Origin of the sequence: Flavobacterium soyangense, assembly GCF_015277675.1 — a bacterium.
In the GTDB taxonomy this organism is placed as follows: Bacteria; Bacteroidota; Bacteroidia; order Flavobacteriales; family Flavobacteriaceae; genus Flavobacterium; species Flavobacterium soyangense.
The window spans coordinates 1-57,671 of record NZ_JADHEC010000009.1 but is presented as its reverse complement, the minus strand read 5'-3'; the positions used below and the strand labels follow the sequence as shown (position 1 = coordinate 57,671).

At 35.4% G+C, this 57,671-nt stretch carries 52 protein-coding genes, 4 tRNA genes and 2 pseudogenes (1 of these 58 running past the window's edge); 37 read left to right on the top strand and 21 right to left on the bottom strand.

Features of this window, described 5'->3' with window-relative positions; all coding sequences use genetic code 11:
- On the top strand, nucleotides 1-215 hold the 3' portion of the coding sequence (locus IR213_RS05950) for a group III truncated hemoglobin (RefSeq protein ID WP_194311389.1). It extends 157 nt beyond the left edge of the window; the window shows 215 of its 372 coding nt (coding positions 158-372); its start codon lies beyond the left edge, outside the window; its stop codon occupies nucleotides 213-215.
- Between the two features lie 84 nt (nucleotides 216-299).
- Here IR213_RS05950 and IR213_RS05945 read toward each other — a convergent pair whose 3' ends face one another.
- The 5 genes from IR213_RS05945 to nadA form a co-directional block, all read right to left on the bottom strand.
- A complete protein-coding gene (locus IR213_RS05945; protein WP_194311388.1) occupies nucleotides 300-860 on the bottom strand; it encodes a fasciclin domain-containing protein in 561 nt (186 codons plus the stop codon).
- 66 nt (nucleotides 861-926) lie between these two features.
- Entirely contained in the window at nucleotides 927-2,159 is a 1,233-nt protein-coding gene (locus IR213_RS05940; RefSeq protein ID WP_194311387.1) for a hypothetical protein, read from the bottom strand.
- Nucleotides 2,160-2,753 (bottom strand): Crp/Fnr family transcriptional regulator, encoded by a 594-nt coding sequence (locus tag IR213_RS05935; RefSeq protein ID WP_194311386.1) that lies wholly within the window; start codon nucleotides 2,751-2,753, stop codon nucleotides 2,160-2,162.
- A 294-nt stretch (nucleotides 2,754-3,047) separates the two neighbouring features.
- Nucleotides 3,048-4,568, bottom strand: a complete 1,521-nt coding sequence (gene nadB, locus IR213_RS05930; RefSeq protein WP_194311385.1) for an L-aspartate oxidase — start codon at nucleotides 4,566-4,568, stop codon at nucleotides 3,048-3,050.
- On the bottom strand, nucleotides 4,568-5,497 hold the full coding sequence (gene nadA, locus IR213_RS05925) for a quinolinate synthase NadA (RefSeq protein ID WP_194311384.1): 930 nt from the start codon (nucleotides 5,495-5,497) through the stop codon (nucleotides 4,568-4,570). Before nadA ends, nadB begins: the two co-directional genes overlap by 1 nt.
- Before the next feature lie 232 nt (nucleotides 5,498-5,729).
- Here nadA and IR213_RS05920 point away from each other — a divergent pair, with 232 nt between their 5' ends.
- Entirely contained in the window at nucleotides 5,730-7,544 is a 1,815-nt protein-coding gene (locus tag IR213_RS05920) for a hypothetical protein (protein ID WP_194311383.1), read from the top strand.
- A gap of 80 nt (nucleotides 7,545-7,624) precedes the next feature.
- Here the strand turns inward: IR213_RS05920 and IR213_RS05915 are convergent, their stop codons facing one another.
- From IR213_RS05915 to IR213_RS05880, 8 genes are all read right to left on the bottom strand, one after another.
- A complete protein-coding gene (locus IR213_RS05915; protein WP_194311382.1) occupies nucleotides 7,625-8,677 on the bottom strand; it encodes a glycosyltransferase family 9 protein in 1,053 nt (350 codons plus the stop codon).
- Nucleotides 8,678-8,716: 39 nt separating this feature from the next.
- The gene (locus IR213_RS05910) at nucleotides 8,717-9,148 is read right to left on the bottom strand and encodes an RrF2 family transcriptional regulator (RefSeq protein WP_194311381.1); all 432 of its coding nucleotides are present in this window, start codon (nucleotides 9,146-9,148) and stop codon (nucleotides 8,717-8,719) included.
- A 22-nt stretch (nucleotides 9,149-9,170) separates the two neighbouring features.
- Nucleotides 9,171-9,887: an anaerobic ribonucleoside-triphosphate reductase activating protein gene (locus IR213_RS05905; protein WP_317173122.1), complete on the bottom strand. Its 717-nt coding sequence runs from the start codon at nucleotides 9,885-9,887 to the stop codon at nucleotides 9,171-9,173.
- Nucleotides 9,844-10,014: an anaerobic ribonucleoside-triphosphate reductase gene (gene nrdD, locus IR213_RS16465; RefSeq protein WP_108723451.1), complete on the bottom strand. Its 171-nt coding sequence runs from the start codon at nucleotides 10,012-10,014 to the stop codon at nucleotides 9,844-9,846. The genes IR213_RS05905 and nrdD overlap by 44 nt, the downstream gene beginning before the upstream one ends.
- Nucleotides 10,004-12,112, bottom strand: coding sequence for a ribonucleoside triphosphate reductase (locus IR213_RS05895; protein WP_194311380.1), 2,109 nt, complete (start codon nucleotides 12,110-12,112; stop codon nucleotides 10,004-10,006). The genes nrdD and IR213_RS05895 overlap by 11 nt, the downstream gene beginning before the upstream one ends.
- 41 nt (nucleotides 12,113-12,153) lie before the next feature.
- Nucleotides 12,154-12,885, bottom strand: coding sequence for an iron-sulfur cluster repair di-iron protein (gene ric, locus IR213_RS05890; protein WP_194311379.1), 732 nt, complete (start codon nucleotides 12,883-12,885; stop codon nucleotides 12,154-12,156).
- 237 nt (nucleotides 12,886-13,122) lie between these two features.
- A complete protein-coding gene (gene lysS, locus IR213_RS05885; RefSeq protein ID WP_194311378.1) occupies nucleotides 13,123-14,832 on the bottom strand; it encodes a lysine--tRNA ligase in 1,710 nt (569 codons plus the stop codon).
- Nucleotides 14,833-15,133: 301 nt separating this feature from the next.
- On the bottom strand, nucleotides 15,134-15,859 hold the full coding sequence (locus IR213_RS05880; RefSeq protein ID WP_228479101.1) for an ArsR/SmtB family transcription factor: 726 nt from the start codon (nucleotides 15,857-15,859) through the stop codon (nucleotides 15,134-15,136).
- Nucleotides 15,860-15,898: 39 nt separating this feature from the next.
- Between IR213_RS05880 and IR213_RS05875 the strand changes: the two genes are divergently transcribed.
- The 3 genes from IR213_RS05875 to lipB all read left to right on the top strand — a co-directional run bounded on the left by IR213_RS05875 (nucleotide 15,899) and on the right by lipB (nucleotide 18,242).
- Nucleotides 15,899-17,065: a cytochrome P450 gene (locus IR213_RS05875; protein WP_194311377.1), complete on the top strand. Its 1,167-nt coding sequence runs from the start codon at nucleotides 15,899-15,901 to the stop codon at nucleotides 17,063-17,065.
- Nucleotides 17,066-17,082: 17 nt separating this feature from the next.
- Nucleotides 17,083-17,430, top strand: coding sequence for an antibiotic biosynthesis monooxygenase family protein (locus IR213_RS05870; RefSeq protein ID WP_194311376.1), 348 nt, complete (start codon nucleotides 17,083-17,085; stop codon nucleotides 17,428-17,430).
- Nucleotides 17,431-17,537: 107 nt separating this feature from the next.
- Nucleotides 17,538-18,242, top strand: coding sequence for a lipoyl(octanoyl) transferase LipB (gene lipB / locus IR213_RS05865; RefSeq protein WP_194311375.1), 705 nt, complete (start codon nucleotides 17,538-17,540; stop codon nucleotides 18,240-18,242).
- A 125-nt stretch (nucleotides 18,243-18,367) separates the two neighbouring features.
- Here lipB and IR213_RS05860 read toward each other — a convergent pair whose 3' ends face one another.
- The 3 genes from IR213_RS05860 to IR213_RS05850 form a co-directional block, all read right to left on the bottom strand.
- On the bottom strand, nucleotides 18,368-19,135 hold the full coding sequence (locus tag IR213_RS05860; protein ID WP_194311374.1) for an MBL fold metallo-hydrolase: 768 nt from the start codon (nucleotides 19,133-19,135) through the stop codon (nucleotides 18,368-18,370).
- A 74-nt stretch (nucleotides 19,136-19,209) separates the two neighbouring features.
- Nucleotides 19,210-19,782, bottom strand: coding sequence for a Crp/Fnr family transcriptional regulator (locus IR213_RS05855; protein ID WP_194311373.1), 573 nt, complete (start codon nucleotides 19,780-19,782; stop codon nucleotides 19,210-19,212).
- Between the two features lie 192 nt (nucleotides 19,783-19,974).
- Nucleotides 19,975-20,634 carry a ribonuclease HII gene (locus IR213_RS05850; protein WP_194311372.1) on the bottom strand — a complete coding sequence of 220 codons (660 nt, stop codon included), beginning with the start codon at nucleotides 20,632-20,634 and terminating at the stop codon, nucleotides 19,975-19,977.
- Between the two features lie 173 nt (nucleotides 20,635-20,807).
- Here IR213_RS05850 and IR213_RS05845 point away from each other — a divergent pair, with 173 nt between their 5' ends.
- The 6 genes from IR213_RS05845 to IR213_RS05820 all read left to right on the top strand — a co-directional run bounded on the left by IR213_RS05845 (nucleotide 20,808) and on the right by IR213_RS05820 (nucleotide 26,957).
- A complete protein-coding gene (locus IR213_RS05845) occupies nucleotides 20,808-22,763 on the top strand; it encodes a putative porin (RefSeq protein WP_194311371.1) in 1,956 nt (651 codons plus the stop codon).
- A 16-nt stretch (nucleotides 22,764-22,779) separates the two neighbouring features.
- Nucleotides 22,780-24,141: a pyridoxal-phosphate dependent enzyme gene (locus IR213_RS05840; RefSeq protein WP_194311370.1), complete on the top strand. Its 1,362-nt coding sequence runs from the start codon at nucleotides 22,780-22,782 to the stop codon at nucleotides 24,139-24,141.
- Nucleotides 24,142-24,332: 191 nt separating this feature from the next.
- On the top strand, nucleotides 24,333-24,731 hold the full coding sequence (locus IR213_RS05835; RefSeq protein WP_194311369.1) for a hypothetical protein: 399 nt from the start codon (nucleotides 24,333-24,335) through the stop codon (nucleotides 24,729-24,731).
- 146 nt (nucleotides 24,732-24,877) lie between these two features.
- Nucleotides 24,878-25,360, top strand: a complete 483-nt coding sequence (locus tag IR213_RS05830) for a 3'-5' exonuclease (protein WP_228479100.1) — start codon at nucleotides 24,878-24,880, stop codon at nucleotides 25,358-25,360.
- Nucleotides 25,361-25,414: 54 nt separating this feature from the next.
- Nucleotides 25,415-26,686: a DUF2851 family protein gene (locus IR213_RS05825; RefSeq protein WP_194311368.1), complete on the top strand. Its 1,272-nt coding sequence runs from the start codon at nucleotides 25,415-25,417 to the stop codon at nucleotides 26,684-26,686.
- Nucleotides 26,687-26,729: 43 nt separating this feature from the next.
- Entirely contained in the window at nucleotides 26,730-26,957 is a 228-nt protein-coding gene (locus tag IR213_RS05820) for a PspC domain-containing protein (RefSeq protein WP_194311367.1), read from the top strand.
- Nucleotides 26,958-27,030: 73 nt separating this feature from the next.
- Here IR213_RS05820 and IR213_RS05815 read toward each other — a convergent pair whose 3' ends face one another.
- A complete protein-coding gene (locus IR213_RS05815) occupies nucleotides 27,031-28,521 on the bottom strand; it encodes an amino acid permease (RefSeq protein ID WP_194311366.1) in 1,491 nt (496 codons plus the stop codon).
- A gap of 197 nt (nucleotides 28,522-28,718) precedes the next feature.
- Between IR213_RS05815 and IR213_RS05810 the strand changes: the two genes are divergently transcribed.
- The 20 genes from IR213_RS05810 to IR213_RS05715 all read left to right on the top strand — a co-directional run bounded on the left by IR213_RS05810 (nucleotide 28,719) and on the right by IR213_RS05715 (nucleotide 46,997).
- Entirely contained in the window at nucleotides 28,719-29,603 is an 885-nt protein-coding gene (locus IR213_RS05810; protein WP_194311365.1) for a ComEA family DNA-binding protein, read from the top strand.
- Nucleotides 29,604-29,619: 16 nt separating this feature from the next.
- On the top strand, nucleotides 29,620-30,762 hold the full coding sequence (locus IR213_RS05805) for an acyl-CoA dehydrogenase family protein (RefSeq protein ID WP_194311364.1): 1,143 nt from the start codon (nucleotides 29,620-29,622) through the stop codon (nucleotides 30,760-30,762).
- 249 nt (nucleotides 30,763-31,011) lie between these two features.
- Entirely contained in the window at nucleotides 31,012-31,209 is a 198-nt protein-coding gene (gene rpsU / locus IR213_RS05800; RefSeq protein ID WP_073370216.1) for a 30S ribosomal protein S21, read from the top strand.
- 69 nt (nucleotides 31,210-31,278) lie between these two features.
- On the top strand, nucleotides 31,279-32,175 hold the full coding sequence (locus tag IR213_RS05795; RefSeq protein ID WP_194311363.1) for a tyrosine-type recombinase/integrase: 897 nt from the start codon (nucleotides 31,279-31,281) through the stop codon (nucleotides 32,173-32,175).
- A 34-nt stretch (nucleotides 32,176-32,209) separates the two neighbouring features.
- Nucleotides 32,210-32,512: a ribosome hibernation-promoting factor, HPF/YfiA family gene (hpf, locus tag IR213_RS05790; RefSeq protein WP_194311362.1), complete on the top strand. Its 303-nt coding sequence runs from the start codon at nucleotides 32,210-32,212 to the stop codon at nucleotides 32,510-32,512.
- 91 nt (nucleotides 32,513-32,603) lie between these two features.
- Nucleotides 32,604-32,677, top strand: a tRNA-Thr gene (locus tag IR213_RS05785).
- Between the two features lie 55 nt (nucleotides 32,678-32,732).
- Nucleotides 32,733-32,813 (top strand) — tRNA-Tyr (locus tag IR213_RS05780).
- 184 nt (nucleotides 32,814-32,997) lie between these two features.
- A tRNA-Thr gene (locus tag IR213_RS05775) sits at nucleotides 32,998-33,069 on the top strand.
- A 54-nt stretch (nucleotides 33,070-33,123) separates the two neighbouring features.
- Nucleotides 33,124-34,308, top strand: a complete 1,185-nt coding sequence (gene tuf / locus IR213_RS05770) for an elongation factor Tu (protein ID WP_194311361.1) — start codon at nucleotides 33,124-33,126, stop codon at nucleotides 34,306-34,308.
- 60 nt (nucleotides 34,309-34,368) lie between these two features.
- Nucleotides 34,369-34,442, top strand: a tRNA-Trp gene (locus IR213_RS05765).
- 15 nt (nucleotides 34,443-34,457) lie between these two features.
- Nucleotides 34,458-34,655: a preprotein translocase subunit SecE gene (gene secE, locus IR213_RS05760; protein ID WP_194311360.1), complete on the top strand. Its 198-nt coding sequence runs from the start codon at nucleotides 34,458-34,460 to the stop codon at nucleotides 34,653-34,655.
- A gap of 9 nt (nucleotides 34,656-34,664) precedes the next feature.
- The gene (gene nusG / locus IR213_RS05755; RefSeq protein WP_194311359.1) at nucleotides 34,665-35,216 is read left to right on the top strand and encodes a transcription termination/antitermination protein NusG; all 552 of its coding nucleotides are present in this window, start codon (nucleotides 34,665-34,667) and stop codon (nucleotides 35,214-35,216) included.
- Nucleotides 35,217-35,281: 65 nt separating this feature from the next.
- Complete coding sequence (rplK, locus tag IR213_RS05750; RefSeq protein ID WP_143389575.1) at nucleotides 35,282-35,728, top strand: 50S ribosomal protein L11; 447 nt, start codon at nucleotides 35,282-35,284, stop codon at nucleotides 35,726-35,728.
- A gap of 3 nt (nucleotides 35,729-35,731) precedes the next feature.
- Complete coding sequence (gene rplA, locus IR213_RS05745) at nucleotides 35,732-36,421, top strand: 50S ribosomal protein L1 (protein ID WP_194311358.1); 690 nt, start codon at nucleotides 35,732-35,734, stop codon at nucleotides 36,419-36,421.
- Nucleotides 36,422-36,443: 22 nt separating this feature from the next.
- On the top strand, nucleotides 36,444-36,941 hold the full coding sequence (rplJ, locus tag IR213_RS05740) for a 50S ribosomal protein L10 (protein WP_194311357.1): 498 nt from the start codon (nucleotides 36,444-36,446) through the stop codon (nucleotides 36,939-36,941).
- A gap of 90 nt (nucleotides 36,942-37,031) precedes the next feature.
- Nucleotides 37,032-37,400 (top strand): 50S ribosomal protein L7/L12, encoded by a 369-nt coding sequence (gene rplL / locus IR213_RS05735; protein WP_143389578.1) that lies wholly within the window; start codon nucleotides 37,032-37,034, stop codon nucleotides 37,398-37,400.
- A gap of 268 nt (nucleotides 37,401-37,668) precedes the next feature.
- Nucleotides 37,669-41,481, top strand: coding sequence for a DNA-directed RNA polymerase subunit beta (gene rpoB, locus IR213_RS05730; RefSeq protein WP_194311356.1), 3,813 nt, complete (start codon nucleotides 37,669-37,671; stop codon nucleotides 41,479-41,481).
- 229 nt (nucleotides 41,482-41,710) lie between these two features.
- On the top strand, nucleotides 41,711-46,021 hold the full coding sequence (rpoC, locus tag IR213_RS05725) for a DNA-directed RNA polymerase subunit beta' (protein WP_194311355.1): 4,311 nt from the start codon (nucleotides 41,711-41,713) through the stop codon (nucleotides 46,019-46,021).
- Nucleotides 46,022-46,024: 3 nt separating this feature from the next.
- Complete coding sequence (locus IR213_RS05720; protein ID WP_194311354.1) at nucleotides 46,025-46,336, top strand: DUF3467 domain-containing protein; 312 nt, start codon at nucleotides 46,025-46,027, stop codon at nucleotides 46,334-46,336.
- Between the two features lie 289 nt (nucleotides 46,337-46,625).
- Entirely contained in the window at nucleotides 46,626-46,997 is a 372-nt protein-coding gene (locus tag IR213_RS05715) for a hypothetical protein (RefSeq protein ID WP_194311353.1), read from the top strand.
- 88 nt (nucleotides 46,998-47,085) lie between these two features.
- Here the strand turns inward: IR213_RS05715 and IR213_RS05710 are convergent, their stop codons facing one another.
- A complete protein-coding gene (locus IR213_RS05710; protein WP_194311352.1) occupies nucleotides 47,086-48,675 on the bottom strand; it encodes a peptide chain release factor 3 in 1,590 nt (529 codons plus the stop codon).
- 227 nt (nucleotides 48,676-48,902) lie between these two features.
- Nucleotides 48,903-50,240 (bottom strand): erythromycin esterase family protein, encoded by a 1,338-nt coding sequence (locus IR213_RS05705; protein ID WP_194311351.1) that lies wholly within the window; start codon nucleotides 50,238-50,240, stop codon nucleotides 48,903-48,905.
- Between the two features lie 410 nt (nucleotides 50,241-50,650).
- Here IR213_RS05705 and eno point away from each other — a divergent pair, with 410 nt between their 5' ends.
- From eno to IR213_RS05675, 6 genes are all read left to right on the top strand, one after another.
- Nucleotides 50,651-51,943 (top strand): phosphopyruvate hydratase, encoded by a 1,293-nt coding sequence (eno, locus tag IR213_RS05700; protein WP_194311350.1) that lies wholly within the window; start codon nucleotides 50,651-50,653, stop codon nucleotides 51,941-51,943.
- A gap of 144 nt (nucleotides 51,944-52,087) precedes the next feature.
- Nucleotides 52,088-53,371, top strand: coding sequence for a citrate synthase (locus IR213_RS05695; RefSeq protein ID WP_194311349.1), 1,284 nt, complete (start codon nucleotides 52,088-52,090; stop codon nucleotides 53,369-53,371).
- Nucleotides 53,372-53,464: 93 nt separating this feature from the next.
- Nucleotides 53,465-54,379: a dimethylarginine dimethylaminohydrolase family protein gene (locus IR213_RS05690; protein WP_194311348.1), complete on the top strand. Its 915-nt coding sequence runs from the start codon at nucleotides 53,465-53,467 to the stop codon at nucleotides 54,377-54,379.
- 72 nt (nucleotides 54,380-54,451) lie between these two features.
- On the top strand, nucleotides 54,452-54,820 hold the full coding sequence (locus IR213_RS05685) for a four helix bundle protein (RefSeq protein WP_194311347.1): 369 nt from the start codon (nucleotides 54,452-54,454) through the stop codon (nucleotides 54,818-54,820).
- A 64-nt stretch (nucleotides 54,821-54,884) separates the two neighbouring features.
- On the top strand, nucleotides 54,885-55,823 hold the full coding sequence (ctlX, locus tag IR213_RS05680) for a citrulline utilization hydrolase CtlX (protein ID WP_194311346.1): 939 nt from the start codon (nucleotides 54,885-54,887) through the stop codon (nucleotides 55,821-55,823).
- A 119-nt stretch (nucleotides 55,824-55,942) separates the two neighbouring features.
- A complete protein-coding gene (locus tag IR213_RS05675; RefSeq protein WP_194311345.1) occupies nucleotides 55,943-56,308 on the top strand; it encodes a CoA-binding protein in 366 nt (121 codons plus the stop codon).
- Nucleotides 56,309-56,554: 246 nt separating this feature from the next.
- Here the strand turns inward: IR213_RS05675 and IR213_RS05670 are convergent.
- Together IR213_RS05670 and IR213_RS05665 are read right to left on the bottom strand one after the other, a co-directional pair.
- Nucleotides 56,555-57,175, bottom strand: a pseudogene (locus IR213_RS05670) (sodium:solute symporter); the annotation flags it as partial.
- 396 nt (nucleotides 57,176-57,571) lie between these two features.
- Nucleotides 57,572-57,671 (bottom strand): annotated as a pseudogene (locus IR213_RS05665) (IS982 family transposase); the annotation flags it as partial.

The following is a 57,671-nucleotide window of genomic DNA, read 5'->3' as shown; positions in this document are numbered from 1 at the left end:
ACATTTTGTTCTCTTCTGGAAATTATGAAGGAAATCCTATGGTTACACACGAAGAGCTACATAAAAAAAGCCCCGTAAACCAAAGCCATTTCAACAGATGGAACATTTTGTTTGACGAAACTGTCGATGAATTATTTGCCGGTGTAAAAGCCGAAGAGATAAAGCGAAGAGCCGCCAATATTTCGGCAGCAATGATGCATAAAAACTTAAGGTAAGAAATTATTCAACAAATTAAAAAAGCGTGAGTTATAGCAACTCACGCTTTTTTGTTTAACCTATGTTAAGATGAATTAATAATTTTATTTTGGAGGAAGTAACACATCGCCAATTACGTGAATTATCCCATTTGATGTTGCTATTGTAGCTAGAATTTCGGATCCGTTTACAAAAGTTTTGTCTCCTTTTTTGGTGATTTTAACCTTTCCTCCGTAAACCATATCATATTCTTGCCCATCTTGCATATATTCGATTTTTAAGTTGCCTACATAAGTATGATAGCCTAAAATGTTTTCCAAATCAGGTTTTTTCTCTGGTTTTAATAGACCTTCAACCGTTCCGGCTGGCAATTTGTAAAAAGCAGCATTTGTCGGAGCAAAAACGGTAAATGGGCCAGCATTGCTTAAAGAATTAACTAATCCAGCCGCTTTTACTGCGGCAACAAGAGTTGTGTGGTCTTTGCTTGCAGAAGCCACTTGAACAATGTTGGGGTTTGAAACATCATCTTTGACACCTTCTTGCACAACATTCAAATTTACACCATTGTCAGATGATGCATTTTCCTTAGTAGATTCGTTGGTGTTTTTGCAAGAGGCAATGACTAAAAAACCTACAAGTAACAACAGTTGAAATGTTTTTTTCATAATTAATATACTTTAGTTTTACAGAACAAAGCACTTAATTTTTGAACCTTTATTTTATGAGTATAATCATAAAGGAGGTTTATTTTTAACTTTTTTTATAGAAAAATAGGTGGTTAATCCCATTCCAAGCAATAAAATGATTGCAACAACAAAAAGCATAGTATTTACAAATGGAATTATGATGTAGCTAAGTGAAGCAATTCCTTGAACTGCCAATACAATTTCGTTTAATAAAACACCAATAGAAAACAACAATACTCCATATTTTATCCTCTTGGAAATTATGAATAAATGGTTTGCATAAATATAAAACAATAGAAACAGGGTAATTATTGCCAGAAAAACCAAGTGCAAATAAGCAACGACGATGGGTCTGAATCCAAAAGCCAGTTGGCTAATAAATGGAACTGTTGAACCCAATTGAAGCAGTAATTTTACGCTCAAGGCAAAACTTACAAACAACAAAATGTATCTAAACAAAGGGGAATAATCTTCCAATAAATTTCTTCTTTCCTTGAATATAACTAAAAGAAATTTAAACCAGGTAAAAACCTGTATTAGTGCAGCAAGCACAGTAATTACATACAACCAAATGGGTAAATCCAGCCAAAGTATTGATAAAAGATAAGCGGGAACACAAGACAATGCAAAGAGCTTATACGTGGTTTCATAAAATGGATGTTCCGATTTCCGCAGGTTTAAGAAACCAAAAATTAAACCCATACAGGCAAAGAAAAACCAACCATTATATTGAAAATGCAGATAATAATATATCGAAGACAAGTATAAATCTTCAACAAATTTTTTGGACACCATCATATAAGCCAGATAAAATGTGCCAAATGATGACATAATATTGAAAAATATAGCAGCTTTAAACCAGCTTTTCGACAATAGATCATCGTCCAATAATTTTAAATCTTGGACAAATTGATAACCAAAAACACAGAATACCATTATGGATGCCGTCGAAAAGGCTATCGAAAAAAAGCCATAGCCTTGAATGAAAAAGAAAACAAGCATTCCGTAGGCGCAGATTAAGTTGGCGACAATTATTTTTTTGTATTTGCTTCCTTGAAAATCGACTATTTTGGACTCAAGATAATACACCATCAAGACCATTAAAGTATGAGTTATCCAGCCAACAAAAGCAAAATGGGAGTGGGAATGCTGAAGGTATTTTTGTTCGAAATGAGGGAATTCGAAGCCAATTTTGTAACGCATCAAAACGCCAAGAGATGCAACGATACATAGATTTAAAAGGGAAAGTTTTAACCAAAATTTTATCTTCAATTGCATCTAATAATATATTTTGTGATTTATGATTTCAATTTTTTGGCAGGCATTCATTTTAGTAAAAGCGCGAATGACAGTTTCGACCCTCAAGCCCGTAAAATCGGCAATTTCCTGTCTGGTAAAAGGAATCAGAATTTTGTTTTCAGGGTGCTCTGATTTTTTCTTGAATGAATTTAGAAAGGAAATGATTCTATATTCGGGTTTTTGATTAATAATTTCTTTTGAAGTCTTTGCTTTAGAATGAATTTTATAAGCGAATAAATACAAGAAATATTTTTGAATAGAAGGATATTCATCAATAATTTTCAGAAATTTATCCTTTGATAGTTTTATTATGATACTGTCTTGAGTAGTGATTGCCTTTGATGGGTAAGTTTCATCAATTAGCAACGGGGGTTCGCCAAAACCATCTCCGCTATAAAAAAGACCTTGGGTAAACTCCTTCCCTTCCTCATTTGAATTATACATTCTGACACTCCCTTCCAGAATTTGATAATAAAAGTTGGCCACTTCATCTTCATTAAAGATTACTTCGCATTTTTTGTATTTTTTAGCAACGGCTCCCCAGGAATAGAGTAAATCTAGATCTATTTGCATAATTTATTTCGAATAATTTATGTATTTTTTTGCAATAAATGGGCAAAATACACATGATGGCCACAAATTTAATTTTTATAAAGTTAAATAAATTATGACTAAAATCATAAAAACCTAGAATTTGATAGAATAATAAGAAACTATTACAATTTATATTCTTTATTTTGAGGTGATGTTTAGATAAAAGGCAGCATCGATTTAAAAGAATTTTCTTTTAAATTTCGTATCGGATTGGGATACCATTCCAAAAGAAGTAAGGAATTTATTTTAGAATGTGAGATTGGATTAAGGCAATTAAATTTTCACAAAACCACCACGATTTTCATTTCGGTCAATGGATTGTTGAACAATTAAGGTTCCAATGGTAATCAAATTTTGCAATTCACACAATTCAGCATTAATTTGGTGACTTTTTATTTTTTCTTCAATTTCATTTTTCCAAAGAGTAAGTTTCTCTTTGGCTTTAAGCAAATCAGCATCATTACGGACAATTCCGGCATTTTGACGCATCAAAAGTTGTAATTCTGCTTTTCTTTTGGCAACAAAATATTGATTTATTGATGGTTTTTCAACTAGTTTCCAGTCAGAAACTGTGTGATCGAATTGGCTTTTATCAAAAGAAGTATTAGCCAAATAGTTATAGATTTTATCCGAATAAACTAACGCTTCCAATAAAGAATTTGAAGCCAATCTGTTGGCGCCGTGCAAGCCAGTTCGAGAACATTCGCCGCAGGCAAACAGATTTTCTATGGAAGTTTTGCCGGTTTTGTCCACTACGATTCCTCCGCAAAGATAATGTTGAGCCGGAACTACGGGAATCCAATCTTTTGCCAAGTCTATTCCAAGGCTCTTGCAACGCTCATAAATCATAGGAAAATGTTTTTTAAAAGCATCCATGTCCAAATGAGTACAATCGAGATACACACATTCATCACCAGACTTTTTAAGTTCCAAGTCAATGCTTTGCGAAACAATATCTCGCGAAGCCAAGTCGCCTCTGGAATCATAATCGGGCATAAAACGATGACCGTTTTTCGTACGCAAATAAGCACCAAAACCACGAACGGCTTCAGATATTAAAAAGGAAGTTCCAGTTTTGGCATCATATAAAGCGGTGGGGTGAAATTGAATAAATTCCATTTCTTTGATGATAGCATTTGCTCGGAAAGCCATAGCAATTCCGTCACCGGTAGCAATTACTGGATTTGTGGTATGGCCATAAAGATGACCAATTCCGCCAGTGGCAAGCAAAGTAAAATCTGATTTGAAAGTGAGAATTTCGTTTGTTTTTTCATCCAAAACATAAGCTCCAAAACATCGATTATTTTCCGTGATTAAATCAATGGCTAAATGGTAATCTAAAACGCTGATGTTTTCTTTTTTGTGTACTTGGGATAAAATGGCACGTTGAATTTCCTGACCCGTTTGGTCTTTATGATGAACGACCCTGTTTTCTGAATGACCTCCTTCTTTGCCTAAATCTAAGGTTCCTTCAACATTTTTGTCAAATTTTGCTCCCCATTCGATCAATTCTTTTAGACGTTTTGGACCTTCGGTGATAACCATTTCCACCACAGATCTATCACACAATCCATCACCACAAATTAGCGTGTCTTCAATATGTTTTTGATAGGAGTCTTCTTCTTTGTCAGTGACAATGGCAATACCGCCTTGAGCATATTTGGTATTGGATTCATCCGCATTAGCCTTGGTTACAATCGTGATTTTTTTATCTGGAAATCGCTCTGCTATTTTTAGGGCAAAGGTTAATCCTGCAACTCCGGAACCTATAATTAAGTAATTTGTTTGGATCATTATTTTGATAATTCAAGCATTCTTTCAATAGGAATCAATGCTTTTTTCATAATATCTGCCGGGACAGTAATTTCTGGGCTTTCATTAAGCAAACAGTCGTACACTTTTTGTAAAGTGTTCATTTTCATATATGGACATTCGCTGCAGGCACAAGTGTTGTCTTCTTCAGCAGGTGCCGGAATTAATATTTTATCAGGAACTTCCTGTTGCATTTTATGAAGAATTCCTGCTTCAGTAGCAACAATAAATTTTTTGCTTGGATCTGTTTTTACAAACTCAATCATTCCTGCTGTTGAACCTATGTAAGCTGCGGTTTTTAGAATATGGGTCTCAGATTCGGGATGTGCAATGATTTTTGCATCTGGATTTTCTTTGTATAGCTCAATCAATTTATCCAATGAAAAAGCTTCATGAACGACACAAGAACCATCCCAAAGCAACATGTCGCGTCCTGTTTTATGGATGATGTATTTTCCTAGATTTTTATCCGGAGCAAAAATAATCGGGGTTTCTTTTGGAATTGACTCTACTATTTTTACGGCATTGGATGAAGTACAAACAATATCAGTCAAGGCCTTCACTTCGGCAGAACAATTCACATAAGTAATAACAACGTGACCTGGATGTTCATCAATAAATTTCTTGAAGGAATCTGCTGGACAGGATTCAGCTAGGGAACAACCAGCATTCAAATCAGGAAGAATTACTTTTTTTGTTGGGTTTAATATTTTTGCTGTTTCAGCCATAAAATGCACCCCTGCAAAAAGGATAATATCGGCATCCACTTTCATTGCTTCCTGCGATAATCCTAAACTATCACCTACATAATCTGCTATATCCTGAATATCGGCTTCCTGATAATAATGGGCTAAAATAACCGCATTTTTCTCTTTTTTCAATTCCAATATTCGTTCTTTAAGACTTTTCATTCCTCAATTAATTTAATTTTTTAAATTTAAAAATTATTTTTCACAAAGATACACTTATTTAAAAAACAATAAACTCAAAAAATATTGTGTTTTTTCTGCTCACTTATAAGATTAAACACATTGTTGCCCTAAAATATTATTAAACTCCCAGAACATATGACAATTATCAGGTTTTATATTAATGGCTTTCTCGATATTTGCGATTAATACTTTTAACAAATTATTTTATTGCATGACAACAAATAAACAGTTACATACTTTTCACATACCGGTTATGGGATTGGCTTTCACGATTGATAGTCCTATTAGAGTGGCAAAGTACGGAATTTCATCAGTAATTTCTATTGCCGATGATGAACTCATTGAAAAAATGAGAGCTTTTTACAGCGAAAAATTTGATGTTCCTTATCAAGAAATTACCCAAAAAATACACGATTATCGTGCAGAACGAATTACCTCTTATTTGAATTTGGTCGATAAAATCGTTAAAGAAAAATTCGAAAGTTTCAAAACTGAATTGTCCGAAAGCAAACAAGCATTGGAAAATTTTATTGCAATGTTGCCTAACAAATCCGAAATTAAAAAAGGATTGGAACACCTGATGGAAGATGGAATTGCTTTCAAGGAAAATATCAAACATTACCTTGAAGCTAATCTTTCTCCAGGTGATATCGACGTGAATATTATGACTAAACTCGATAAAGACAATTTCGATAAAAACGAACAATTACCAGTTGAGTTTAATGACGCACACGCAGCTCTTCGCGGGTTTGCCAATAGTGATTTAACTTCTTCAGTAGTGCTTTCTGCAGGGATGAATCCAAGATTATTTGCTTATTTCGAAAATTTCTCCTCTTTCTTTCCAGATTTAAATGACAATTTGAAAAAGAAAATCATCCTGAAAGTAAGTGATTTCCGTTCGGCAATGATACAAGGAAATTTCTTGGCCAAAAAAGGACTTTGGGTTTCTGAATACAGAATTGAATCAGGACTGAATTGTGGTGGACATGCTTTTGCAACCGATGGTTATTTATTGGGTCCAATTTTAGAAGAATTCAAACATAAAAAAGACCAGTTAATACAATCCGCACACGATTTGATGGTAAAGGCCTTAGGGCAAAAGGAAATGCATATTCCTTCAACACCATTGGATTTAAAAATTACGGTTCAAGGTGGCGTGGGAACTGCTGAGGAGCATGATTTTTTAATCGACCATTACAATATGGATTCTGTAGGTTGGGGAACGCCATTTTTATTGGTTCCGGAAGCTACTTCAGTTGATGCAGCCACAAGAGAATTGTTGATTAATGCCAAAGAAGAAGATTTATATTTGAGCCATATTTCACCTTTGGGAGTGCCATTCAATACCTTGAGGGGGACGACAAACGAAATGTTTAAACAAAAGCGTATTGATGACAATAAAGCAGGAAGTTCTTGTCCGAAAAAGTTTTTGGCTTTAAGCAAAGAATTTGGCAACGAAGGAATTTGTACGTCTTCGAAGAAATATCAAGATGTAAAATTGGATGAATTAGAAGCCGTAAAAGACACAATATCAATAGAAACTTTTGAAAAAATGAAGTTTGACATTACTGAAAAAGCCTGTCTTTGTGTAGGTCTTGCTAATGCTTCCTATTTAGAAAATAATATTAAAATTTCGGGGCAATCACAGGGCGTGATTATTTGTCCGGGTCCAAATATGGCTTATTTTGACAAGGAAGTTTCGCTTTCTGATATGGTTCAGCACATTTACGGGAACGCAACTGTGATGACAGACGTCTATCGCCCAAATTTATTTATCAAGGAATTGAAAATGTATATTGATTATTTGAAAAATGAAATCGGTTCAGTTTCAAATGAAGTCACTGCTTCACAGATAAAGAAATTGAAAGCCTTTAAAAGCAATTTATTAGAAGGGATTAATTTTTACCAAAATTTTTTTACAACCACAAATTATTTTGAAAAAAGCATCAACGAGATTCAAAAACAACTGGACTATTATTTAATGGAATTAAGTGGAGTGGAAGTGCCAGAATTACTGGTGGCTTAAGAATATTTTTATAGTAAAATGCTCGCTTAATTTTTAGGCGGGCTTTTTTGTTGATTTTAATGATGGTTTCGAAAGCGATATTAAGCAGGAATAATAGTGCTGTTGATTATTTTGATGCAATCATCAGTGTCACTAATGTTGGTGTTTATTGCCACACTATTGTTGTCATAGGGCTGGTATTTATTTATATCAGTGATTGAAAATAGTCCAACAGTGGTCGTTTTTACAGAACTTGCCAAATGCATAATTCCGCTGTCAGCACCAATAAATAGTTCTGTATTTGCAATTAATGAACCTATTTGACGGATATCCTTGCTGTAAAAAGTAGGTGCTTTAAATGCTATTTGAGAAACATTTTCAACCGGTAAAACTTCAATAATATTGTAATTTGAGTATTCCTTTTTTAATCGGCCATAAAAATTTTCCCACCACGATTCTGAATAACATTTTTCGCCTGTTGCAAACGTAAAGATGCAAATCGTCTTTTTGTCATTATTGACAATGTCTTTTAATAATTTTTTTCCTTCGGCAATTTCTGCAGAACTTAATTTGAGATTTAAAGAAGGGATTGGATTCTCGTTTTTTTCTATGCCTAATTGCGTTAAATAACTTCTAAAGTTATAAGTAGGATATTTTGCAATGTGTTCATAGTCTTTATGTTTCAAAGCATTGTCATCAACAGAATCACCAAAAAATTTGTATTTTGAATAGGTAAACTGAGTAGCCAGTTTTCCCGATGATGAGTTTTTATCCACATTAATTACAATGTCATAGTGCTGTTTTCTTATTTTTGTCCAGACTTGAAAATAGTTTATTAAAGTTTTAAAGGGCTTTTTAGGCAGTTCAAAGACGAGATTAATATTTTTATAATTTTCAAAAACAATTGGAGCTAGAGTTCCTTTTACAAATAAGTCAATTTTGCATTCCGGAAAAGTTTTTGTCACTTCTTCAATCAATGGTGTAATCAATAATAAATTGCCTAATCTTTGATTAGGTCTACAAATTAAAATTCTTTTAATTTTGGCTTTATCAATAATACCCGTATTCTGATTTAGTTGTGAATTGCCAATATTTTTAGTAATTAAATGAGTTAAACTTCGTCTAAATTCATTTATTTTTTTTGATATTTTCATGGTCGAAATATAGGTATTTATTTGGAATTTTTTTAGGAATTATTTCAAAAAAGAATCTCCTAATTTGATGCCCAAAGCGAGTTCTTCGAGATTGGTATTAACGAGCAAAGTGACTATTTCGCTTCTTATTTCCTTGAATTTTTCATGAACAGAACAATGGTGAATTTCGGAACATTTTCCTAATCCCAAGCCACAACAAATGAAAATCGAATCGCCATCAATGGCAGTTACAATTTGCGAAAGCTTGATTCCGCTCATAATTTCTTTTGGAATTTCAAAACCGCCGCCTATTCCCTTAACGGAATGGACGAGATTATTTTTGGCCAAAATCTGGAGAATCTTGGCGGTAAAAGACTTTGGAGAATTTATTTTTTCGGCAATTTCTTTTATAGTAACCCTTTTGTTTTGATGGGATTGTGTTGCTATAAAAATAGAAGCACGAATGGCATATTCACAGGTTTTTGAAAACATTTTTTTTGTATTAGAAATTAGTTTACTCTCTTAAAATAATCTTTATCGTTTGTGTGGATAATTTTTCGCAGTCGATTCTATTATTAGAACGTTCTAATTTTGAAAGTGTTTCCACATTGTTTTTAAAATACTGTATGTAATAATTGCCTGCAAAGTTCTTATTTTCCAAAAAGTGAACCATTTCCCGTAAATCTTCTTCTGCCAACAAATCAGAATGATAAGTTGTCCGAACCTCAAAAGGAATTTCAATTTTTAACATCAAATCTAATGTTTTTTCGAAAGAATCATAAAAATCAGATTGTGTGATGGATTGAAATTTTGATTTTGGAGCTTTAAAATCCAAGGCAATATAGTCAACCAAGTTTTGGTTAAGCAATTGTTGCATCGTGTCAGGCAAACTTCCGTTGGTGTCAATTTTTACCAGAAAGCCCATCTTTTTGACTTTGGCTATCAGTGTAAGGATATTTTTATGCAAAACACATTCTCCGCCGCTAAAAACAACGGCATCCAACAAGTTTTTTCGAGAATGCAGAAAAGAAAGTATTTTTTCGAAAGAAAGGCTTCCTTTTCCTAGCACGATTTCTGGGTTGTAGCAATACAAACAACGCATATTGCAGCCTGCAAACCAAAGAATGCAGGCTGATTTATGCGGATAATCCAATAAAGTGAATGGCGTTAAGCCGTAAATGGGCTTGCTAACATTTTCCTTCAGTGAAATGAGTTCGTTGTTTGTGTTCACCTTTTTTGCCAATATTAAAACTTTCTACGGGTCTGTGATAGCCCATTACACGCGTGTAAACTAGGCATTTCGTTCTCAAATGCTGGTTTTCTTCTAAAATCGGATTCGTTTTAGTTTCAGTTTTCATATTTTAATTTTTTTTGTTTTTCAATTAGGGCATCATCACATTTTGGACAATATTCGTGTTCACCATTCAAATAACCGTGAACAGGACAAACACTAAACACGGGAGTCACCGTGATGTATGGCAGTCTGAAACTCGACACCACTTTTTTGACAAACTGTTTGCAGGCTTCCGGCGAAGTCATTTTTTCGCTCATGTACAAGTGTAAAACAGTTCCTCCGGTATATTTACATTGCAATTCATCTTGCAAGAGCAAAGCTTCAAATGGATCTTCGGTATGATCCACCGGAATTTGGGAACTGTTGGTGTAATAAATATTATCATCTTGTCCGGCTTGTATGATATTTGGGAAACGTTTTTTGTCTTCTTTGGCAAAACGATAGGTAGTTCCTTCGGCTGGCGTGGCTTCAAGATTATATAAATTCCCGGTTGCTGACTGAAACTCTTTCATTCGTCCGCGAATATGTTCCAGAATTTCGGAAGCAAAATCAATTCCTGTTGGAGACGTTACCGTATCTTGACTTCCAGTAAAATTCACAATCATTTCATTGATTCCATTTACACCAATAGTTGAAAAGTGGTTTCTGAAATGTTGCAAATAACGTTTGGTATAAGGATACAAACCACGGTCGTACATTTCTTGAATGAATACACGTTTTTTCTCTAAAGTCGATTTAGAAATATATAATAATTTGTCTAATTGTTTGTATAATTCTTCTTTGTTTCCTCTGTATAAATAGCCTAAACGTGCCATATTTATGGTTACAACGCCAATACTTCCCGTCATTTCGGCGCTACCAAAAAGCCCATTTCCACGCTTTAATAATTCGCGCAAATCGAGTTGTAAACGGCAACACATACTACGAACAGCATTGGGTTTATACGCACTTTCATTTTCTACTTTGTTTCCATTTTCGTCCAATTTATATTGGCTTCCTATGAAATTTTGGAAATATGATGAACCAATTTTCGCTGTATTTTCAAAAAGCAAGTCGGTATTTTCTCCATCCCAGTCGAATTCTTCGGTAATATTCACAGTTGGGATGGGGAAAGTAAAAGGCTGCCCGTTGGCATCGCCTTCAGTCATTACGGTATAATATGCTTTGTTGATGAGGTTCATTTCTTTTTGAAAATGTTCATAACGCAAATCGGTAACTTTCACAACTCCGCGTTCTTGAGCTCTAACTAAAAGGTCATGATTGAAATTGTTTTCGAAAAAATGAAAGTCGTTTTTTGTTGGAATTTGAGTTTTTAAATCTTCCGGAACTACCCAATCCAAAGTGATATTTGTGAAAGGGGATTGTCCCCAACGTGCAGGAACATTCAAATTATAGACAAAACTGCGTACAGCTTTCAACACGTCGTCAAACGACAAATCATCTTTGAAAACATATGGAGCAAGATACGTATCGAATGAACTGAATGCTTGTGCACCAGCCCATTCGCTTTGCAAAATCCCAAGGAAATTCGCCATTTGTCCCAAAGCTTCCCTAAAATGGGAAGGTGCTTTGCTTTCGACACGACCGCGAATTCCGTTAAAACCTTCGTTCAACAAAACACGCAAACTCCAACCAGCGCAATATCCTGTCAGGCAATCTAAATCGTGAATGTGTACGTCGCCATTTCTATGGGCATAACCTTCTTCTTTGGTGTAAACCTTATCCAACCAATAATTAGCAATGATTTTTCCGGCAACATTATTCACTAAACCAGCATTAGAATAAGACGTGTTTGCATTAGCATTGATGCGCCAATCGGTTTGTTCAATATATTCTGCTATGGTTTGCGAGCTGTCAACATAAGTGGTATCATCATTGATGCCTTCAATGTGTTCCCGTTGTAGTTTTCGGGTGTGACGGTACAACATAAAGGAACGCATTACTTCAAAATATTGTTTTTCGAAGAGGCTTTTCTCGATTAAATCCTGAATTTCTTCGACTGCCCAGGTTTCTTTGGATTGCAATCCTTTGATAACATTTTCAAAAACACTTTCGTCAATTGCTATGGTGGCACTTTTAAAACTTTTTGCGATAGCATCTTCTATTTTAAAACTTTCAAACGGTTTGTAATCTCCGTTTCTCTTGATGACGTATTTTTCCATAGTATTAACGATTTTGTGTTTTGTATTATTTGGATGTTTTTTTATTCTTCGTTGGAGAAAAATTTCTCTAAAGCTTTTGCTTTGGGAAACAGAATATTACTTTCTAAATGAATGTGTTTGTGCAGATCCTGCTCGAATTCTTCCAGCATTGCGTAGGTAACTCGATACGTATTGCAGGCATCTTCTGGCGGGGTGTAATTATTGGTAAGTGAAGCAATTGTTCGGAAACGTTCGCCTTCGTTATCGTGTTCCACCATCATTGCTGCAATGGGATTATTTACGGTTCCAAAATGGGGTTTGCCAATAGAACCATGACTTTTTGTGGCATTAATCATTCTATTAACGAAAGGAAATAAAACCAATTCTTCTTTTTTCATATGCGGCTCTAATTCTCCTGCACTAGCTTTAAAGAGTTCAGTAATTTCGAATAATTCAGGATGATTGCTTCCGTGTACGCTACACAATTTATCCAAAAACTGGATAATTACTGGAGTTTTTTCTTCAACAAAACGGTGGTGGGTTTTCTCGATATGATCTATCAATAAATCCAAAGGCCAAGAATTAAAATCAATTCCAGAATCATTTTTTGTTGCTAGAACAGCATTTAACTCATTTAATAAATTGGCTTCGTTTATATTCTTCTTGGTACAAACTTCATCGATAGTTCTTTGTCCTTTACAGCAAAAATCTATTCCATATTTTGTGAAAATTGCGGCAGTCCTATAATCGTGAGCAACAAAATCTCCAATCGTAGTTTTTTCTTGTATGTTCATAATTTTGATTTTAATATAGGTTTAAATGTCAATGTATTAGAAGTATTTTTAACTTCATTTTACTGACTATAATTTTACTGATTAATAATTTTATTTAATATGATTTAAATCATATTTCCTTTTTATTATCAACTTTTTTATTAACAAAAGTTCATAAAAAAAGGAGCTCGATTGAGCTCCTTTTTTACGTTTCAAAACCCGATAGGTTTTTAAAATCTGCCAGTTTTATAAACAAAATTATCCTGCTATTTCCACAATTTTTTTATCTTCTACTAAACTCACTTTTACCAATCCGTGTTTTGCCAAGCCTTTCATTGCGGCATCCCATTTCTTGCCACTCAAATCAGATTTGATTTTCAAAACACCCAAATCCATTTTGTTTTCATTGGTTTGCAAAAGCGCAATGATTAATTTTTCTTCATCCAACAATTCAATTTGAACTTGTTTTTTCTCTGGTCGCATTTGAGGAAATAATAAAACTTCCTGAATAGAAGCATTATTCGTCAAAAACATAATCAATCGGTCCATTCCAATTCCTAATCCAGAAGTTGGAGGCATTCCATATTCTAAAGCTCTTAAGAAATCTTCGTCAATAAATTGAGTCGCTTCGTCGTCGCCTTTTTCGGCTAAACGCAATTGCTCTTCAAAACGCTCTCTTTGGTCAATTGGATCATTCAATTCAGAATAAGCGTTTGCCACTTCTTTACCGCAAACCATCAATTCGAAACGTTCCGTAAGTTCCGGATTGTCGCGGTGTTGTTTGCACAAAGGCGACATTTCCTTTGGATAATCCGTGATGAATGTGGGTTGAATGTAATTTCCTTCGCACTTGGCTCCAAAAATTTCGTCAATCAATTTTCCTTTTCCCATCGAGGCGTCAACGTCGATTCCCATTGCCCTTGCCGCTTCGAATAATTCTGCTTCAGATTTTCCGGAAATATCAAAACCCGTAAAATGTTGGATGGAATCTGTCATCGTAACCCTTGCATACGGCGCTTTGAAATTGATTTGGTGTTCGCCAAAAGTTGCATCGCTGGTTCCGTTAACTGCAATAGCGCAATGCTCGAGCAAGTTTTCGGTAAAATTCATCATCCAGTTGTAGTCTTTGTAGGCCACATATATTTCCATGGCGGTAAATTCCGGATTGTGCGTTCTGTCCATTCCTTCGTTACGGAAATTTTTCGAAAACTCATAAACACCATCAAAACCGCCCACAATTAATCTTTTCAAGTACAATTCGTTGGCAATCCGCATATACAACGGAATGTCAAGCGAGTTGTGGTGCGTGATGAAAGGCCGAGCCGCAGCACCACCAGGTATTGGTTGCAAAACCGGAGTTTCCACTTCTAAATACCCTTTGTCATTAAAGAACGAACGCATCGCATTGAACATTTTTGTTCTCTTGATAAACGTTTCTTTCACGTGGTCGTTTACCGTTAAATCTACGTAACGACGACGGTATCTTTGTTCTGGATCCGAAAAAGCATCGTGTGTTTTTCCGTCGGCATCCGTTTTTACAATTGGTAAAGGTTTCAGGGCTTTTGCCAAAACCGTCAAACCATAAACGTGAATGGAGATTTCACCTACTTGCGTTTTAAAAACCGTACCGCGAACCCCAATAAAATCGCCAATATCCAGCAGTTTTTTGAAAACCACATTGTACATCGTTTTCTCTTCATCGGTCGAAATGTCATCTCTCGAAACATAGATTTGAATGCGTCCATTGGCGTCTTTCAATTCCGCAAATGAAGCTTTTCCCATAATACGTTTTCCCATCAAACGGCCGGCCAGAACCACTTCCTTACCTTCAAATTTCTCAAAATCTGCCAGGATTTCGCTGGAATAAGCGGTTGTGATAAATTCGGCTGCGGGATAAGGTTCAATGTCTAAGTTGCGTAATTCTGTGAGTGCTTCTCTGCGGAGGATTTCTTGTTCGGATAATGCCATTCTGTTCTGATTTTAAGAGTGCAAAGATAAGAAAAGATTGCAGATTTCAGATTTCAGATTTCAGATTTTTTGGGGGCAGAAATGGGGACGGTTTCAATTGGCATTCGTTCTGTCTTTTTAAAGTCCCCAGCCTTTTTAAGACCGGAATTTTTAGAAGAAACGACCCGTTTTGAAGCGGTCACTTCAAATTTAAAAGTTTTTTTGTGATTGAAGAATCTGGGATAGCGATTTTCGAAGTTTAATATTCTTTCCAAATCGTGATTTCCTGTTCGTTATCCAAAACTACAAGCCTTTGCCTTTCCTATTCTAGATCCAATTTAAAATACTTGTAAAATTCTTTTTGTCCCTTGGAAGTAACAATAATTGCTCTTGAATTTTTTGTCCGTCTTATCCAGTCAGCCAACAACATTTTATCAAGTAGTGCAGTTGCAAGCGAGCCGGCGATGTGGTGTCGTCTTTCGCTCCAATCGAGACAAGGCCGTAAAAAAGACCGTCTTTTTTTCTTTAATTCTTCGATATCTATCCCTAATTCTGAAAACCATTTTTGTCCTTTTAGGCTTACTTCCAAAACATTGTCATTGTCAACAATTATCTTTTGGTGTAGAAGACCGTCAGTGATTGCCACACCCACTTTGCCCGCCAAATGGTCATAACAGGTTCTACATTGTCTAATGGCTGAATTACTCGCTTTATGTAAATCGTGTTTGTCCGTTGATTGAGGGAGAAGACTTGCCATTGCTTCAATAGCATAGGCAATTTCTTTTCTGGAAAATTTATAGTATTTATGCCTTCCTTGGCTTTCCACACTTAACAACCCAGCCTGTATCAACTTGGTCAAGTGCATGCTAATGTTTTGTGCTGAAGTGTCGGCAACAATAGCTAATTCCGTTGCAGTAAATGCTTTCCCGTCTAACAATGTCCACATAATAGTCGCCCTAGTTGGGTCGCCAATCAAAGAAGCAATCTGTTTAAATTCATTTTCCATTCTCATACAACCACACTTCAATATAGAATGAAGTATCGACATACAAAGCTAACTACTTTTGTAGAAATAAACATATCAAATATGACAGAAATTTTATTACAATCCGAATTAAAAGATCCTTACGCACAATATGAAACCCTGCTTTCAGACAATTCTGTACGCTGGAATCAAGAGAATAAGCTATGGGCGATTTATTCCTATGAGAATTGCAAAGCAGTTCTAAACTCCAATGACGCCCATATTCCAATTAATAATTTGGACAATAAGGATGATGGACTGAATGAATATGCCTTTTTAGTAATGAATCAAGTCGCACGATTAAGCAATGGTATTCAGCATGAAATTGCCAAACAAACGGCTATGCTTTTATTTGGTAAAATGACAGCCGTTTCAATAAATGAAATATTTGAAAAGCTAATCAAAAACACTGAAGACGAACTTGAAATAGACTGGGTGGATGCCGTTTGTAAAAAGCTGCCCATAAATGTCGTTCTGAAAAGTTTTGATTTTAATGATGAGGATTGTGAATTTATTTCGACTAAAATGGAGCAGCTTATAAAAATAATGTTGCCCGACAAAACGGAAGAAACAGTACTGCTTGTTAATGAAGTTTCAAAAAAAATAACTTTCATCACAAAAAATCACCTTACTAAAAAAGGCATCCTAAAGGAGGAAATAAGAACACTGTCTGAAAAACACAAAATCAGCACGGACAAAGTCTTTTCATTTGTTGTGAGTAATTTAATCGGCCTTTTCATTCAGAGTTACGATGCGGGTAGAGGTGTGCTAAGTAATTCATTGTTGCAGGCTTTAAAATTTGGCAGTTCAGAAACCCAAAACTTTAGGGATATAAATTATTTGGAAAGATTTGTAATTGAAACGTTGCGATTTGATTCTCCAATCCATAATACAAGAAGGGTAGCCGTTGCTGATATTGTGTTAAACAACATTGTCATAAAAAAAGGGGAACTATTATTTCTTGTGCTTGCTTCCGCAAATCGTGACCCCAAAAAATTTGAAAATCCAAAAATATTTGATGTTGAACGACCCAATAATAGCGAAAACCTAACATTCGGACTTGGAAGCCACATGTGTTTGGCTAAACATTTTTCAGTCCATTTGACAGCCCGAACTTTGCTCTATTTGTTTCAACGGTACAACAACATAAAACTACTTGATAAAGATCTGCAATACGAGCCAATGATTAATGCAAGGCTTCCAAAACAAATTTTAATTTCCATTTCATAATTTAAAAACAAGAAAAAATGATTGCAGTAATTTTTGAGGCAATTCCTCATGCAGACCAAAAAAATGAATATTTTAACATCGCGTCAGCTTTAAAACCTTCACTTGAAAAAATTGATGGTTTTATTTCCATAGAACGCTTCCAAAGTTTTAATGACCCCGAAAAAGTTTTGTCGCTTTCCTTCTGGAAAAATGAGCAAAGCATACAGCAGTGGCGCAGCTTGGAAATGCACCGCCATGCGCAGTCACAAGGCAGGGAAAGCATATTCAAGGACTATCATTTAAGGATTGCCAATGTCAGTCGGGATTATGGAATGTTTGACAGAAAAGAAGTACCTTCCGATAGTAAGGTTGCCCATGATAAATAGTGGAGTGTTTATTTTCTATGAAGACATGAAACATTATTTTTTTAAAGGTAATTCCAGTAGTTTGCCATCATTCAAAACTTTGTAACTTTGCCATTCAAATAAATGCAATGAACAAAACCATCCAACTTCAAGATTTAGGACTCAAAGATTATAAAGCCACTTGGCAATACCAGGAAGAATTATTCAAAGGAGTTGTTGATTTAAAAATCAAGAATAGAAGAGAAGAAACGACTATAGAAACTCCCAATTATTTCCTTTTCGTTGAACATCCTCACGTGTATACATTAGGGAAAAGCGGTGATTTAGAAAACCTCCTTTTATCCGAAAAACAACTCGAAGCCAAAGGTGCAACTTTCTACAAAATCAATCGTGGTGGCGATATTACCTATCACGGCCCGGGCCAAATTGTGGGTTATCCTATTTTGGACTTGGAAAATTTCTTTACCGATATTCACAAATATTTGCGTTTTCTGGAAGAAGCCATCATCCTGACTTTGCAGGAATACGGCTTAACCTGCGGCAGAAGCAATGGCGAAACAGGGGTTTGGCTGGACGCAGGAACTCCATTTGCCCGAAAAATTTGTGCGCTTGGGGTTCGCGCTTCTCGCTGGGTAACGATGCACGGTTTTGCATTAAATGTAAATGTGGATTTGGGTTATTTTGATAACATTATTCCGTGTGGTATTCGTGGTAAAGCGGTAACTTCTTTAAATGTTGAATTGGGTGTAGAAAAAGTGGATGAAGCCGAGGTAAAGGCAAAAATATTGAGCCATTTCACTCAATTATTTGAAGCGGAATTTGTAATTATTTAATTGGTTACGGACAATGCAGATTAAACGAATTTCGTCATGCTTAGGAGGATAAAAACTTTTCAACACGGGTTTCATTATTCGTGCTGCGCACGCAACAAAACCCTTAGTTGTTGGTGGCAGTTTTATTAATATGTTCTGCTTTCTCCGTCATTTGGAATAAATATTTTTTCAGAAAGTCCAATTTTTGAAACTTCTGCTTTTAATTGTTGTCTTGTTGTTGGACAATGATTTACGGCTTCTAAATGATTTGCAATTACTTTATTTGGTGCATTTTGTACAAATCTTAAAATATCGTCCATTCTCATTAATAAAGGTTGAAAAACATCTAATTGTGCTGTACCGCAAGCCACAACCGAAATTTCGGGTTTTAATTCCGTCAACACTTTGTGTACATCATTTGTATAAATTGTGTCAGCACTTAAATATATAGATTTTTCATTCAATAATTCAATGTGAAACCCCATTACATTTCCCATTGGTTTGGCTACAAATCCGTAACCGTGAACTGCTGGAATACCTTGAATTTTTCCACCTAAAAAACTGCTTTCTTTCCAATATTCAACAGTTTGGGAAACGTTTAATCCTTTTTTTCTTAATGTGACTTCGTCTTTTATGCTACAAATAACAGGAATTTGTTTAGAGCGAAGAAAATCCTCAGCTTCTTTGTCTAAATGGTCTGGATGCAGATGCGTTATTAAGCAATGTGTTGTTTTTTCAACAATATTCATTGCATTGCTTGGCAAATCTAAAATAGGATTTCGTTGTGGTTTAAAACGGAAAAGTGTGAATGGTGGTCCTGCTGTCCCTTTTTTTCCAAGCATTGGGTCAACTAAAATTACTTTATCTCCAGTTTCTATGACCAAAGTTGCATTTCGCAAATGATGTACTTTCATTGTTTTATATTTTTAAATTAAAAGTGCAAAGTAGCCCATTGTAAAAATGTTTTCCATTGATTGAAATCAAGAAATCAAATTCTCTTTCTAATTCTACTTAAAGTTTCAGGTGTAATTCCTAAATATGAAGCTATATGATATTGAGGAATTTTTAGTAACCAATCTGGTTTTGTTTTCATAATGTCAAGATATAATTCTTCCGCGGTATTTACAAAATGATTAAATTCTTCGGTTTCTTTATTGACAACAATTCGTTGAAAAATAGTTTCAATAAACAACTTGCCACAATTATATTGGTTTGTAAAATTTAAGAAATTTTCTTTGGATAAAACTCTCAAATCTACATCAATCAAACATTCTTGATGTTTTTTTGTTGCGGAAGAATGGGTAAACGAAGAAAAGTCTGTTATAAAACCTGAATTTGTATAAAAATTTATATTTTTTTCTTTGTCGTTGGTTGCATAATATTCCCGAATAATGCCTTTGTCTAAAAAACGAAGTTCATATTCTATATTTCCATTTTCTAAAATGATTTCCCCCTTTTTGTATGATTTAATAACAAAAGTATTTACAAACTCTTCTAAACCTTCTTTATTAAAAGGAAATTCATTACTAAAAAATAAAGATAATTTGTCTGTTTCTGTCATTTTATTGTTAAAGTTGTTTCTATGGTTTGTCTCGGAAAAATTGCCGCCAATTTGTATTTTAAGTCTGATAAAATCAAACAAAGCCATCCAAATTTGGGATAAATAGGTATCGTAAACGTCAGACTTTATTTGTTTCCCAAATATATAAATAAATCTTTACAAATTATCAAAAGGGCTTTTATTAAAAACAAACTAGATATCTAATTTCAACTGTTCGGGCAACAATCGAAATGTCATTCTATGGTATTTGGTTACGCCATATTTTCGTATCGCTTCCCGGTGTTCTTTCGTTGGATAGCCTTTATTTTTTTTCCAATTGTACATTGGGAATTCCTCGTGAATGGCATTCATATAATCATCCCGATACGTTTTTGCCAAAACCGAAGCAGCGGCAATGCTCATATATTTCGAATCTCCTTTTATGATACTTTGGTTGGGAATTGATTTTAACAATTCAATTTCAGCTTTAGAAAATTGTTTTCCAAAAGTGGTTGCTAAACCCAATTTTGCGTTCAATAAACGGTTGCCATCGACAATAATAAATTCCGGAACCGGATTTAATTTCAAAATGCATTCTTGCATTCCTTTCATTGAAGCATTCAGAATATTGATTTCATCAATTTCATTTGGATGTAAGTGCGTTACAGCAAATGTAATAGCTTGGCTTTCGATAATGGGCCGGAGTTTTTCTCTGGTTTTTTCGGATAATTGCTTGCTATCGTTCAGAATTGTGTTTTCAAAATCCTCCGGGAGAATAACTGCCGCTGCGGTAACTGGACCGGCAAGACAGCCACGTCCGGCTTCGTCGGTTCCGGTTTCCAGGATAAATTTCGAAAAATTAGCAAGCAGCATATCAATTGTATTGGAACAACAAATATTGTAAAATTTTCTTCAAAAAAGTGCGTTTTATTTCTATTTGCTAAAACATTCCCATAAATCAAAGCGTTTTTTTATTTATATGTTTTTTCATTTACCTTTGCTTTAATAAATTTTTAGAATAATTACCTAATTATATACCGCTCCAAATGAGGATTCTCTTTTTCTTATATCTTTTAGTTTTGCCTACGCTCCTGTTTTCTCAAGAAAAAAAGACTAATGAAATAGATTTTAACAGTAAATACAACAGTTCTGACTCCATAAAAAAGCCAAAAGAGAAGGTTGCTACGATAGATTTGTATCGCATAATTACTTTGGAAAGAGACACCACTTATATTGATACTTCATTGACTATTAAAAAACTGTATAGCTTTAATTACTTGCGCAAAGACAATTTTGGTTTGCTGCCTTTCCCTAATGAAGGACAAACTTATAATACCTTGCAATACAGTTTAAACAGTTTTTCGCCATATCCAGAATTTGGATTCAAGGCAAAACATTTTAATTTTCTCGAAGCAAACCAAATAAGATACTGTTCTGTGGCAACTCCTGTTACGGAATTTTATTTTAAAACCGTGATGAAACAAGGCCAGAATGTGGATGCTTTTTTTACCGTGAACACTTCTTCTAGATTCAATTTTTCGCTGGCTTACAAAGGATTACGTTCAGAGGGAAAATATATTAATCAATTGTCAAGTACTGGAAATTTTAGGTTTACGGCAAGTTATAACACCAAAAATCAACGGTATTTTGCCAATGCACATTTTGTGTCCCAAGATATTTTAAATGAGGAAAATGGCGGAATTACAAACATTGAAGACTTCGAGAGTGGCAATGTTAATTTCGTAAATAAAGATAGATTAGAAGTTTATTTAACGGATGCCAAATCATTTTTAAAAGGTAAACGGATATTTTTAGACCATTCTTTTAGGATTAATTCAGTTAAAGGAAGCAATAATTTGTATGTGACCCATCAGTTTAACTACGAAAACAAATATTTTGAGTACAATCAGGCAACAGTAGCTTCGTCTGTTAATGGCAAAAAAGTTTATAGATTTGGAGATTCCTACAAAACTAGCGGGATAAATGATCAAACACATTACAATAAAACCTATAATAAAGTAGGGCTTGTTTATGAAAACACGACCTTAGGGAAGTTTCAGTTTTTTGCCGATGATTTTTTTAGCAATTATTACTACAATCAAATATTAATTCTGGATAGTCAAACGGTTCCTAGTTCTCTAACCCAAAGAATAAATACAGTTGGAGGTCAATATGACTATCAAAAAAACAAGTGGAACGGAAAATTTTTATTTTCAAGGTCGATAACAAATCAATCTTTATCTAATCTGGATGCCAAGTTGCAATATAGTTTAGATGAAGATATGCAGTTGTCATTTGAATACCAAAACATGAACAAATTGCCCAATAACAATTTTAATTTGTACCAAAGTAGTTATGTAAATTACAATTGGTCGAATGATTTCAAGAACGAAAAAATAAATTCTATCATCGTTAATGCCACAACTCCTTGGGTGGAAGCATCCGTTCAATATTCAACATTCAATGATCATTTATATTTTGAAGATGTTTCAAGCGTAAGCGAAATAGCTATGAATCAGCAGATAATTGCACCGGCACAATATGTAAATACCATCAATTATTTATCGGTTAAAGCGAGTAATGAATTCAGGTTTGGAAAATTCGCATTAGCCAACACCCTTTTATATCAAAAAGTAGATCAATCAGATGCTATTCTTAATGTTCCGGAGTTTCTTACCAGAAACACATTATACTATTCTCAAGAGATGTTTCATAAAGCCTTGTTTTTGCAAACTGGTGTAACGTTTAATTACTTTACTAACTATTATGCGAATGAATATAATCCGGTAATTGGAGAGTTTTTTGTCCAAAACAAGAAAGAAATTGGGAATTTTACCAACTTTGATTTTTTTGTCAATGCTAAGATTCAAAGAACCAGAATTTATTTCATTGCCGAACATTTTAATTCTTCTTTTTCAGGAAATAATTTTTATTCATCGCCTAATAATCCGTATAGTGATTTTATGATTCGTTTCGGTTTGGTTTGGAATTTCTTCCAATAAATTTAAATTTTTAAAAATGCAATATTCAGAAAATATATTAGGAACAATAGGAGGAACGCCTTTAGTAAAGCTAAATAAAGTGGTAGCTGGTGTTGATGCTTTGGTTCTAGCCAAAGTAGAAACTTTCAATCCTGGAAATTCCGTAAAAGACCGAATGGCCGTAAAAATGATTGAAGATGCTGAAGCTGACGGAAGATTGAAACCCGGCGGAACCATAATCGAAGGGACTTCAGGAAATACCGGAATGGGATTGGCATTAGTAGCCATCATCAAAGGGTACAAATTGATTTGCGTGATTTCAGATAAGCAGTCTAAAGAAAAAATGGATATTCTTCGCGCCGTGGGAGCAAAAGTAATTGTTTGTCCTACTGATGTAGAGCCAACAGATTCTCGTTCGTATTATTCAGTTTCCAAAAGATTAGCGGCTGAAACACCAAATTCCTGGTATGTAAACCAATACGATAACCTGTCCAATTCATTGGCACATTACGAACAAACCGGCCCCGAAATTTGGAAACAAACCGACGGGAAAATTACGCATTTCGTTTCGGGTGTGGGAACTGGCGGAACCATTTCCGGAGTTGGAAAATATCTAAAAGAACAAAATCCCAATATTAAAATTTGGGGAATTGATACTTATGGCTCGGTGTTTAAAAAATACCACGAAACAGGAATTTTCGACGAAAACGAAATTTATTCTTATATCACCGAAGGCATTGGCGAAGATATTTTGCCAAAGAATGTTGACTTTTCGCTAATCGATGGTTTTACAAAAGTAACTGACAAAGACGCTGCAGTTTATACTCGTAAAATTGCACTTGAAGAAGGAATATTTGTAGGTAATTCAGCTGGAGCAGCCATAAAAGGCTTGTTGCAGCTCAAGGAACATTTCAAGCCAGAAGATGTAGTTGTGGTATTATTTCACGATTCAGGAAGTCGTTATGTGGGCAAAATGTTTAATGACGAATGGATGCGGGAGCGTGGTTTTCTGGATGAGCAAATTACAAAAGCAGAAGATATCATTAAAGACAATCTTTCCAGACCATTAATTGTAGTGCGTACAGAAGAATTAGTTTCGCATGCTATTGAACGTATGCGCAAGCATAATATTTCGCAAATTCCGGTTATAGATATCACCGGATTCGTGGGTTCAGTAGATGAATCAGATTTGTTTCGTAGTTATGTGAATGATAAAAACTCCGTTGAAAAGCCCATTCGTGAAATTATGGGAAAATCGTATCCCATTGTAAAACTGGGAACTACAATAGAAGACGTTTCTAAATTGTTTTCCAGAGAAAACGAAGCGGTTTTGGTTGATTTAGAAAACGGGCATCATCAAATTATTACTAAATCGGATATTATTGGGTCTATAAAATAGAATTTATATTTTGTCTTCCCCGTTTATAAAGACTGAAAAAACAAAGGATATTTATCATATTCCTGCAAGGTTTTAAACCTTGCAGGTTTTTTTTGTTTATTTTATAAAAAAAATGCGCAAAATGTGGAAACCCGTAAAACAATAATTTTAGGCTTATTTATATTTGAAAAAAGAATAAAAAAATAATTCAAATGGAAATAGAGTCAGTTAAAAAAGGCATTTTGGAAATCCATAAAGTTTGGAATGTTTTAGGCAGCTGCCTAGATTGTTTTAAATATGGAGAAATTCATGAAAGTTATGTGGTTGAAATAATATCAGATTATTGTGTTAGCAAAGGCTATGAAGTAGAAGGGTTTCCTATACAAAAAAGAGAATTAGCCTTATTGAATGCTGACTTTAATGAAGATTATTTTTGCCATAATCGATATGTAAAATATCTGGATGTTTTAGCAACTCAATATGACGACGTTTTTGAATTAATGTATTTTTATTCATCTACTTTCTGGCCGGAACATTTTTATGATGAAAAAATATATAAAGAGAGATTGCTGGATTATATTAGTTGTGATGTTTATGAAATAACGTTTTGATTTTTATATGAAGGGAATTTTTTTTAGTTGCTTTTGGAAAGTAAAAGCCATTTTTTTTATAATTTATTCATAATAAATTATATTTGTGATTCGATGAAAATCGATAATCTGCAAAATAAAATTGTTAATCCTAAATCTAAATAAAATTGACTTTCACTGCTATAGATTTTGAAACTGCCTCAGGGTATCATCCTTGTTCTGTGGGTATTGTTACCGTTGAAAACGGCGTGATTATTGACGAATATGTTACTTTAATCAGACCGCCAAGAAATGAATATTCGCATTTTACAATAGCAGTTCATGGCATTTATCCTCGGGATACGGCTAACGCAAAAACCTTTGCGCAAGTTTACCCCGAAATTAAAAGACGTCTTCAAAACCGTGTGGTCGTAGCTCATAACGAAAGTTTTGATAGAAATGTACTAGCTAAATCAATGGCACTTTATGGCTTGGATTATGAGGAGCTCAATATTGGTTCACGTTGGGAATGCACCGTAAGAATTTACAAAGCCAAAGGATTAAAACCAACTAAGTTGAGTGATTGTTGCCGTGAAATGAAAATTGCCTTAAACCACCACGAAGCGTTGTCCGATGCTCGGGCTTGCGCCAAATTGTATTTGATGAGGTAAATGGATCATAGTTACAATTTTTACCACTTTAGTTTTTAATTTAAAATGTAATAAATGAAAGAAGACTTCCTTCACTATATTTGGAAATTTAAGAAATTTGATACTTTAAATTTGAAAACTTCCAATGGAGAGGAAATCACGATTGTCAATGTTGGACAATATTTAGAACTTGCCGGTCCCGATTTTTTTAATGCTCAAATTGTTATTGGTGACCAAAAATGGGCCGGAAATGTGGAGATTCATCTTAAATCTTCGGATTGGTATATGCATCATCACGAAAGAGATGCAGCTTATGAAAATGTAATTCTTCACGTAGTTTGGGAACACGATACCGAAATCTATAGAAGTAATAATACTGAAATTCCAGTTCTGGAACTTAAGAAACAGGTTGATTCAGTGACAATTGCTGATTATCTATCATTAATAACTCCAAAGTCTTGGATTTTTTGCGAAAAACAATTAAAAAACATTGATGATTTCACATTAAAAAACTGGCAGGAACGCTTGTTTTTTGAACGTTTGGAAAGGAAATCAAAACCCATTTACGAGTTATTACAACAAACTAATAACGATTGGGAAGCGGTGTTGTTTTGCCTTTTAGCCAAGAATTTTGGATTGAACACTAATGGTGAAATTTTTTTAAAAATCGCGCAATCCATTCCGTTTTCAATCATCAGAAAAGAAAGTTTCGAGATCGAAAACTTGGAAGCTTTACTCTTAGGAAATACTGGATTATTAGACTCAGTAAAGGAAGATATTTATTTCAAGGATTTAAAATTTAGGTATTTCTATTTGTTGCACAAATATCAATTAGAAAATAGAATTATTGAACCCGTTCAATTTTTCAAGCATCGGCCTGATAATTTTCCTACGATTAGATTATCACAATTGGCGAACTTATACTACAGTCAAAAAAACTTGTTTTCAAAAATCAGTACTTCAGGTCCAGTCCAGAATATTTATGAAGCTTTCGATGTTTCGGCATCGAATTATTGGCAAAACCATTATCAGTTTGACAAAGAGAGTCCAAAGAAAAAGAAGAAGCTTTCTAAATCATTCATCGATTTGATTATAATAAACACCATCATTCCGCTTCAGTTTGCCTATGCAAAAAGTCAGGGAAAGGAAATTTCAGAAGACTTGATTCAGCTTTTAAATGAAGTCGCGCCGGAGAAAAATGCTATTATGGACAAATTCAGTTCTTTTGGAATCAAATCCAAAAATGCTTTTGAAACTCAATCCTTATTGCAACTCAAAAATGAATATTGCAATAAAAGCCGTTGCTTAGAATGCGGCATAGGAATGGAACTGTTGAAAAAAAGTTAATTTCATAATTAGAAAATTTTGTAATTTTACCCAAAAACCAAAAATGAGAGCGGTACTACAATTAAAATATTTTTTTGAAAAAAACGGTTTTCACGTTTCATCTCGCCTTGCTGACAAGTTGGGAATGCGGGTTTCAGATGTGAGATTGTTCTTTATTTACATCTCATTTGTTACTGCAGGTCTGTGGTTTGGCGTTTATTTAACATTGGCTTTCTGGATTCGACTAAAAGATTTAGTTAGAGCCAAACGTACTTCGGTTTTTGATTTGTAGCAAACATTAATAAATAAAAAAGGGATTATAAAGTAGCGTTACTTAATAATCCCTTTTTTAATGTGCTATAAAATTATTTTTTTGGATTGTTCAATACACTATTTTTCTTACTGTAAGTAAAATAGATTACAATACCAATTGCCATCCAAAGGAATAAACGTAACCAGTTTGGCCATCCTAAACCATACATCATGGAAAGACAAACTAAAACACCCAATATTGGAACAAAAGGAACCCAAGGTGTTCTGAATTCTCTTTTCATATCCGGTTCTGTTTTTCTTAAAATAATAACCGAAATACAGACTAAAACAAAAGCAAACAATGTCCCAATACTGGTCATATCACCTACGATATCGCCGGGAACAAATGCAGCAAATGCTCCAACAATAATTAAAATAGCAAAGTTTGCCTTGTAAGGGGTCTTGAATTTTGAATGTAAATCACTAAATATTTTAGGCAATAATCCGTCTTTACCCATAGCATAAAACACTCTGGATTGTCCTAATAACATCACCAATATTACTGAGGTAAATCCGAACAGAATAGCAACAGTGACCAATTGTCCCAGCCAGGTATAGCTAATCATATATTTATTTATGGCAAATGCAACTGAAGCCTCTTTTCCTCCGGTTCTAAAATCTTCAACAGTGGCAACACCAGTCAATACGTGAGCAAAAAGAATATACAATATGGTGCAAACTGCTAATGAACCCAAGATTCCTATTGGCATCGCCTTTTTTGGGTTTTTTGTTTCTTGCGCTGCGGTACTCACAGCGTCAAACCCGATAAAAGCAAAAAATACAGTTCCTGCTGCTCCCAAAATACCCATAATACCACCATAACTATGGTCAATGCCGTGTTCGTCAGTGAATACAGAGGCTGCAGGAATATAAGGTGTATGGTTTGCAGGATTAATAAAATGCCAGCCAATTGCAATAATTAATATTACAATAGTAACTTTTACAATTACAATGATGCCATTAACAAAAGCCGATTCTTGAATTCCTTTTATTAATAGCAAGGTAATTAATCCAACAATAAATAGAGCCGGTAAATTAATTATTCCGTGATGAGTCACTTGAGTTACTGGGTCAACCATTTTTTGAAAAGGTGAATGCGAAAACTCAAAAGGTATTGGGCTAATATGAAGGACATTAACCAAAAAGTTATTGAGATATTCACTCCATGCAATCCCAACAGTGGCAGCTCCTACAGCATATTCAAGAATTAAATCCCAGCCAATAATCCAAGCTAAAAATTCCCCCATTGTAGCATACGTATAAGTATAAGCGCTTCCTGAAATAGGAATGGATGATGAAAGTTCAGCATAACATAAACCTGCCAAAGCACAGCCAATGGCAGCAACTATAAAAGCAATTGTTACGGATGGACCGGCATTTTGTGAAGCTGCCATTGCAGTTCTTACAAACAAACCAGCTCCAATAATAGCGCCAATTCCCAATGCGATTAATGACCAGGCAGTCAGCGTTCTTTTTAATCCTTTTTCAGAATCCGCGGCTTCAGCCAAAAGTTGGGCTAATGGTTTTCTTCTCCAAATAGACATATATTTATGGTTTATTGTTATTAGGTTTCAAATATATTGTTTTTTTAATGTTGAAGCGATATAGAAATCTTTATTTTTTTAAAATTATCTTTTTTTATTTTGGATATTTTTTTAGAATTAATTACTTATTTATAAAATTTTTCTTATTTTTAAAATTCAAAATTCAATTCGGATAGAGTTGATTTAATCCCAAGTAAATGACTTTCAAAACAATAAAATCCTTTTTTAAGTTTTCCCGAGGTCAGCGATTCGGTATTTTTTTATTGTTTTCGATAATTATTGTTTTGCAGTTGGCTTATTTTTTTGTGGATTTTAGTTCTTTGTCTATAACTTCTCCTGAGAAAGAAAAATGGCTTTCGCTGCAAACGGAAATCGATTCGATGAAACAGCAAAAAAGAGATTATGTTCCAAAGATTTATCCTTTCAATCCCAATTTCATTTCGGATTATAAAGGCTATAAACTCGGAATGTCTGTTGCTGAAATCGATAGATTGCTTGCTTTTAGAAAAGAAAATAAATATGTGAACTCGCCAAAAGAGTTTCAGGTCGTGACAAAAGTTTCGGATTCCTTGTTGAATGCTATTTCGCCCTATTTTAAATTCCCGGATTGGGTAAATAACAAAAAGGAATTCAAAGACTATAAAAAATATTCCAATACGGCTTTCGCCAAAAAAGAAAAAATTGTCATAATCGATATTAATCAGGCCTCGCAGGAAGATTTAATTAAGATATATGGAATAGGCGAGGCGATTTCGGTTCGGATTTTAAAATTCAAAGAAAGCCTTGGAAGTTTTGTTTCAATGGAACAAATGAAAGATGTTTGGGGACTTTCGGACGAAGTTATTGAGAATTTGAATATACATTTCAAAGTTTTGGCGCTGCCAAAACTTAAAAAAATTGACATTAATAATGCTTCCATAAAAGAACTTTCACAGTTTCCATATTTTAAGTATCCGCTTTCCAAAAATATAGTTACGTACAGAAGTATGAATGGAGATATCAAAAATATTGATGATTTAACAAAAATTAAAGGATTGTCTATTGATAAGGCAAATATTATAGCCTTATATTTGGACTTTTAAATTATACACTATTAAAATGAACTTCGATTACAGCGAAACGCAATCTATGATTGCACAATCTATAAAAGATTTTGCCGAAAAAAACATTAGACCTTATATAATGGAGTGGGATGAGGCCCAGACTTTTCCAATTCCATTGTTCAAAAAATTAGGAGAAATGGGGTTTATGGGCGTTTTAGTCCCGGAAGAACTCGGCGGTTCAGGGTTAGGATATCACGAATACATTACGGTTATAGAAGAAATTTCTAAAGTGGATCCTTCTATAGGATTGTCTGTTGCAGCGCATAATTCATTATGTACCAATCATATTTTGAGTTTTGGAAGCGATGAGCAAAAGAAAAAGTGGATTCCAAAACTAGCTACAGGCGGACATATTGGAGCTTGGGGATTAACGGAGCACAGTACAGGTTCTGATGCAGGTGGAATGAATACTACTGCCGTAAAAGACGGTGATTATTGGATTGTAAACGGTTCCAAAAATTTTATTACGCACGGAATTTCAGGAGATATTGCAGTGGTGATTGTTCGCACTGGACAAAAAGGAGATTCTAGAGGAATGACTGCTTTTGTTTTCGAAAAAGGAATGCCCGGATTTACTTCAGGAAAAAAAGCTAATAAATTGGGAATGCGTGCCAGCGAAACAGCCGAATTGTTCTTTGATAATTGCCGAATTCCAGATGCCAATAGATTAGGCGAAGTAGGTGAAGGTTTTATTCAATCTATGAAAATTTTGGACGGAGGAAGAATTTCCATTGGAGCTTTATCATTAGGAATTGCAAAAGGTGCTTATGAAGCCTCCTTAAAATATTCGAAAGAGAGACATCAGTTTGGAAAAGCAATAAGCGAATTTCAAGCAATAGCTTTTAAATTGGCCGATATGGCTACTGAAATAGAAGCTTCGGAATTGTTATTGCACAAAGCCGCTTTCTTGAAAAATAAAAATCGAAATATGACAACCCTTGGCGCAATGAGTAAAATGTATGCTTCAGAAGTTTGCGTAAAAGTGTCTACAGAAGCCATTCAAATTCACGGCGGCTATGGTTATACCAAAGATTATCCCGTAGAGAAATTCTTCAGAGATTCAAAACTATGTACCATTGGTGAAGGGACTACTGAGATTCAGAAACTGGTGATTTCGAGGAATATTTTGAAGGCATAGATTTTTCACGAGACAATATGATAATAGACAGATAGATAAAAGATTAAAAGCCAAGAAGCAAAGACCCGAGGCAAAGCTAAACGGAGCGAACCTAAATACTTACTTTACTTTTTTTGATTAATTCATTTTTTTTAGTCTGTTATCTATCTGACTATTATCTTTAATCTCAAAAAATAATTCATAATTTATAATTCATAATTCAAAAATTTGATTACTTTTGCAGCCTTAACGAGAGGAGGTGTCTATATTATGTTAATTATACCAATTAAAGACGGAGAAAATATCGATAGAGCATTAAAGCGCTATAAAAGAAAATTTGACAAAACAGGAACTGTTCGTCAACTAAGAGCACGTACTGCTTTTATAAAACCATCAGTTACCAACAGAGCAAAAATTCAAAAAGCTGCTTATATCCAGAATATGAGAGACAACATAGAGAATAGTTAATTATTTTCTATCAAAATAAAGTGCCGTTAGTCATTAAAGTTTAATACCTTTGATACTAACGGTTTTTTTATGACTAATAATAAGGACGCATTTAAAGATTATCTGCAATTGGAGAAAAAATATTCTCCACATACCGTTAATGCCTATTTGAATGATATAGAGTTTTTTGAATCATTCAATAAAAACCAATTTAATGAAGAAAATATTGAGCAGGTAAACTACAGCCAAATCAGAAGCTGGATTGTTTCGCTTGTCGATGATACTATTTCGAATGTTTCTGTCAACAGAAAGATTTCCTCGTTAAAAGCTTTTTATAAATTCCTGTTAAAAACAAAACAGATAGAAGTTAGTCCGCTTTTGAAACACAAAGCGTTAAAAACTCCCAAAACACTTCAAATTCCTTTTTCGGAGAATGAAGTTGCCGAAGTGTTAAATCAAATTCCGAATCCAATAGGTTTTGAAGAAATAAGAGATAAACTCATCATCGATTTGTTTTACACCACGGGAATTCGAAGAACAGAATTAATTCATCTGAAAATGAACAATGTAAATGTATCTAATAATACGATAAAGGTTCTTGGCAAAAGGAATAAAGAACGTATAATTCCAATATTGTCAATTGTATCCCGACAATTAATTTTGTATTTAAACGAAAGATCACATTTAGAGAAGGTTACGGATAAAGACTATTTTTTTCTCACTAAAAAAGGGTTAAAGTTGAATGATTCGTTTGTGTATCGATTAATAAATTTGTACTTTAGTACTGTCTCCGCGAAAGTAAAGAAAAGTCCGCACATATTAAGGCATACATTTGCGACCCACCTATTAAACAACGGAGCCGATTTAAATTCAGTAAAAGAATTATTGGGACATTCAAGTTTAGCATCGACACAAGTCTATACTCATAGTAGTTTATCAGAACTCAAAAAAGTTTATGAAAATGCTCATCCAAGAAATCAAAAATAATTCTAAAATTTTTAACCCCTAATAAATATTGATTATGAAGGTAGATGTTCATGCAGTTAACTTTACTGTTGACAAAAAGTTAGTGGATTTTGTCCAAGAAAGAATGGTCAGATTAGAAAAGTATTACGACAAAGTAGTATCATCTGACGTTTATTTAAAAGTCGAAAAAACAAGTGACAAAGAAAACAAAATCGTGGAGATGAAAATTATTGTTCCCGGGGACGATTTTTTAGTAAAAAAACAATGTAAAACTTTTGAAGAAGCAGTGGACCTTGCAGCAGAATCTATAGAGCGATTATTGGTAAAAAGGAAAGAAAAAATCAATACTCATATTTAATCTAAATTTTTTATAAAATTGTTTTGATTAAAAAACAAAAAGATATACATTTGCAGTCCGTTAGAAATAGCGGACTTTTTTTATTGATATTGCCAGCGTAGCTCAGTTGGCTAGAGCAGCTGATTTGTAATCAGCAGGTCGTGGGTTCGAGTCCCTCCGCCGGCTCTTTTTTTTCCAATGCGATTTGGAAATTGTTCTTGTATTATATTGATAAAAAAATGGGGAGATACTCAAGCGGCCAACGAGGGCAGACTGTAAATCTGCTGTGTGAACTTCGCAGGTTCGAATCCTGCTCTCCCCACATAAATTTTGATTTAGAAAACTTTTGAAAGTGAACTTTTAAAAAGTTTGAGTAAGCAAGATTTTAGTAAAGGCTTGCCTTTGCGGATCGCCGAGCGAAAGCGAGGTAATCCTAATATAAGAATTTAAAAAATGAGTTTAGAATTTTCTAAATTTTAAAGCTAAATTCTTAATTCAAGGATTCTGCCGACTTAGCTCAGGGGTAGAGTGCTTCCTTGGTAAGGAAGAGGTCACGGGTTCAATTCCCGTAGTTGGCTCAACAAAGTATAATATTGAACACTAATAATAACTAAGATTAAAAATTAAGTAAAATGGCAAAAGAAACCTTTAACCGTAACAAACCCCATTTAAATATTGGGACTATCGGACACGTGGATCACGGAAAAACAACTTTAACTGCAGCAATAACTAAAGTGTTATCTGATGCTGGTTACTGTCAAGCAAAATCATTTGATCAAATTGATAATGCTCCAGAAGAAAAAGAAAGAGGTATTACAATTAATACATCTCACGTTGAATATGAAACTGCTAATCGTCACTACGCTCACGTTGACTGTCCAGGTCACGCGGATTACGTAAAAAACATGGTTACCGGTGCTGCTCAAATGGATGGTGCTATTCTTGTTGTAGCTGCTACAGACGGACCAATGCCACAAACACGTGAACACATCCTTTTAGGTCGCCAGGTAGGTATTCCTAGAATGGTAGTATTCATGAATAAAGTGGATATGGTTGATGATGAAGAGTTATTGGAGCTTGTTGAAATGGAAATTAGAGATTTATTGAATTTCTATGAATATGATGGAGACAACTGTCCTGTAATTCAAGGTTCAGCCTTGGGTGGATTAAATAACGACCCAGTTTGGACTCCAAAAATTTTAGAATTAATGGAAGCTTGTGATAGCTGGATTCAAGAGCCAGTTCGTGATATTGCAAAACCTTTCTTAATGCCGGTTGAAGACGTATTTACAATTACTGGTCGTGGAACTGTTGCTACAGGTCGTATCGAAACGGGTATTGCAAACACAGGAGATCCTGTTGAAATCATTGGTATGGGAGCTGAAAAATTAACTTCTACAGTTACTGGAGTTGAGATGTTCCGTAAAATCCTTGATAGAGGTGAAGCTGGTGATAACGTAGGTTTATTGTTGCGTGGTGTTGATAAAGCAGATATTAAAAGAGGAATGGTTATTATTAAACCAGGATCTGTAAAACCACACAATCACTTTAAAGCTGAGGTTTATATCTTGAAAAAAGAAGAAGGTGGTCGTCACACTCCGTTCCATAATAACTACCGTCCACAGTTTTACGTTCGTACAACAGACGTAACAGGAGTTATTACTTTGCCAGCAGGTGTAGAGATGGTAATGCCAGGGGATAACTTAACTATTGAGGTTGCTTTATTAAGCCCAATTGCTATGAATGTAGGTTTACGTTTTGCTATCCGTGAAGGTGGTAGAACTGTAGGTGCAGGTCAGGTAACTGAAATTCTATAGTATAATTTTATAATGTTTATAAAACCAGTAACACCCATAGGCGTTACTGGTTTTTAACGAACGGGCGTAGTTCAAGGGTAGAATAGCGGTCTCCAAAACCGTTGATGGGGGTTCGAATCCCTCCGCCCGTGCCATAAAAATAAATCATAATGACAAAAGTTGTTAATTACATATCGGAAGCATTTGAAGAATTAAGATCAAATGTGACTTGGCCAGAATGGTCTGAAGTGCAACGTCTGACGATTGTTGTTGCTGTTTTCTCCGTAATATTTGCTTTAGCAACTTGGGGAGTAGATGAGGTTTTCGCAAAAACATTGGCTGGTTTTTTTAATTGGTTAAAAGCATAATTTTTTGTTATGGCAGATAATAATATGAAAAAATGGTACGTCGTTCGAGCTGTAAGTGGGCAAGAAAATAAAGTGAAAGCATACATCGAAACTGAAATTGCAAGATTAGGAATGGGTGATTATGTATCACAAGTTTTGGTTCCGACTGAAAAAATAGTTACGGTTAAAGAGGGAAAAAAAATAATCAAGGATAAAGTTTATTTTCCGGGTTATGTAATGATTGAAGCCAACCTAATTGGAGAAATTCCTCATATTATTAAGTCTATAACAAGTGTAATTGGATTTTTAGGTGAGATAAAAGGTGGGGAGCCAGTGCCATTGCGACTTTCTGAAGTAAACAGAATGTTAGGTAAAGTTGATGAATTGGCTGTAAATACAGATACTCGTTCAATTCCATTCAATTTAGGAGAAACAATTAAGGTTATTGATGGCCCTTTTAACGGTTTCAATGGAACTGTTGAGAAAATCAATGAAGAAAAGCGTAAACTAGAAGTAATGGTTAAAATTTTCGGAAGAAAAACGCCATTAGAATTAGGGTTTATGCAAGTTGAAAAAGTATAATTTTGTTACATCTATAATAAACCACATTTTCGCTTCCAATGAGAATGTGTTAAATTTTTAAAAAAATGGCTAAAGAGATTAGTAAAGTAGTTAAACTACAAGTTAAGGGAGGTGCTGCGAATCCATCGCCACCGGTTGGACCTGCTTTAGGTGCTGCTGGTGTTAATATCATGGAGTTCTGTAAGCAATTTAATGCTAGAACCCAAGATAAACCAGGTAAAGTTTGCCCAGTGCAAATTACAGTGTATAAAGACAAATCTTTCGATTTTGTTGTAAAAACACCACCTGCTGCTGTTCAATTAATGGACGCGGCAAAGCTTAAATCTGGTTCAGGTGAACCAAATCGTAAGAAAGTAGCTAGCGTTACTTGGGATGTTATTAAAGCAATTGCGGAAGACAAGATGGTTGATTTAAATGCATTCACAATCGAGTCTGCTATGAGTATGATCGCAGGAACAGCTAGATCTATGGGAATAACTGTAACAGGAGATTCTCCTCTAAAACAAGCGTAAGACATGGCAAAATTGACAAAAAAGCAAAAAGAGGCTGCTTCAAAAATTGAAAAGAATAAACTATACTCTTTAAAAGATGCTGCGGCATTGATAAAAGAAATAGCTTCTGCTAAATTTGATGAGTCAGTTGATATCGCTGTAAGATTGGGTGTTGATCCAAGAAAAGCGAATCAAATGGTTAGAGGTGTGGTAGCATTACCTCACGGAACTGGTAAAGACGTAAAAGTATTGGCATTGGTTACTCCAGACAAAGAAGCGGAAGCTAAAGAGGCAGGAGCAGACTATGTAGGTCTTGACGAATATTTACAAAAAATTAAAGATGGTTGGACAGATGTTGATGTAATTATCACCATGCCAAGTGTTATGGGAAAATTGGGTCCATTAGGTCGTATTTTAGGGCCTAGAGGTTTAATGCCTAACCCTAAAACTGGTACTGTAACTATGGATGTTGCAAAAGCAGTTATAGAAGTTAAAGCTGGTAAAATAGACTTTAAAGTGGACAAAACGGGTATCATACATGCAGGTATTGGAAGAATCTCTTTCGATGCTGATAAAATTGTAGATAACGCTCATGAAATTATTCAAACATTAATCAAACTTAAACCAACTGCGGCTAAAGGAACTTACATCAAGAGTATTTACCTAACTAGCACTATGAGTCCTGCAATTGCATTGGATCCTAAAGCAGTATAATTGGTGGTTAAAAATTTTTAGTATGACTAGAGAAGAAAAATCAATCGCGATTGAAGATTTAACTGCACAGTTAGCTGGTACAAATATTATTTATGTATCTGATATTTCTGGACTAAACGCAGAGACAACTTCAAACTTGAGAAGAGCTTGCTATAAAGCAGGTATAAAATTAGAGGTAGTTAAAAACACTTTGCTTGCAAAAGCAATGGAGGCTTCTGCTAATGATTATGGCGATTTACCTTCTGTATTGACAGGTAATAGCGCTATTTTTATTGCAGATGTGGCTAACGCACCTGGTAAAATAATTAAAGATTTCCGCAAAAAGAATGCTAAGCCAATTTTAAAGGGGGCTTACATCAATGCAGAAGTTTACATTGGAGACGATCAATTAGATGCTTTGGCAACTATCAAATCGAAAGAAGAACTTATTGGCGAACTTATTGGATTACTTCAATCACCAGCCCAAAGGGTTATTTCTGCTCTTCAAAACCAATTCGCAAATATCGAAGAGGTTGCTTAATTAAACTAATAGTTAGTTTTAATTAAGTGCATTAAAACGCGCACAATAAATAAATTATATTTTACAAATCATTTTAAAACGATAGAAAAAATGGCAGATTTGAAACAATTCGCAGAACAATTAGTTAACCTAACAGTAAAAGAAGTTAACGAATTAGCAACAATATTAAAAGACGAATACGGTATCGAACCAGCTGCTGCAGCTGTAGTAGTTTCAGGTGGTGGCGAAGCTGCAGCTGAAGAAGTTCAAACTGAGTTTACAGTAGTGTTAAAAGAAGCAGGTCCTTCTAAATTAGCTGTTGTAAAAATGGTAAAAGAACTTACTGGTTTAGGTCTTAAAGAAGCTAAAGACGTAGTGGACAGCGCTCCAAGTAACGTTAAAGAGGGAGTTTCTAAAGATGAGGCTGAAGGTCTTAAAAAATCTTTAGAAGAAGCTGGAGCTGTTGTTGAATTAAAATAATTCATGCCGCTTTAGAAAATAGGTTTAGGTCTTGAAATACACTTTCAAAGACCTAAACCATTTTTCGTATAATAAAATAATATTGCGTTTTATTATAAAATAGTTTAAAATACATAAGTGTTTTTAAATCAATACGATGAAAGAAAATAAAATTACAGAGCTTGCTCTTACGTTATTTTTAAAGAGGTATTGATTAAAAAAGAAAGTATTGGTTAAACTGTGTTTTACACAAAAAATTACTTTTTTTTAATCAAAATTTTGTCCATTGATGATAACAAATCAGACTGAAAGATTGAATTTTGCCTCTACAAAAAATATCCCTGACTATCCGGATTTTCTAGATGTTCAGGTTAAATCGTTTAAAGATTTCTTCCAATTGGAAACCAAATCTGACGAAAGAGGCGACGAAGGTTTATACAACACCTTCATGGAAAACTTTCCAATTACAGATACAAGAAATAACTTTGTATTGGAATTTCTTGATTATTTTGTAGATCCACCGCGTTATACTATTCAAGAATGTATTGAAAGAGGGCTTACATACAGTGTGCCTTTAAAAGCAAGGTTAAAACTATATTGTACAGATCCAGAGCACGAAGATTTTGAAACAATTGTTCAAGATGTTTATCTTGGAACTATTCCTTATATGACTCCTTCTGGTACTTTTGTAATCAATGGCGCTGAACGTGTTGTTGTTTCTCAATTGCACCGTTCTCCAGGGGTTTTCTTTGGACAATCATTCCATGCAAATGGAACTAAATTATATTCTGCCAGAGTAATTCCTTTTAAGGGTTCTTGGATAGAATTTTCAACCGATATCAATAGCGTAATGTATGCTTATATCGACAGAAAGAAAAAATTACCTGTAACTACTTTATTCCGTGCCATAGGTTTCGAAAGAGACAAGGATATCCTTGAGATTTTTGACCTTGCTGAGGAAATTAAAGTTTCTAAAACAGGACTTAAAAAATATATAGGTAGAAAATTAGCTGCTCGTGTTCTTAATACATGGCATGAAGATTTCGTGGATGAAGATACCGGCGAAGTTGTTTCTATCGAACGTAACGAAATAATCCTTGACAGAGATACCATTATCGACAAAGATAATGTGGAAGAAATCATCGATTCTAACGTTAAATCTATTTTGTTGCACAAAGAAGATAATAATCAAGTTGATTATTCTATCATTCATAATACGTTGCAAAAAGATCCAACAAATTCTGAAAAAGAAGCCGTTGAGCACATCTACAGACAATTGCGTAACGCAGAACCGCCTGATGAAGAAACTGCTCGTGGTATTATAGATAAATTGTTTTTCTCTGATCAACGTTACAACTTGGGTGAAGTAGGTCGTTATAGAATTAACAAAAAACTAGGTCTTGATACTCCAATGGAAAAGCAAGTGCTTACCAAAGAAGATATTATTACCATAGTAAAATATTTGATCGAATTAATCAATGCGAAAGCTGATATTGATGATATCGATCACTTGTCAAACCGTCGTGTAAGAACCGTTGGAGAGCAATTGTCTCAACAATTTGGTGTAGGTTTGGCTCGTATGGCTAGAACAATTCGTGAGAGAATGAACGTTAGAGATAACGAGGTGTTTACACCTATTGATTTGATTAATGCCAAAACATTATCATCAGTAATCAACTCTTTCTTTGGTACAAACCAGTTATCTCAGTTTATGGATCAAACGAATCCACTAGCCGAGATTACGCACAAAAGAAGATTATCAGCACTTGGACCAGGTGGTCTTTCTCGTGAAAGGGCTGGTTTTGAGGTTCGTGACGTTCACTATACGCACTACGGACGTTTATGTCCAATTGAAACTCCAGAGGGACCAAATATTGGTTTGATTTCATCTCTTGGTGTTTATGCCAAAGTAAACGGAATGGGTTTCATCGAGACACCTTACCGTAAAGTAACCAATGGAGTTGTGGATTTAGTCTCCACTCCTGTTTACTTAAGTGCCGAGGAAGAAGAAGGTATGATGATTTCTCAGGCAAATATTGAAATGGATGCTACAGGAAAAATTCTAGCCGATAATGTAATTGCTCGTGAAGAGGGAGATTTCCCGGTGGTTGCTCCATCAAAAGTTGATTATGCCGATGTAGCTCCAAACCAAATTGCTTCGATTTCTGCTTCGTTAATTCCTTTCTTGGAACATGATGATGCGAATAGAGCCTTGATGGGATCTAACATGATGCGTCAGGCTGTACCATTGTTACGTCCTGAAGCACCGATTGTTGGAACAGGTTTAGAGCGTCAGGTAGCTTCAGATTCAAGAGTATTGATAAATGCTGAAGGTCCTGGAGTGGTTGAATATGTAGATGCCAATATCATCAGAATTAAATACGACCGTTCCGAGGAAGAAAGAATGGTAAGTTTTGAAGAAGATGAGAAAACATACAATCTGATTAAATTCAGAAAAACCAATCAAAGTACAAGTATCAACCTGAAACCTATCGTAAGAAAAGGAGACAGAGTGGCTCTTGGGCAAGTTTTATCAGAAGGATATGCTACCCAAAACGGTGAGTTAGCTTTAGGTCGTAACCTAAAAGTAGCTTTCATGCCATGGAAAGGGTACAACTTTGAGGATGCGATTGTAATTTCTGAAAAAGTGGTTCGTGACGATATTTTTACCTCTATTCACGTCGATGATTATTCATTGGAAGTTAGAGATACTAAATTAGGTAACGAAGAATTGACGAATGATATTCCAAACGTTTCTGAAGAAGCCACTAAAGATTTAGATGAAAATGGTATGATTAGAATTGGAGCAGAGGTTAAGCCTGGCGACATTCTTATCGGAAAAATTACTCCAAAAGGTGAATCAGATCCTACTCCAGAAGAGAAATTGCTTCGCGCAATCTTCGGGGATAAAGCAGGTGATGTGAAAGATGCTTCATTAAAAGCATCCCCATCTTTACACGGTGTGGTTTTAGATAAAAAATTGTTCGCAAGAGCAGTAAAAGACAAACGCAAACGTACTCAGGACAAAGATGCTTTGGCTGGATTGGAAATAGAATTCGAAACTAAATTTGTTGAATTAAAAGACAAATTGGTTGAGAAATTGTTCTTAATCGTAAACGGAAAAACCTCTCAGGGAGTAATGAATGATTTGGGTGAAGAAGTTTTACCAAAAGGTAAAAAATACACACAAAAAATGCTTTATGCAGTTGAAGATTTTGCTCACTTAAGCAAAGGACAATGGGTTGCTGACGAAACAACGAATACTATGGTGAATGATTTAATTCATAACTATAAAATTAAGTTGAACGATTTACAAGGAGCCTTACGTAGAGAGAAATTCACCATCACTGTTGGAGATGAATTGCCAGCAGGAATTTTGAAATTGGCTAAAGTATATGTTGCCAAAAAACGTAAACTGAAAGTTGGGGATAAAATGGCGGGACGTCACGGTAACAAAGGTATTGTTGCTCGTATTGTTCGTCATGAAGACATGCCTTTCCTTGAAGACGGAACACCAGTTGATATTGTGTTAAACCCTCTTGGGGTACCTTCACGTATGAACATTGGTCAAATTTATGAGACAGTTTTAGGTTGGGCTGGAATGAACTTGGGTAGAAAATTTGCTACTCCAATTTTTGACGGTGCTACTTTAGACCAAATCAACGAATTGACGGATGAAGCTGGAATTCCACGTTTCGGACACACGTATCTTTACGATGGAGGGACTGGAGAACGTTTCCATCAAGCAGCAACAGTTGGAGTAATCTATATGTTGAAACTGGGTCACATGGTTGACGATAAAATGCACGCACGTTCAATAGGACCATACTCATTGATTACGCAACAACCCTTGGGTGGTAAAGCTCAATTTGGAGGTCAGCGTTTTGGAGAGATGGAGGTTTGGGCACTTGAAGCTTATGGTGCATCAAGTACACTTCGTGAAATATTGACCGTGAAATCGGATGACGTTATTGGTAGAGCTAAAACTTACGAAGCAATCGTTAAGGGAGAGTCTATGCCAGAGCCAGGATTACCAGAATCATTCAATGTATTGATGCATGAATTGAAAGGTCTTGGACTTGACATTCGTTTAGAAGAATAAATAAATTTTAGTAATCAGTTCCGTCATTTTTCGGGACTGATTACTCATTTATAAGAGTTTTTAGGATTTAGACCCGTAACCCGTTCCGATTTTTTATATAAACTATATAATTAGCACTTCAAAAATTTTGTTTGAAGTTTAGAGAAGTAATCCGAGGAGTTAGAGACAAAGCATTGCTAAGTCCGTACAAAATCAATTTTTAATTGTAAATAAATCAATAGTAAAAACTATGATGAATAATAGAAATACCAATAAAGATAAGAATCCTGTAAAAAGATTCAATAAAATTTCAATAGGACTAGCTTCTCCTGAATCTATCTTGAAAGAATCAAGAGGTGAAGTTTTGAAGCCGGAAACCATCAACTACAGAACTCACAAACCAGAACGTGATGGTCTTTTCTGCGAACGTATTTTCGGGCCAGTTAAAGACTTTGAATGTGCTTGTGGTAAATATAAAAGAATTCGCTACAAAGGAATCATCTGTGATCGTTGTGGTGTTGAAGTTACAGAGAAAAAAGTACGTAGAGACAGAGTAGGACACATCAACCTTGTTGTGCCAATTGCTCACATCTGGTATTTCCGTTCTCTTCCAAATAAAATAGGTTACATATTAGGTCTTCCATCTAAGAAATTAGATATGATTATCTATTATGAAAGATATGTTGTAATCCAAGCCGGTATTGCTAAAACTCCGGAAGGAGAATCAGTAAAAAGATTAGACTTTTTGACAGAAGAAGAGTATTTGAATATTTTAGACACCCTTCCTGCTGACAATCAATATTTAGACGATTTTGATCCAAATAAATTTGTTGCCAAAATGGGAGCAGAATGTATTATGGATTTGTTAGCTCGTATCGATTTAGATCAATTGTCTTATGACTTGCGTCACTCTGCAAACAACGAAACGTCAAAACAACGTAAAACTGAAGCATTAAAGAGATTGATCGTAGTGGAATCTTTCCGTGAGTCTAACTTGAACCGCGAAAACCGTCCAGAGTGGATGATTATGAAAGTGGTACCTGTTATTCCACCAGAATTACGTCCTCTTGTGCCTCTTGATGGTGGTCGTTTTGCGACTTCAGATTTAAATGATTTATACCGTCGTGTAATCATTCGTAACAACCGTTTGAAAAGACTAATGGAGATTAAAGCTCCAGAAGTTATCTTAAGAAATGAAAAACGTATGTTGCAGGAATCTGTAGATTCACTTTTCGATAATACAAGAAAGGCTTCTGCCGTAAAAACAGAATCCAACAGGCCATTGAAATCACTTTCGGATTCCCTTAAAGGAAAACAAGGTCGTTTCCGTCAAAACTTACTTGGAAAACGTGTGGATTATTCTGCTCGTTCGGTAATTGTTGTTGGACCTGAATTGAAATTATCTGAATGTGGTATCCCAAAAGATATGGCTGCAGAATTATACAAACCTTTCGTTATCCGTAAATTGATAGAAAGAGGAATTGTAAAAACAGTAAAATCTGCAAAGAAAATAATAGACAAAAAAGAGCCTGTAGTATGGGATATCCTTGAAAATGTAATCAAAGGTCACCCAATATTACTGAATCGTGCTCCTACTTTGCACAGATTGGGTATACAAGCCTTTCAACCAAAATTAATTGAAGGGAAAGCAATCCAATTACACCCTTTAGTTTGTACTGCATTTAATGCAGATTTTGATGGGGATCAAATGGCAGTTCACTTGCCGCTAGGACCAGAAGCAATTTTGGAAGCTCAATTATTAATGTTGGGTTCTCATAATATTCTTAATCCTGCAAATGGTGCGCCGATTACCGTACCTTCTCAGGATATGGTTTTGGGGTTATACTATATGACCAAAGAACGTTTGTCTACTCCAGAACACAAGATTTTAGGAGAAGGCTTAATATTATATTCTGCTGAGGAAACCAATATTGCCTTAAACGAAGGACGTCTAGAATTGAATGCTCGAGTAAAAATTCGTGCAAAAGATTTTAATGAAGCTGGTGAATTAGTTTACAAAATTATCCAGACTACTGCCGGTCGTGTATTGTTTAACGAAGTAGTACCGGAAGCTGCAGGATATATCAATGATGTATTGACTAAGAAAAACCTAAGAGACATTATCGGACACGTGTTAAGCATGACCAATGTGCCTACAACAGCTGCCTTCTTGGACAATATGAAAGACATGGGATACAAATTTGCCTTCAAAGGTGGATTGTCATTCTCATTGGGAGATATTAGAATCCCAGATGAAAAACCAAAATTAATTGCAGACGCCAGAGAGCAAGTTGAAGGTATTTCTGCAAATTATAATATGGGTCTTATTACCAATAACGAACGTTACAACCAAGTTATTGACGTATGGACTTCAACAAATGCACAGCTTACAGAAACAGCAATGAAAAACATTAGAGAAGACCAGCAAGGTTTCAACTCAGTGTATATGATGCTTGATTCTGGAGCGAGGGGTTCCAAAGAACAAATTCGTCAGTTAACCGGTATGCGTGGTTTGATGGCTAAGCCAAAAAAATCTACTGCTGGTGGTGGTGAAATTATTGAAAACCCGATTCTTTCCAACTTTAAGGAAGGTCTTTCAATCCTTGAGTATTTTATCTCTACTCACGGTGCACGTAAAGGTCTTGCGGATACGGCTTTGAAAACGGCTGATGCGGGTTACTTAACAAGAAGATTGCATGACGTTTCTCAGGATGTAATTGTAAATACAGTAGATTGTGGTACTTTAAGAGGTGTTGAAGTTTCAGCATTGAAAAAGAACGAAGAAATCGTGGAAACTTTAGGCGAAAGAATCTTAGGACGTGTTGCATTGCAAGATGTTATAAATCCTTTGACAAATGAGCTTATCATCGAAGCAGGAGAGCAAATTACCGAAGCATACATGAAATTAATCGAGGCTTCTCCAATCGAAAAATTAGAGGTACGTTCTCCATTAACTTGTGAAGCATTGAAAGGAATTTGTGCTAAATGTTACGGTAGAAACTTGGCAACAGGAAAAATGACCCAAAAAGGAGAAGCAGTGGGTGTAATTGCCGCTCAATCCATTGGAGAACCTGGTACACAGTTAACATTACGTACATTCCACGTAGGTGGGGTTGCGGGTGGTATTTCTGAAGAATCCAGTATCGTTACAAGATTTGCCGGTAAATTGGAAATCGAAGATTTAAAAACTGTTAAAGGTGAAGATAACGAAGGAAATGCAGTGGATATTGTAGTATCTCGTTCTACTGAGTTGAAATTGGTTGACGAAAAAACAGGCATCTTATTAAGTACAAACAACATTCCTTACGGATCCAGCATCTTTGTTAAAGATGGTGCATCGGTAACAAAAGGAACAACTATTTGTAAATGGGATCCATATAATGGAGTTATTGTTTCGGAATTCACGGGTAAAATTGCTTACGAAGATTTAGAGCAAGGACAATCATTCATGGTTGAAATTGATGAGCAAACAGGATTCCAGGAAAAAGTAATTTCTGAAGCCAGAGCAAAAAAATTGATTCCTACTTTATTGGTTTACGGTAAAGACGGTGAATTGATTCGTTCTTATAACTTACCGGTGGGTGCCCACTTGATGGTAGAGAATGGGGAGAAAATTAAAGCAGGTAAAGTATTGGTTAAAATCCCACGTCGTTCTTCTAAATCAGGAGATATTACAGGAGGTTTACCAAGAATTACCGAGTTGCTTGAAGCTCGTAACCCATCTAACCCGGCTGTAGTTTCTGAAATCGACGGGGTTGTTTCTTTTGGAAAAATCAAAAGAGGAAACCGTGAGATCGTTATCGAATCTAAATTTGGTGAGGTTAAGAAATACTTGGTGAAATTATCTAGCCAAATATTAGTACAAGAGAATGACTTTGTAAGAGCAGGTGTACCATTGTCTGATGGTGCAATTACTCCGGAAGATATTTTGAGAATTCAAGGACCCGCTGCTGTTCAACAGTATTTGGTAAACGAAATTCAAGAAGTATACCGTTTGCAAGGGGTAAAAATAAACGACAAACACTTTGAAGTAGTAATACGTCAAATGATGCGTAAAGTAAGAGTACAAGATCCAGGTGATACTTTATTCCTAGAAGAACAATTAATTCATACCAAAGATTTTATCGTTGAAAATGATAAATTATACGGAATGAAAGTAGTTGAAGACGCTGGAGATTCAGGTGTGTTAAAACCAGGACAGATTATTTCTCCTCGTGAATTGCGTGATGAAAACTCACTATTGAAGCGTACAGATAAAAATCTTGTTGTGGCTCGTGATGTAATCACAGCAACAGCTACTCCAGTTTTACAAGGTATCACGAGAGCATCGCTTCAAACGAAATCGTTCATCTCGGCTGCATCATTCCAGGAAACTACTAAAGTATTGAACGAAGCTGCTGTTGCAGGTAAAATCGATTACTTAGAAGGATTGAAAGAAAATGTAATCGTAGGTCACAGAATTCCTGCCGGAACCGGTATGAGAGAATATGACAATACCATTGTAGGTTCGAATGAAGATTACAATGAAATGATGGCAAGTAAGGAAGAATATATTTATTAAGACATGAACAATCAAAAACCACAACAAGGACAGCTCGATATTGAGTTGGATGAAAAAACGGCTGAAGGAATTTATTCTAATTTGGCAATCATCAACCATTCCTCATCGGAGTTTGTACTGGATTTTGTATCTATCATGCCTGGTATTCCTAAAGCTAAAGTGAAATCAAGAATTGTCTTGACTCCGCAACATGCCAAAAGGTTGTTGAAAGCCATTGGAGAAAACATTCACCGTTTTGAAGTCGCCCACGGCGAAATAAAAGACACAGAACAACCTCCAATCCCTCTAAACTTTGGTCCTGCGGGACAAGCATAATCTATAAAAGGCTCCGGAAACGGAGCCTTTTGCTTTTGTCACCTTTTGTCGGCTGTCATCCTTACATATAACAAAATAATAAATCTGTGATTCATCGTTAAATATGTAATCTAAATACACCCGCTATTAATGGGCTTTTGGCATATTTAACACTTTTCAATATGTGTTTTTTGTGATTTAAACGAGTATTACGGTGATTCATCGAAAATATTTTTTAGTAGAATAGGTTTGATTTAGTTTTGACCTCAGATAAGAGAAACAAAATTAATCTCTGCTTAAAATAAACAGTATGAATCATTTTTCTAAACAAGACAGAAACCAAAAAATCACTATGCTTTTAATGGTGTTCGCTTTTGTTTTAGTATCCAATGTGAAGGCATTTGCTCAGACTGCAGTAGAATACAATAATACTATTTCAAGTGCTACAATAGCTAGTACTTCAACTGATATGAATTCAATAAAACAAGAAACAGTATCTAATGCTTCTAATATGAATTTTGTGCTTTGGTTTATGGGATCTAAACAAGACCCAAATGTAAAAGTACTTCCAGCCGGTGAGAACACAAAAAAACAATTTATGACTTCTGGAATGGCTCCTAACCGTTTGTTGATCAAAGCTTTTTTGAAGAAAGCTGTAAACTTCGAGAGTGCTGTAGCTTAAGTAAAATTTTTAATTCTTAAAAAAAAACGCTAATTCAACAATTAGCGTTTTTTTTATAATTTCTGAGTTGAAAAATTTTACTTTCAATTTACTCAAACTCCGAAGTAAAAAACAACTTCACGTTTGGGTATTTATTCTGCGTCATTTGTATCGTGAAATCTGAATCGGCAAGGAAAACCAATTGACCATACTTATCGTGGGCCAAGAATTTTTGCTTGATTCTTCTAAATTCTTTAAACTCTTCGCTTTTTGGATCATTGGGTTTTACCCAACATGCCTTGTGAACCGGGAAATTCTCATAAGTACATTTAGCGCCATATTCGTGTTCCAAGCGATATTGTATTACCTCATATTGAAGTGCGCCTACAGTTCCAATTATTTTTCGGTTATTCATTTCCAGTGTAAACAACTGAGCAACGCCTTCATCCATCAACTGATCGATTCCTTTGTCAAGCTGTTTGGCTTTCATTGGATCGGCATTATTTATATATCTGAAGTGTTCTGGAGAGAAACTCGGAATCCCTTTAAAACTCATGACTTCACCTTCGGTCAGCGTATCTCCAATCTTGAAATTTCCAGTATCGTGCAGTCCTACAATATCACCAGGATAGGAGATATCGACGATTTCTTTCTTTTCTGCAAAAAAGGCATTTGGACTTGAGAATTTTAAATTCTTTTTCTGACGAACGTGGTAATAAGGCTTGTTTCTTTCGAAAGTGCCCGAAACAACTTTTATGAAAGCTAAACGGTCGCGGTGTTTTGGATCCATATTAGCGTGGATTTTAAAAACAAATCCGCTCATTTTTTCTTCCTTTGGGTCAACCAATCTTGTTTCCGATTCTTTGGCTCTTGGCGAGGGTGCAATTTCAACAAAGCAATCCAAAAGCTCTCGAACCCCGAAATTATTCAAAGCCGAACCAAAAAATACCGGTTGCAGTTTTCCGTCCAAATAATCCTGGCGGTCAAACTTTGGATAGACTTCGTCAATCAGTTCTAATTCTTCCCTTAGTTTATAGGCTGGTTTTTCGCCAATAATTTTCTCCAGCTCCGGACTTTTTACATCCGAAAAAGCGATGGTTTCTTCGATATTTTTGCGGCTGTCTCCACTAAACAAATTGATGTTTTCTTCCCACAAATTGTAGATTCCCTTGAAGTCATAGCCCATTCCTATTGGGAAACTAAGCGGCGTAACAGTCAAACCTAATTTTTGCTCCACTTCGTCCATCAGGTCAAAAGCATCTTTTCCTTCTCGGTCCAATTTATTGATAAAAACGATGATTGGAATTTTTCGCATGCGGCACACAGCCACTAATTTCTCCGTTTGTTCTTCGACTCCTTTAGCAACGTCAATCACCACAATAACACTGTCTACCGCTGTTAGGGTTCTAAAAGTGTCTTCGGCAAAATCTTTGTGTCCAGGTGTATCGAGAATGTTTATTTTTTTGTCCTTGTAAATAAAGGCCAAAACGGATGTTGATACCGAGATTCCTCTCTGGCGTTCAATTTCCATAAAGTCACTCGTCGCTCCCTTTTTGATTTTGTTGTTCTTTACCGCACCCGCTTCCTGAATGGCACCTCCAAAAAGGAGTAGCTTTTCCGTCAGGGTTGTTTTACCGGCATCGGGATGCGAGATTATCCCAAAAGTTCTTCTTCGCTGTATTTCTTCTAAAAAGCCCATATTTGTATCAATAGGCTGCAAAAGTACTATTTATAAATGCCATTTGAAAAAAATTGTACAATGTATATAAGACATTAGTTCGCAACGGTTCGTTAGTTCGAGTGATTCCGCTTTTTTTGCGGAATTGTATCGAGAACCATTGCATCAGTGAATCTTCTCAATAAATCCCGCCCAAAAGCGTGATACTCGAAGAGACAAAGAATGTTTAAACTAATCTTGAAAAACCATCACATTCCAAAAGGATAGGTTTCGGGAATTTGACCACCATCTGCTTCAATGTGCATTGGATGTAAAGCGTTAGTTTCATCAATGAAAATAAAAGCATCATATCTCTCCGGTAAAATGGAAGGGACGTAATTGCCGAAGCGTTCGTGCTCCGGATTATAAACCACACCAATGGCACGATGACCTATAGGATCAGCCACACATTTTTCGTTCTTGATTTTGTTCAGGAGCAACAATCTGTTTTTCCCGTTGCAGGCATGATGAAAATCGTTTTCCCAACTTCCTTCAACAGCATTGGGAACTCGTATTTTTCGCATGGCATCTCCCCAGCTTCTTGCTGCAACAACGCTTCCTTTGTAGGAACCAAATCCTACAGCTACTACTCCGTCATCTGCAAATTGTTCCTTCAACAATTGTCCCACATTAACCATTCCTTCTGATGCCATATCAGTGGCTCGGGCATCGCCTATGTGGGTGTTGTGCTCCCAAACGATAGTTTTTGCGGCTTTGCCATGATAATCCATCAGTCTTTCTAAAGTGGAAACCATGTGTTGGTCACGGATATTCCAAGAGGCTGAACCCCTTTTAATCATTGCCCGATAGTATTTTTCGGCATTTCTGACCACATAAGCATTTTGTTCCGTGCTCATTACATTTTCAGGATCCGAATTGTAGCTCTCAACCCTGCTTCTTATCTTTGTTAGCATATGAATCACGTCTTTTTCGCATAATTCCGGAACGAGTGCAGAGGCTCTAGCATAAGTTTGGCCTTCATCTCTGCCGAAAGGCTCAAAACATTTCATTACCTTTTTAGCGGCAATCAGCGCTACGGGGTCATTTTTCTCCAAATATTGAATGATGGAATGCATCGATTCCCTGAAACTATAGACATCCAGACCATAGAATCCCACTTTTTTGTTCGCAGGCAAATTTTCGTTGAAATTCTTGAGCCAGTCAATAAAAGCAGCTACTTCCCAATTCGCCCACATCCAGGTAGGCCAGCGTTTGAAATCATCGAGTACACTGTAAATGTCTTTTCCGGAATTTAGATAGCCTTTGGCAAAACGATTCAACCTGTAACAATCGGGCCAGTCACCTTCAACGCCAACAAAATAAAATCCTTTTTCCTTAATCAGGCGTTGAGTAATTTTAGCTCTCCATGTATAATATTCATGGGTTCCATGTGAAGCTTCACCAAGTAGTACATATTTGGCGTCACCAATATATTCCATTAGCGGATCTAAATCTTCCGAATTTTCTAAAACAGAAGAAGTTCGGCTCAATAATTCCACAATTTTGTTCGAATTAATATTGAGAGTAGGATTTGCTGTTGTTCTCATCGTGTTTATTGTTAAATGATACAATTAAAATAAGAGCAGGCAAAATAGGTTTTTGGCGGAAGTAGAGCAATATATAAAGTTAAGCTATATATTTGATAATGAGAAATTTTAGTGGTAATTTTTTTTTAATACATTTCAAAAAAAAATGGAGGTATGTCCAATTTTCTTAATATTCCCTTAATGGTTTAAAAAAAAAACGGAAGCAACAGTAATCCTCGCTACAGCGCCTCTAAAACCTACTTTTTTTAGCGAATTCGGAAAAATAATTACTGAAAGGGACCAAGCCCTTTCTATTTAATACATTATAACGTTTTCGTTAATAACATTAATCGTTTTTGATGTACCATTAATTATAGAAATAATATATTTGTAACGCAATAAATTATATTTCAACATTTAAAATAAGAAAAATGAGTATTATTATCAAAATTCACGCAAGACAAATTTTCGATTCAAGAGGAAATCCTACCATAGAAGTAGATGTAGTTACAGAAAACGGTGTTTTAGGAAGAGCAGCTGTTCCATCTGGTGCTTCAACTGGAAAATTCGAAGCAGTGGAATTACGTGACGGAGGAAAAAACTTTCTTGGAAGAGGAGTTCTAAAAGCGGTGGAAAATGTAAATACTAAAATCGCCGAAGAATTATTGGGAATATCAGTTTTTGAACAAAATCTGATTGACCAGACAATGATTGATTTAGACGGTACACATAACAAATCAATATTAGGTGCAAATGCTATTCTTGGTGTTTCACTTGCTGTTGCAAAAGCTGCTGCCAATGAATTAGGATTGCCTTTATACAGATATATTGGTGGTGTTTCGGCAAATACATTGCCTGTTCCAATGATGAATATCATCAACGGAGGATCTCATTCTGATGCACCAATTGCTTTTCAGGAATTTATGATTATCCCAGTAAAAGCAACCTCTTTTACACACGCTTTGCAAATGGGAACAGAAATTTTCCATAATCTTAAAAAAGTATTGCACGACAGAGGTTTGAGTACTGCTGTAGGTGACGAAGGTGGCTTTGCTCCAAACTTGGCTGGTGGTACCGAAGATGCTTTGGATACTATCAAAAAAGCGGTGGAAGCTGCTGGTTATAAATTTGGAGACGAAGTGATGGTTGCTTTAGATTGTGCTTCTTCTGAGTTTTACGTTGATGGAAAATACGATTATTCTAAATTTGAAGGTTCAACAGGAAAAATCAGAACTTCTGCAGAGCAAGTGGAATATTTGGCTGAATTAGCGGCTAACTATCCAATTATCTCTATCGAAGACGGTATGGATGAAAACGACTGGGACGGATGGAAATTGCTTACCGAAAAAATTGGAGAAAAAGTGCAACTAGTTGGAGATGATTTGTTTGTGACCAATGTTGAGCGTTTGTCAACCGGAATTGAAAAAGGAATCGCCAATTCAATTTTGGTAAAAGTAAACCAAATCGGAACTTTGACTGAAACCATTGCAGCCGTAAACATGGCAAAAAATGCGGGTTATACTTCAGTAATGTCACACCGTTCAGGAGAAACAGAAGACAATACGATTGCTGATTTGGCTGTAGCCTTGAATTGTGGTCAAATTAAAACCGGTTCGGCTTCACGTTCAGACCGTATGGCTAAATACAATCAGTTGTTGAGAATTGAGGAAGAGCTTGGAAATACTGCCTATTTCCCTGGTAAAAACGCTTTCAAAACTAAATAATATAGTGCAATTATAATGCAAATAGCCTTCCGCTGATGTGGAGGGCTTTTTTTTTATATATTTTAGTGATTTTGTGACTAGTGTGACTTTCTATTAGCGTAAATTTTCTTATTTTTGAAAAAATAAAATAATTTAATATTAATTATGTCAAAAGTAGCAACATTAGAAATTGATGGCAATAAATACGAGTTTCCACTATTTGTTGGAACAGAAAACGAAGTAGGTATTGATATCAATAAATTACGTGATTTGTCAGGAGCAATCACTTTAGATCCGGGCTTTAAAAATTCAGGAGCTTGTACAAGTGAAATCACTTTTTTGGACGGAGAAGAAGGAATTTTGCGTTATAGAGGGTATTCAATAGAAGAATTAGCAGACAAAGCAGATTTTCTTGAAGTATGCTATTTGTTAATCTTTGGAGAATTGCCTACTAAAGTACAATTGGGGGAATTTGAAACTCATATTAGAAAATATACCCTAGTCAATGAGGAAATGAAAAACATCATTGACGGTTTTCCAAAAACTGCTCACCCAATGGGGGTTTTGTCCGCCTTGACAAGTGCTTTGATTGCTTTTAATCCTTCGGCAGTAAATCCAGAAAACAAAGACGAATTGTATGAAGCCGTATGTAAACTTATGGGAAAATTTCTTGTAATCGCCTCTTGGACTTACAGAAAAAGTATGGGCTATCCTTTGAATTATTATGATAATACTCTTGGATATGTTGAAAATTTTATGCAATTGATGTTTAAATTGCCAACAGAACCCTACAAAGCAAATCCAATAATTGTTGAAGCCTTAGATAAATTGTTTATCCTGCATGCTGATCACGAGCAAAACTGTTCGACATCGACCGTGAGAATGGTTGGTTCTTCCCATGCTGGATTGTTTGCCTCTGTTTCTGCCGGAATTTCTGCGCTTTGGGGGCCATTACATGGAGGAGCAAATCAAGCGGTTCTCGAAATGCTGGAAGAAATTCATGCAAACGGTGGCGATGCCGATAAATATATGGCGAAAGCCAAAGATAAAAATGACCCTTTTAGATTGATGGGTTTTGGACACAGAGTTTATAAAAATTTCGATCCAAGAGCTAAAATCATCAAAAAAGCAGCAGATGAGGTTTTAAAAACACTAGGCGTTGAAGATCCCATTTTGGGCATCGCCAAAAAATTAGAAGAAGCAGCCTTAGTTGATGATTATTTTGTATCCAGAAAACTATATCCAAATGTCGATTTCTATTCCGGAATCATTTACCGCGCTTTAGGAATCCCGACGGATATGTTTACCGTAATGTTTGCCATAGGACGTTTGCCGGGATGGATTGCACAATGGAAAGAAATGCGAGAAAAGAAAGAACCTATCGGAAGGCCTAGACAGATTTATACTGGCTATGGACTGAGGGATTTTGTTTCTTCGGACAAACGTTAAAATATTTTTAGAAAGCTTCGCAAAATGCGGGGCTTTTTTTATCTTTGGCACACGAGCTATGCGAACTGACGAAGTAAAACACAATTGACTACTATGCTGGGACTAAACATAAAAAATGAAACTTCAAGACTGCGAGCGGTTGTTTTGGGCACTGCAATTAATAACGGATCCACGCCATCAATTGAAGAAGCATATGACCCCAAATCACGGGAACATATCCTAGCGGGAACCTACCCAAAAGAAGAAGATATGATACATGAAATGGAGGCTTTTGACCGGGTTTTCAAGAAATATGGGGTTACCGTTTTTCGCCCCGAAATAATAGAAAATTACAATCAAATCTTCGTGAGGGACATTGGTTTTGTTATTGATGATGTCTTTATAGAATCCAATATTTTACCGGACAGAGAACGAGAACTAGATGCTATTCAATATATAATTGACCAGATTCATCCGGATAAAGTTATTCGTCCGCCTTCAGAAGTTCATATAGAAGGAGGTGATGTAATGTTATGGAAGGATTATGTTTTTATTGGAACCTACAAAGGCAGTGACTACAAAGATTATATTACTGCAAGAACAAACACTCAAGGCGTACAATACATCCGGGATTTATTTCCCAATAAGATAGTTAAGGAATTCGATCTGGTAAAATCTAAAATAGAAGCAAGGGACAATGCCCTGCATTTGGATTGTTGTTTTCAGCCTGTGGGCAAAAATAAAGGAATAATTTACAAAAGAGGATTCCGCGAAGAAGCCGATTATCTTTTTTTAGTGAACCTTTTTGGCCCTGAAAACCTCTTTCATATTAACAGAAAAGAAATGTATCATATGAATTCCAATGTATTTTCTATAGATACCAATGTTGTAGTTTCTGAAAAAAAATTCAAGCGACTCAACACTTGGCTTCGCACCAATGGTTTTACCGTGGAAGAAATTCCCTATGCCGAAATTGCCAAACAAGAAGGATTATTAAGATGCTCCACCTTGCCATTAATTAGAGAATGAGAAATGTTTTATGTTGTAGGTTGTAAGTTGTAGGTTAAGCCAGATTTACAGCCTATTTAAAACGAAAGTGTTATGAAAAGTTATAAGGATTTAGAAGTTTACAGTTTAGGTTTAGAGTTGTTTTATAGGTGTCATTCTTATTCTTTAAAATTGCCAAAAAACAAGATGTATGAATTGGGGAGTCAATTGAGAAGGTCTTCTGATTCTGTTCCTACGAATATTGTGGAAGGTTATGGAAGGAAAAAGTATAAAGCTGATTTTGTGAAATTCCTAACTTACTCTTACGCCAGTTGTCTCGAAACTGTCTTTCATATCAAAAAAATTGCTAAATTATATCCTGAAATTATAGAAAATGAACAGGAATTCATAAATAGATACAATGAATTAAGTGCTAAAATTTATAATTTCATAAAGTATGTTGAAGAAAATTGGAAAACATAACCTACAACCCACAACCCATAACATACAACATATAACTTACAACCCATAACACCCAACCCTTCCAATGAACCAAACAACAAATTCTATCTTAATGATTCGTCCCGTGGCATTTCGGATGAACGAACAAACTGCCGTAAACAATTATTACCAAAAAGTACTTGATGGCTTGTCAAAGGAAACTGTGAACACCAAAGCACAAGAAGAATTTGATGCATTTGTGCAAAAACTCCGAATGGTAGGAGTCCATGTAATCGTAATCGATGATACCCAGACTCCGGACACGCCAGACAGTATTTTTCCGAATAACTGGATTTCTTTTCACGAAAATGGAGATGTGGTTTTGTACCCCATGTTTGCCGAAAATAGAAGAGAGGAACGTCGTGAAGATATTCTGGATATTCTCGAAGACCATGGTTTTGTTATTAACGAAATTATGGATTACACTTCGGCCGAAGAAGACGGATTCTATCTCGAAGGTACCGGAAGTTTGGTTTTAGACAGAGAAAATAGCAAAGCCTATTGTGCCTTGTCCCCTCGTGCAGATGAAGAACTGTTTATTGAATTTTGTGAAGATTTCGAATATTCTCCAGTAATATTCGAAGCTTTTCAAACAGTAGAGGGAGAACGAAAACTCATTTATCATACCAATGTGATGATGTGTGTTGGTGAAACCTTCGCCGTGATTTGTGCCGATTGCATTGATGACAAGAAGGAACGAAAAATGGTTTTGGACAGTCTCAGAGGAGATGAAAAAGAAATCATTCTGATTACGGAGGCCCAAGTCAATAATTTTGCCGGAAATATGCTCGAACTAAAAGGAGCAGATGACAGACGTTATTTGGTAATGAGCAGCTCAGCCCATCAGAGTCTTACCAAAAAGCAAATTGCCCAATTAGAAGAACATGTCACCATCCTGAGCTCCAGTCTCGATACTATCGAAGCCTGCGGTGGAGGAAGTGCCCGATGTATGATGGCAGAAATTTTCCTTCCAAAAGGAGAATAATTTAATTCCCAATAAATGATTGCAAGTGACATGTGTCAACAATATTGGCTCCCAAAGCCTTAATCATCTTAATCTCTTAATGATTCAAAAAATCACTAACTAAATTGTACTTTTGCCAAATGAAAAATAAAAAAACATTGGTTCTCGGTGCCAGCGCAAAACCAGATAAATATGCTCACAAAGCCATTACAATGCTGGTCGAAAAAGGACATTCCGTTTTAGCTATTGGCCAAAATGCCGGTGAAGTGGCAGGAATAAAAATCCAAACCAAAGCCATTCCATTAAAAAACATAGATACGATTACTTTGTATCTGAACCCAACACGCCAACGTGATTATTACAATTACATCGTAGAATCAAAACCAAAACGTGTGATTTTCAATCCCGGAACAGAGAATCCGGAGTTCTACCAATTATTGGAACTCAATAGTATAAAAGCCGAAGTAGCTTGTACTTTAGTGTTATTGACTACAAATCAGTATTAATGCTTGAAAGCTTTCGGCCTTTTAATGGCTGAAGCTTTTAGCGTTTTTTCTAAAGTCAAAATTCATTTATTTATATTGGTGCAAACCTGCTTAATCCTTGTATTCGCTATCCGAATCTGAGTTTATCTGTGTCCTAAATCGGACCTATAAAATGATTTTAACTTTTAGGCAAAACGCACTAGAATCAGTGCAAATCCGTTTAATCTGAGGACTATTATCAACTATAGCCTGCTAATGGATTTTCAACTAAAACCACGTTTCCTCCACCGCAGGTTTACCAATCAAACACAAGCCAGCAAATGCAATCAGGGTATTGACGATAATCAATTCATTGTCAAAGACATATCCGAAAAATAATGTTGCCTAATTTTCACTAATTAGCAGGGTGAGAAGGGGCGATAACACACAGATTAAAGGCACCCACTTGTCTTTGACTGTTTTTGACTTTACGAATAATCCAAAAGTATACAGCCCTAAAAGCCGACCATAAGTGTAAGAAGCGACCTTGAAAATCATTCCCACCACTGAACTGTCGTTAATGGCGTTAAAAAAGATAATTACCAGGAACATCAGGAACGAAAAGTTGAGATGCACAATATGTCGGCGGCGTACTATATTGGGATTATTTTGATTTTCAGTCTTTTCCATTCCCAAAAAATCAACACAAAAAGAAGTGGTAAGTGCTGTCAAAGCGGAATCGGTGGCGGCAAATGTAGCGGCCGTCAGCCCTAACAAAAACACGACCGAAGGCACAATACTCAGATGATGAAAAGCAATTTCGGGGAATAATAAATCGGTTCGGGGTTTGCCGGTAACCAAATCAGTAGGTACACCGATACCATTTTTCTCGGCATAAATGTATGTTAGTAGCGTTTTTTTAAATATATAGTTTTCGGGGTTTGTGTTTGTTAGTTTATCCCCTCATTCAGTATTTGCAGCATGTTATTGGTTTAAACCAGGCTGTTTTTTTGACGAATTGCACTACAGTATTTCATTTTTTACCATTCGGTTTTTTTAGAGCTTCCTTTTCGTTTATGATACAGTATATTACTTAAACTTTCAAAATTTACAGATTTAAATTAACCTGAGGTTGTAATTATCAAAACCGTCAGTTCGAGTGTTTTTTTTTGTAAGTGAAACGAGACAAAAAATGTATCGAGAACCGTTTTTAATAAAATCTGTCTTGTTCTCGAAACGATTTTCTATTGAAAATCACTCGAACTGACGATAAATTATTATTAAAAACTAACCCGTTGGGTGTAATTAAACTATTTGTGTTTTAATATTGTTTATTGGTCTTTCAAAAATAAATCTATTGATGAATTGAACCAAAGTTAAAGCTGTTATTTTAGCTAAAATTCTT

What these genes read in the sequence shown, in the direction of transcription:
- IR213_RS05880 (WP_228479101.1), bottom strand. Translation starts at nt 15,859, where the DNA reads ATGTCGATACTTCATTCTATATTGAAGTGTGGTTGTATGAGAATGGAA.
- IR213_RS05940 (WP_194311387.1), bottom strand. Translation starts at nt 2,159, where the DNA reads ATGCAATTGAAGATAAAATTTTGGTTAAAACTTTCCCTTTTAAATCTA.
- IR213_RS05845 (WP_194311371.1), top strand. Translation starts at nt 20,808, where the DNA reads ATGAGGATTCTCTTTTTCTTATATCTTTTAGTTTTGCCTACGCTCCTG.
- tuf (WP_194311361.1), top strand. Translation starts at nt 33,124, where the DNA reads ATGGCAAAAGAAACCTTTAACCGTAACAAACCCCATTTAAATATTGGG.
- hpf (WP_194311362.1), top strand. Translation starts at nt 32,210, where the DNA reads ATGAAGGTAGATGTTCATGCAGTTAACTTTACTGTTGACAAAAAGTTA.
- IR213_RS05675 (WP_194311345.1), top strand. Translation starts at nt 55,943, where the DNA reads ATGAAAAATAAAAAAACATTGGTTCTCGGTGCCAGCGCAAAACCAGAT.
- lysS (WP_194311378.1), bottom strand. Translation starts at nt 14,832, where the DNA reads ATGGCATTATCCGAACAAGAAATCCTCCGCAGAGAAGCACTCACAGAA.
- rplL (WP_143389578.1), top strand. Translation starts at nt 37,032, where the DNA reads ATGGCAGATTTGAAACAATTCGCAGAACAATTAGTTAACCTAACAGTA.
- IR213_RS05715 (WP_194311353.1), top strand. Translation starts at nt 46,626, where the DNA reads ATGAATCATTTTTCTAAACAAGACAGAAACCAAAAAATCACTATGCTT.
- IR213_RS05815 (WP_194311366.1), bottom strand. Translation starts at nt 28,521, where the DNA reads ATGTCTATTTGGAGAAGAAAACCATTAGCCCAACTTTTGGCTGAAGCC.
- nusG (WP_194311359.1), top strand. Translation starts at nt 34,665, where the DNA reads ATGGCAGATAATAATATGAAAAAATGGTACGTCGTTCGAGCTGTAAGT.
- rplJ (WP_194311357.1), top strand. Translation starts at nt 36,444, where the DNA reads ATGACTAGAGAAGAAAAATCAATCGCGATTGAAGATTTAACTGCACAG.
- IR213_RS05805 (WP_194311364.1), top strand. Translation starts at nt 29,620, where the DNA reads ATGAACTTCGATTACAGCGAAACGCAATCTATGATTGCACAATCTATA.
- ctlX (WP_194311346.1), top strand. Translation starts at nt 54,885, where the DNA reads ATGAACCAAACAACAAATTCTATCTTAATGATTCGTCCCGTGGCATTT.
- IR213_RS05690 (WP_194311348.1), top strand. Translation starts at nt 53,465, where the DNA reads ATGCTGGGACTAAACATAAAAAATGAAACTTCAAGACTGCGAGCGGTT.
- nadA (WP_194311384.1), bottom strand. Translation starts at nt 5,497, where the DNA reads ATGAAAAGTCTTAAAGAACGAATATTGGAATTGAAAAAAGAGAAAAAT.
- IR213_RS05685 (WP_194311347.1), top strand. Translation starts at nt 54,452, where the DNA reads ATGAAAAGTTATAAGGATTTAGAAGTTTACAGTTTAGGTTTAGAGTTG.
- nrdD (WP_108723451.1), bottom strand. Translation starts at nt 10,014, where the DNA reads ATGAAAACTGAAACTAAAACGAATCCGATTTTAGAAGAAAACCAGCAT.
- IR213_RS05710 (WP_194311352.1), bottom strand. Translation starts at nt 48,675, where the DNA reads ATGGGCTTTTTAGAAGAAATACAGCGAAGAAGAACTTTTGGGATAATC.
- IR213_RS05695 (WP_194311349.1), top strand. Translation starts at nt 52,088, where the DNA reads ATGTCAAAAGTAGCAACATTAGAAATTGATGGCAATAAATACGAGTTT.
- IR213_RS05825 (WP_194311368.1), top strand. Translation starts at nt 25,415, where the DNA reads ATGAAAGAAGACTTCCTTCACTATATTTGGAAATTTAAGAAATTTGAT.
- rpoC (WP_194311355.1), top strand. Translation starts at nt 41,711, where the DNA reads ATGATGAATAATAGAAATACCAATAAAGATAAGAATCCTGTAAAAAGA.
- eno (WP_194311350.1), top strand. Translation starts at nt 50,651, where the DNA reads ATGAGTATTATTATCAAAATTCACGCAAGACAAATTTTCGATTCAAGA.
- IR213_RS05945 (WP_194311388.1), bottom strand. Translation starts at nt 860, where the DNA reads ATGAAAAAAACATTTCAACTGTTGTTACTTGTAGGTTTTTTAGTCATT.
- ric (WP_194311379.1), bottom strand. Translation starts at nt 12,885, where the DNA reads ATGAACATACAAGAAAAAACTACGATTGGAGATTTTGTTGCTCACGAT.
- IR213_RS05910 (WP_194311381.1), bottom strand. Translation starts at nt 9,148, where the DNA reads ATGTTTTCAAAAACCTGTGAATATGCCATTCGTGCTTCTATTTTTATA.
- IR213_RS05875 (WP_194311377.1), top strand. Translation starts at nt 15,899, where the DNA reads ATGACAGAAATTTTATTACAATCCGAATTAAAAGATCCTTACGCACAA.
- nadB (WP_194311385.1), bottom strand. Translation starts at nt 4,568, where the DNA reads ATGATCCAAACAAATTACTTAATTATAGGTTCCGGAGTTGCAGGATTA.
- rpoB (WP_194311356.1), top strand. Translation starts at nt 37,669, where the DNA reads ATGATAACAAATCAGACTGAAAGATTGAATTTTGCCTCTACAAAAAAT.
- rplK (WP_143389575.1), top strand. Translation starts at nt 35,282, where the DNA reads ATGGCTAAAGAGATTAGTAAAGTAGTTAAACTACAAGTTAAGGGAGGT.
- IR213_RS05810 (WP_194311365.1), top strand. Translation starts at nt 28,719, where the DNA reads ATGACTTTCAAAACAATAAAATCCTTTTTTAAGTTTTCCCGAGGTCAG.
- IR213_RS05835 (WP_194311369.1), top strand. Translation starts at nt 24,333, where the DNA reads ATGGAAATAGAGTCAGTTAAAAAAGGCATTTTGGAAATCCATAAAGTT.
- IR213_RS05915 (WP_194311382.1), bottom strand. Translation starts at nt 8,677, where the DNA reads ATGAAAATATCAAAAAAAATAAATGAATTTAGACGAAGTTTAACTCAT.
- IR213_RS05820 (WP_194311367.1), top strand. Translation starts at nt 26,730, where the DNA reads ATGAGAGCGGTACTACAATTAAAATATTTTTTTGAAAAAAACGGTTTT.
- IR213_RS05855 (WP_194311373.1), bottom strand. Translation starts at nt 19,782, where the DNA reads ATGACAGAAACAGACAAATTATCTTTATTTTTTAGTAATGAATTTCCT.
- rpsU (WP_073370216.1), top strand. Translation starts at nt 31,012, where the DNA reads ATGTTAATTATACCAATTAAAGACGGAGAAAATATCGATAGAGCATTA.
- IR213_RS05870 (WP_194311376.1), top strand. Translation starts at nt 17,083, where the DNA reads ATGATTGCAGTAATTTTTGAGGCAATTCCTCATGCAGACCAAAAAAAT.
- secE (WP_194311360.1), top strand. Translation starts at nt 34,458, where the DNA reads ATGACAAAAGTTGTTAATTACATATCGGAAGCATTTGAAGAATTAAGA.
- IR213_RS05935 (WP_194311386.1), bottom strand. Translation starts at nt 2,753, where the DNA reads ATGCAAATAGATCTAGATTTACTCTATTCCTGGGGAGCCGTTGCTAAA.
- IR213_RS05705 (WP_194311351.1), bottom strand. Translation starts at nt 50,240, where the DNA reads ATGAGAACAACAGCAAATCCTACTCTCAATATTAATTCGAACAAAATT.
- IR213_RS05795 (WP_194311363.1), top strand. Translation starts at nt 31,279, where the DNA reads ATGACTAATAATAAGGACGCATTTAAAGATTATCTGCAATTGGAGAAA.
- rplA (WP_194311358.1), top strand. Translation starts at nt 35,732, where the DNA reads ATGGCAAAATTGACAAAAAAGCAAAAAGAGGCTGCTTCAAAAATTGAA.
- IR213_RS05850 (WP_194311372.1), bottom strand. Translation starts at nt 20,634, where the DNA reads ATGCTGCTTGCTAATTTTTCGAAATTTATCCTGGAAACCGGAACCGAC.
- IR213_RS05840 (WP_194311370.1), top strand. Translation starts at nt 22,780, where the DNA reads ATGCAATATTCAGAAAATATATTAGGAACAATAGGAGGAACGCCTTTA.
- IR213_RS05920 (WP_194311383.1), top strand. Translation starts at nt 5,730, where the DNA reads ATGACAACAAATAAACAGTTACATACTTTTCACATACCGGTTATGGGA.
- IR213_RS05720 (WP_194311354.1), top strand. Translation starts at nt 46,025, where the DNA reads ATGAACAATCAAAAACCACAACAAGGACAGCTCGATATTGAGTTGGAT.
- IR213_RS05895 (WP_194311380.1), bottom strand. Translation starts at nt 12,112, where the DNA reads ATGGAAAAATACGTCATCAAGAGAAACGGAGATTACAAACCGTTTGAA.
- lipB (WP_194311375.1), top strand. Translation starts at nt 17,538, where the DNA reads ATGAACAAAACCATCCAACTTCAAGATTTAGGACTCAAAGATTATAAA.
- IR213_RS05860 (WP_194311374.1), bottom strand. Translation starts at nt 19,135, where the DNA reads ATGAAAGTACATCATTTGCGAAATGCAACTTTGGTCATAGAAACTGGA.